The following is a 53,768-nucleotide window of genomic DNA, read 5'->3' as shown; positions in this document are numbered from 1 at the left end:
CGGCGCCTCCGACCCCGGCTCCTACAGTCCGCAATCCCGCAGATTTCGCGGCGCTACCCCATTGCTCCGCGTCGGAGTACTCGGGATGTTCAATCAGGTCATCGTTCCATTCGTCTGTTCCCGCGCTCCACGCTGTCATGCCGACATCAAGGACGCCCAACACATTGCCACCCAACTTGGCCCAGCGGGGTGGTTCACCCACGCCACCACCACCAGGCGAAAGGTCCATCCCAGTGGTCCGGCCGCGGACTTCAACGTCCACACGGGTGGCGGACTCGGTGAGCACCAGTCGTTCATGGGTCAGGCTGGAGCCGTCGGCAAAACGAACCTCCAGTCGCGAGTAATCCAGCGTACGGGTGGTAACCGTGTGGGAGATCGTGAACCGGTAATCGCGCACGCGGAGCCGCTCCAGTGCATCCTTGGTGGCGCCGCCCGCAACCGCCACGGATGTCGGGTAATTGGGTGGTGCCACAACGCTACTGGAGGGATCGGCAGCTTTAATCGAGTCCGCGCAGCGTTGCTCCATTTCCTTAAGCTGCCTCGCCACAGCGTTGATTTCGTCCTGGGCTTCCTGCTCCGGGTCACTGCCATCGTCCGTCGTCGCATCTGGCGCATAGCAGACCCGCGCGTCGGCAACCGCGGCTTCGTATCGGCTTCGCAGGCCGTCCACCTCGTCGCAGTAGGCAGTCAGCGCGGAATCCACGGCCTTGCCGGAGAGGCTTACCCCCTCTCCGTACTCGTCCATCCGGTTCATGGCAGCGTAGACGACATCTTCACCGTAGCTGCAGGAGATGGCTCCCTGAATCGGTTGCCAATCGGTATAGCAGTCATCGCATAACGTCTCCACGTCATCCGCGGCGGTGGTGATCGCCGCTGCCTTGTCCCGCAAGACCGAGGTGTCGGGCAGCTTCGGCAATCCGCTCAGGTCGACACTCAACGTGCCTCTTCAGGGGACGAGGGGACATCATCCATGTTCGAGCGCGCGTGGTCTGCCATGATCTTGTCTGCGTCGACGAAGGCATTGACGAGCTTGTCGCCTTCGTTCGCGACGTTGAGGGCGGTCAGGCCGGCCACGGCTGACACCTTGGCCAGATAGTTCTCGTAAGTACCCTTGAGGGCGCCGGTGATAAGGCTGCTGTCGGAGGCCGTCGCAGCGTCCTCCACAGCGCCCTGCAGCGCGTCTTCCTTCGCCGTAAATGATTCGGCGTGAGTCCGTGTCGTATTGATGATGCCCCGCGCGGCGCCAGGATCCACATCCCATTGATTCAACGTCATGTCATACCCCTCCAGTCGAGTAACTACTGTAGAGGCAGAACTGAGAAGTCGCGATGGGGAGAACTACCCACTCCCACTGAAGCCGGTCCGGCCACCCTGGATTGAAGAGCGGCCGGCGTCCCATTTTCTCAACGGCAGGTGCGTGCAGTCGTCCCGGCTATCCAAGACGCCGAACAAGGTTGCGTGGCCACTTGTTTTCGCGTCTCCGGTGAGATCAGAATGAAGCGTTCCCCTGAGACAGTGACCTTCTCGCCCCAGGATCTCCAGTTAGTGTTGACCGGAGCCTTCACCACACTGGCTTCCACCTCCACGGCGTCAACACCCGGCAGTAGGCTGAGCACCTCTTGGACCCGATGCCACACGTCGCCAGCTTCTGCCGGCACTGTCATCTGGTATTCATAACCTATGCTCATATCTCCACGCTATACGGCTTGGTCGCCAGAGGTGCTCACCAAGGGAGACGACTGCACTACAAACAGACGTTAAACCCAGACTCAACCTCCACGACTCTTAGTCCAGCGACCTCAGCGCTCGGCACACTGCGGTGCTTACGGTTCAAGCAGAGCCAGAGGAACGACGGCGACGCCGTCTGGTCGCCGGTAGGCAGTTTTGCCCGTCTTCACCACCGCCAAGTCAACGACCCGATCGGGAGTTTTCTCCCGAAACCACTTCAAGTGCCTGACATCGGAGTCAGTAACGTCTGGAGCCAACTTGAATTCGATACCCACAACCTGGCCGCCCACTCCCTGGACGATGAGGTCGACCTCGCGGTCTCCCCCGGTGAGGCGAAGTTGACTGACAGAAGCTTCAGCCGCTTGGGCCGGGACACGGATCCCAAGAGTCACGAGCGATTCAAACAAACCGTGTCACGGAAATAGGGCAGCGTGAGAATCCTCAAGTCGTCTGGCCAGGGGCGAAGGCATCCAGCCCAGAGGCAGGAATCCGGCTGACCGGTACGTGACCCGATCGAGAGCCGCGAGCGAAACGCCGTCGAGAATGCCGCTTACCTTCGCCTGCGTCGGAAAGTTGGCCACGCCGCCGCCCGGCCTCGTTTGCCGCAGCCTCGCTGGCAGCTCGTAGCGGAAAGTGATCAGCGGGAGGATCGCCACGGTGACAGGTGCAAAGAAGTCGATCAGCCCCTGCGTGAGGTTATCGACGACCGAGCCGGTTCCGGCATCACGCAACCTCTGCACAGAGCGCCCCGGGTCAGCCTTCCACTGTGCGAATGTCAGTCCCCTGCTCGGCGAACGCCTTGAAGTCCTGCATGTGCTGCCGCGACTGCTTGCGAAAGGCACCACGCATGAACAGACTCAGCAGTCGCATTGGCAGACTGCTGAACCGGTACTCATTCTCGCTCTCCCACAGCGTTGTCTCCGGACCGACTTCAGTAAATTGGTCGCGGGTGACGCTCCACATGCCCTGGGCGACGATCTCGCGATCGAAGTGCACAACGTCGTCATTCGAGATCCGGTCCAGGTCCGACGGCTCCCGACGCGTGATGGTCTCAGTGCATTCCATCTCCTGCTGCCCCATCTGCAACACGACGCGGGACTCTGTGCCGACCTGCCCGTGCACCCCGTTCAGCGGCTCGTGCAGCACGAGGCCACGTAGCCATTTCCGAAGGATCTCGGGGTCGGAGAGCAGCAGGACCACCCTCTTCCGCGGCAGGGAGGAATCGGCCGATCCGGCGACCCCTGGCCAGATGGTCGAACTCGAAGGAACCGCCGCCGAACCGCGCAACGACGCCAGACAGACCCGAATTCAAGAGTATGCCGATTCACGGCGGTGGACCCGCTCGCGACCCCCTACGATCACCGTATGGGACTCTTGACTTTCAGTATCAACCTCACCTTGGACGGCTGCATCGATCACGAGGAGGGAATCGCCGACGATGAGACGCACGCCTCCTTCACCCGGCTCATGGACGGGTGCGGGGCGATGCTGTGGGGCCGTGTCACCTACGAGATGATGGAGAGTTACTGGCCCGCCGTTGCCAGCGGCGGGCAGGCAGCACCGCCGTCGATGCGCGAATGGGCGACCAAGTTGGAGGCGAAGCCGAAGTACGTCGTGTCATCCACGCGTAAGAACTTCCCGTGGACCAACAGTCACCACCTCGCGGGCGACCTACGCACCAGCGTGCAGGGACTGAAGGACGCGACGCCGGAAGGCGTTCTCCTCGGCAGCGGCAACCTCGCGGTTGAGTTGGATCGTTTGGACCTGATCGACGAGTACAAGTTCCTGGTCCACCCGAGGATCGCCGGGCACGGCCCGACGCTGTACCAGCAGGGGCTGCCCAGCACGCGACGGCTCGAATTGGTCTCAGCAGAACCGCTAAGCAACGGCGCAGTCGCCATTCACTACCGGCGCGAACACTGATCCAATGGCAGTGCCGGGCTGGTGAGCCCTGCGATCACACATTGAAGCGGAACTCGACCACCACGTTCCGGTACATACCAACGTTTGCGGCAAGAGGCCCACTCCCGATGCCCCATCTGAAGCACGGCGGGTCAGCCTCGTGGATCCGAATTCGCGTCGGTAACGTGGCTGCGAAGCGACTCAGCAAGAGCTGGCAGGTAGGTTTCGACGACGTCGCGAACGACCTCCACGTCGACCCCGAAGTACTGATGGACGAGGATGTTCCGGCACCCGCGGATCTGCGGCCACGTGATCTCAGGGTGCGCGTCGGTGACCTCCGCGGGTAGATGCTTCGCAGCTTCCCCGATGATCTGGAGATTGCGTTCAATTGCATCCTCGGCCATGTCGACGATGTCTGCCTCGACGCCTTGGTCGAGCGCGCCGATGTACCGCCTGCAGCGCTCGATCGCGTCTATGATGTCGCCAATGCGCCGCTTGCGCTACGGCGTTCGGCGCGTCGTTGCCCGCCCATCTCCGCACTCACAGTGCGATCGCGTCTTCAAGCGCCGATTGTGAGATCGGACGCTTGAGCAACTGCATCGGGAATACATCGACGTCGTCACGGCCGAACATCTCGCGAACCTCTTCCATGAGCCCAGACGCCCGCATGAGCAGGTTCCCATCGGCCGGGTCCATCTCGACGAGGATGTCGAGGTCGCTTCCCTCATGAGCTGTGCCCCGTGCGACGGAGCCGAACAGCCGGGGATTCTTCGCCCGGTACTTCCCGAGCAGCGTATCGAACTCGTCACGGCGCGAGACGACGAGCTCGCGGAGGACGAGCGTCTCAGGAGTCACGGCGACGTCAGCCATGCCTACAGGCTACCCGAGGCGCGGATTATTCAGGCAGACCATGCATCGTGGACGCTGAACGCGGTACTCCTGCGAAGTACCGGTAATCGACCTCGACCAAACAGACGACATGAATCCTGCGTATAAACACCTGGTCGCTATGCAGGTGCTGTGGCCACTACCCAATATGCCTGCTGCCTCAGAGAAGCCATCCGTAGTTCAGCGCACTCACGCTATCAAATGTGGCCGAATCGGAACCGACTACACATTGAACCGGAACTCCACCACGTGCCCACACGTTGGTCCATCTGGGTTCAGCAACTACCAGGCTCTCCCGCGTAGGTCGATGTCACCCTGACGCATAGAAAGGTACCACTTTCTTCTCGACAGCCCAGATAGCCGAACGAGATGCCATCGTGATCGCGCATCGACCGCGCGGCCTGCCCCATGAGATGCACGCCCAGACGCGGACCCCCAGATCGCTGCGATCTGTGCGTCCGCCGTGCTGATCGGCGATCCAGCTGATTCGCGAGCGACGAGGACGTCGGCATACCTATCAGCCGCCAGATCATCGAAGTGCAGCACCGAGCGGCTGCCGCGGTACGGCTCAAGCGCGGCTTCGATTCGCGCCGTCAACGCTTCCTTGCGCCGACCGTACGGGAGCCGCCGCACGCCCGCCAGCAGTTCTGCGAGGGTGACCGACGTGATCGCGACGTCGCCCGTGAGCGACTCGAGCCAATCGACGACTCCGATACGACACCGGCGCAAACGCCTCCTGACGTCGTGACCAGGGCGGCGTGCGGTCCTGGGATCGCAGTGGATCACACATTGAAGCGGAACTCGACCGGGTCCCGGCACAGACCAACCTCAGCGTTCGCTGGCTATCGCTGTATGGGTTGTGCCGTGCAGCAGCCAGCTACGAAGCACGCCGACCCACTCGTCGAACGCGTCAAGATGGGCATCGTGACTGCCGGCTGCGAGGTCCACCCGGTCGGTAGCCGCCCGACGTCGTATCAGCTCACCCTTGTCCGCCTCGGAAAACATCCCGTTCTCTGCGAAGACAGCTAACGTCGGGGCCTCGAGCGCCTCCCACTCGACCCAACGTGGCTCATGGACCGCCGCGATCGCGCGTTCCATGATGTCGGCGTCAAAACGCGGACGTAGTCCCTCCTGCGTGACCTCGAGATCGGCGACCCAGGCATCCACGATGGCTTCGTCGCCGAGGTGGGCGCGGGCCGAAACCTCGTCCACGAACGGGGCCGGCCAGGACGCGAAGAACCGGCCGAGAGCCGCCGCTGCATCCGGGTTGTCACTGCCGGCGGCATGCCCCTCAAGCATCACCACCCGATCCACGAGGTCCGGTCGGGCCACAGCGGTGAGGAATGCTGTGTGAGCGCCCATCGACTGACCAACGAGCGTGCACAGCTCTCCTGGCATGAACTGCTGGATCACGGCGACGACGTCGTCCACGAAGGCCTTGCGCGACAAGTCGACCGGTCGGCGCGTGCTGAGACCGTGACCGCGCTGGTCCGTGAGAAGGACGTGGAAGGAGTCGGTGAGCGCATCTGCGGTGGGTAGGAGCTCCCGTCGTTCGATCCGCAGCTCATAGTGGAACTGAAGGTTCAGTCAGAACTCCTCCGAGGTCCCGAAGTACCGCGCCAGACGGATCGCTGTGTCAGCGGTGATACCCCGCTTGCCGTGAAAGATCTCGTTGATCCGCCGCGGCGGGACGCCGATCGACACGGCGAGTTTGTTCTGCGCGATCCCGAACCCCGCGATGAAGTCTTCCATCAGGATCTCTCCCGGATGGATCGGCTCAATGAGGTCCGCCTCAGTGGTACTCGACGAGTTCGACATCTTCCGCACCTCCATCTCTCCAGACAAAGCAAATGCGCCACTGCGCGTTCACGCGGATGCTGCTGCGCCCGCGACGGTCACCAACCAGCCACTCCAACCGGCTCCCCGGTGGGACCCGAAGGTCCTCGACATCCTTCGCCGCATGGATCAGCTCCAGCTTCCGCAAGGTCGCCCGCTGGACCGCCCTGTCGACGCGCTTGACGTACTGCTCGTGCCAGACCCGCACGGCTCACACCGCCATCGACCGCGTGGTTAGGCTGGGTGGATGGCGACAGTTATTCTCGTGCGGCACGGCCGCACCACAGCCAATGCCACTGGACTGCTGGCCGGTCGCTCCGCCGGCGTCAGCCTGGACCAGATCGGGCGAGACCAAGCGGCATTGACCGGAGACCGGCTCGCGGCCGTGCCAGTGGTCGGAGTGGTGTCGAGCCCTCTTGAGCGCTGCCAGGAGACCGCGCAACTCATCCTCGATCGCCAGACTGGCGCGCCTCACTCCTCGGTCGATCTTGATCTCACCGAATGCGATTACGGTCAGTGGCAGGGCCGCACGCTCAGTGACCTCGCGACCGAGGATCTGTGGTCGGTTGTGCAGTCGCAACCGTCCGCCGTCGTCTTTCCCGGGGGCGAATCCATGGCCGCGATGCAGGCTCGGTCAGTTGCAGCGATTCGACGCCACGATGCAGACTTCGAAGCCGCGTACGGGCCAGAGGCCGTGTGGGCGGCGGTGAGTCACGGTGACATCATCAAGTCAATCCTCGCCGATGCGCTCGGCATGCATCTTGACCTGTTCCAGCGTATTAACGTGGGCCCCGCTTCCGTATCGCTCGTGAGCTACGGCGCTAGTCGGCCCAGCGTCTACGCGACCAACACCGACGCGGGTGATCTGTCGTGGCTATCGAACGACATCCACTCCGGCGATGCGCCGGTGGGCGGCGGTGCGGGGCAAAAAACGCCATGAACCTCAAGCGCCTAGACTAGTTACATGACTGACATGCCTACACGTGTTCACGAGTTTGATTGGCCTGATCGGGTCGTAGTTGGCACCGTGGGGCTCCCGGGGGCGCGAACGTTCTACCTGCAGGTGCGGGCAGGGGCGCAGATCGTGACTATTGCCCTGGAGAAGCAGCAGTCGGCTCTGCTCGCGGAGAAGATCGATGAAATTCTCGACCAGCTCATCACCGTCGAGGCCAACCGCTTCAGCGTTCCCACGAGTACTCCCATTGAACTTGTCGACAATGACCAGCTCGAGGCCGTCCAGGTGCAGTTTCGCGCGGGAGCCATGGGCTTAGGCTGGGACCCAACCACGGCCCAGATCGTCATTGAGGCCTACCCCATCACCGATGACAATGACGACTCGCTTGATGAGGACGTCGCTACGGAACCCGAGATGCTGCTGGTGCGCATGCCGGTCGGCGCCGCCCGCGCATTCACCAAACGCACCCGTGAGATCGTGGGCGCCGGGCGTCCGATGTGCTCGCTCTGCGGTTACCCCATAGACGCCGACGGACACATCTGCACCTTTCCCGAGGCCTGATGCCAGCGACGGACCTGGCGACCGCCGAGCTGACACTCACCGGCCGCATCACGACGGCTTCAAACGCTACATTTCTGGGCAGTATCGACGACGTGTTGGTCATCTATAAGCCGATAGCAGGCGAAAGCCCGTTGTGGGATTTCCCCCGCGGCACGCTGGCTCACCGGGAGGTGGCCGCCTACCTGATCTCGCAGGCCTTCGGCTGGGACGTCGTGCCGCACACCTGGCTGCGCGATGGTCCGATGGGCGAAGGAATGGTGCAGCTCTGGCAGGAGCAAGACCCCGCCCAAAACGCCGTGGGCCTGCTCGCGACGAACCACGTGCCAGAGACGGGCTGGAAAAGCGTTCTCGAGGGACAAGATGAGAACGGACAGATGGTCACCCTCGTACATGAAGACTCGCTGGCGCTCAGACGCATGGCCGTGTTCGACCTGGTCGTCAACAACGCCGACCGCAAAGGCGACCACATTCTTGCCATGACTAACGGACACCGACACGGTGTGGACCATGGGCTCACCTTTCATCGTGACCATAAGCTGCGCACGATCCTGTGGGGATGGCTGGGAGACGCTCTGACCGCCGAAGAACGCGACGGCATAGATCGTGTCAGCGAAGGACTGCACGGTGGACTGGGCCGAACCCTGGCGGACTTGCTCAGCGCGGAAGAAATCGCCTCGCTCTCCGCGCGCTGCGCCCAGTTGCGATTGGCAGGGCGGTTTCCGGCTCCGAGCGGTGAGATGCCGGCGGTGCCGTGGCCGCTGCTCTAAGGGAATGACGGCCATGGGGTACGCCGGACCCTGACGAACTTCTCAGGTCTCCTGGTGAGGTGACCCAGGGGTCGACCAGCTCGACTCCGGTGCCAGTGAAGTCCTTGCTGTTCCGCGTCGCGCACGTTGCCCTGTGTGCCTGACAGACCGCTGCTATCCGGGCGTCAGCGGTTATGGATCGTCAAGCCCGCCTGCTCACGCCCGACGAGAACACCGGCGTACTGCTCGGCGAGCTTGCCTGCCGTGGTCGCAACGTCACCGGCGAATCCTTCCATCTACGCCATGACGCGGCCATCAGGCTCCGGCGGCAGGATCTCGGAGATCATATTCGGTCGAGGACGATCGTCGAAAGCCACCGCTGGGGCGGCGTCCGCGCTCGGGCAGAAGAAGAACCTCGATCCACGGGCCCTGCCCGGTCCTCAGCTTCGGATGGCGGCAACGGCGTCGTCGTACAGCCGCTCGAGTGCGATCGCGCCGTCCTGACGGACCCAGCTCTCCGCCGCCACGTCGAGACATGCGAGGGCACCTGCCACGATGGCAGCGGCCGCGAGTGGGGGGGTCTATTCCAGTGGCCCGACCGGTCGAACGAATGCGCTCGGACAGGATCGGGACCAGAAGGTCCTGCCACGCGAGTTGCTTCTCCAGGTGTCGCGCACGCAGCGTCGGCGTGTCGTACAGCATTCGGCCCAACTGGAGCTCAGACTCATCGCTGGCCCTCGTCACCCGCTGCAGCTCCAGCAACGCAGCCTTGACGGCATCCCACGGCGATTCGCCCGGCGGCCGCCCGGCGAGCGCAGTGGCCACGATTCCGCCCCGGTCGAAGAGTTCGCCGAGGACGACGTCCTCCTTGCTGGCGAAGTAGCGGAAGAACGACCGACGCGAGATTCCGGTATCGGCGGCGATCTGGTCGATCGTGGTCGCCTCGAACCCCTGCTCGACGAACAACCGCATCGCCGAATCGGCGAGCTGCTGGCGAACCGCGCGGCGGGTGCGCTCGCGAAGACTCTCGGGGTTGTCATCAGTCATCCACCGATCATATCTCCGCAACGAACCATGCGCCGCCTATGGCACTGAGTGTCATTTGTGACTTATAGTGTCGCTATTACAATTATCGACTTCTCCTCCCAGACCACCCTCATCACCGGCGCGAGCTCGGGCATCGGCCGTGCCCTTGCCCGGGAAATCGCGGCACGCGGCTCCGACCTGGTCCTGGTGGCCCGCCGAATCGAGCGCTTGGATGCCCTCGCCTCCGAACTCAGATCCACCCACGGCATCGGTGTCGAAACCGTCTCGGCCGACCTCTCGCTGCGCCGGCAGGGCACCGCAATCCGGGAGGAGTTGCACCGGCGCAGCGTACACATCACCAGCCTGATCAACAACGCCGGCTTTGGAACAGACGGCGCCTTCGAGAACGAGGACCCCGACCGGCTGGCTGACGAGATCGGGGTCGACGTGGCGGCCGTCGTCGACCTCAGCCGCACCTTCCTCCCGGATCTGCGAGCAGCGGACAACGGCATGCTGATCAACGTCACCAGTGAGGCGGGGTATCAACCGATTCCCGGGATGGCCGTCTACTCCGCGTCGAAGGCGTTCGTCATCGCATTCACCGAAGCCCTCTGGTGGGAACTGCGCGAGACCGGCATCCGCACGCTCGCCTTTGCCCCGGGGCTCACCGCGACCGAGTTCTTCGACCAGATCGGCGCGGAGCAGTACAGCGGCACTCGACAGACACCCGAACAGGTGGCCGCCGCCGCGATACGCGCCATCCAGCACAGGTCGCCGGGGCCGACCGCCCTGGCCAGGCCATCAACCGCCGCCATGTCCTGGGCTGCGAACCTCCTGCCCCGCCGGGTCAGACTCGGCATTACCGCACGAGTCGTCGACGCCACGCAACTAATGCGAGCCCGGGCGTCGACAAGCTCGACCGCTCGATAAGCAGCTCGACCGACTTGCTCATCTGCTCGTGCCCGGGCGCAGGCCGCCCGATGTGACCTCGAGATCCTCGACCCAGGCGTCGCCGCACTCCCCAGCAGTGACCGGAGACCATCCTTCGTCAGCGCTGGGCAGCAGCCTATCCGCCACAAATCGACACCGCCAGTTTGTTCTGCGTGATCCCGAACCCTTCAATGAAGTCCACCATGAGGACCTCACCCGAGTGGATCGGGGCGAGCTTGTCAGTGGTAGTCAACGATCTCCACCTCCTCTGGTCCGGCATCCGTTTCATACGAAACAGATTCGCCACTGATCGTGGATCCTGATGCTGTGCTGTCCGGCCCGATCGCCCTTCAGCGCTTCGAGCCGATTTCCCGGTGCATCCGCAGGTCATTCAGCACGATCGCGGATCCCACCTGACGAAGCTTGCGCAGCGCCACCCACTGGATCCGAGGATCGATGGATAGCACCCGCGCACGACGCCACAGTCGCTCTGTGTCCTTATTCCCGAACGATCTGATCACGAGACCAGAACATAACGCCCCCGTCAATAACGCTATACGTTATACCGGAACTCCACCGAGTTCCGGCACGTTCACGGCTTCGCCGATGATCTCAGGTTGCGCTCGATCGCGTCCTCTGCCACCTCCGCGACGTCGACATCACCGTCCAGAGCAGTGGCATACCGCTGGCATCGCTCGACGGCCACGAGAACATCAGCCCATCCGCTGAGCGGGGTCGCGGCTCACAGCGCGATCGCGTCGGCGAGCGCAGAAGCAGAGATCGGCCGCTTGAGCAGCTGGACGGGGAACACGTCGATGTCGCCCCGACCGAACAGCGCCTGGGCCGCCTCCATCAGCCCTGACGTCCGCATGAGCAGGTTCCCGTCCGCTGGATCCATCTCGACAAGGATGTCGATGTCCGACCCCGGATGGGCGGTACCGCGGGCGACGGATCCGAACAGCTTGGGGCTCGTCGCGCCTGCCGGTCGAGCAGTATCTGGAACTCATCACGGCGCGCATCGAGAAGCTCACGCATGGCGAGCGTCTCGGGCGTCATGGCGATCTCAGGCATGCCCTCAGGATACCGGTCATGGTGAGGATAAGCACGGATCGGATACCGCCGGGTCGCCGCCCCCTCGACGTTCTGAGCTGATGACTGCGCTGCACGAAGACCCGCCAAGCATAAGGCTGCCAGCCAGCGTCACCACCGCTTGGTCAGACGCCAATGGCGTAAGCGAACTACACGTCGAACCTGAACATCACCGGGTCACCACGGTTAGGACCATGTGGAGTTCACGATGCCGAAACTTCTGTCGACAACTCCAGCATCACGGAAAGAGAGCAGGGTGAGCATCCTCAAGACGTCTGGCCGGGGGTGAAGACATCGAGCCCAGCCTCGCGCGCGGCTTCGGCGAGTCGACGGTCATAGGTGAGGACAGCATCGACATCAAGGCGCATCGCCGCCTCCAGATGCAAAGCGTCAAGGGTGCGTAGGTACGGCATCGGCAGGAATCCGGCAGACCGGTATGTCGCCCGATCGAGAACTGCGAGGGAAACTCCGTCGAGGATTCCGCTTGCTTTCGACTGGTCACGTCCCTCCCGCACGGCCATTCGCCGTAGCTCAGTCTCGAGTAGGTCACTCGATACGAGCCTGACGGGTGATCGATCAAGCCAGTCAACCAACGCATGAGTCTCATCCTGCTCGACCAGAAGCGCTCCGAGCGCAGAAGTGTCGGCGTAAACGACCGGAACGTCTTTCACACCCGATCCTCCCGCAGCTCATCAATAATCTGCGTCATCGGTCGGTCAGCCTCGGAGCGCTCAGGGCTCAGGGCTGCCCAGCCTCCGACGCGTCTGGCCGGCCGGGCAATTGGCAGCGTGGGAGCCGGGGCATCGAGAGGGACGATGCGACCGACCGGGGTCCCCCTGTTGGTAAGCACGAAGGAATGGCCCTCGCTCACCGCGCGGAGCACGCGGCCAGACTCGTTGCGAAGTTCGCGCTGTGACAAGCTCTCGCCCTGAGGATCGCTAATGCTCATGTGCTTATCGTAGCACACGTGCGACACCCAGGATAGGAAGTGCTATCTGGTGGGAACACACAGAGTCCGATCAAAAATCACTTACACGAGCAGTGCCTGGATCTCGTGCATCGGAACCGGCGTCGATCAGCGGAAACACCCGCTCCGCGCAGCCCAACGCCAAGCGCCCAAAGATGACACAGTGCCGAGTGACTGAGTGTCTGAATCGACGTCACGAACAAATCGTGTCACATGAAGACAACAGGTGTGAGACGCCGCAGTTTACCAGACGTTGAACGGGAACTAGACTACACGTTAAATCTGAATTCCACCGCGTTCCAGCACGGAGAACGATCTGAGTGATCGGGCCTGGCTAGGTGAGCCGCACCGATCACGTCCGCCTCCCCCAGACTCGCCTCCGGAGACCGACAAACGGGCGCAGCTAGAGTTTCCACACCTGAGAGGAAGGCAGAGACATGGCAACCATCGCTGACCACGACTCCTACATCGCCGCTGCGCCGGAGGCGTTCCGCCCGGTTCTCGACCACCTCCGGGACCTCCTGCGTAAGGCTCTCCCGGATGCAGAGGAGATGACGGCGTACAACATGCCGGGGTTCAGGATTCGTGGCACGGTCGTTGCGAGCTACGCGGCGTTCAGCAAGCAGGTCGGGCTGTACGTTCTCGCACCTGCGATCTCAGATCATGCCGAAGAGATCGCAGAATCGGGCCTCAGAGCGAGCAAGACCGGCGTCACCTTCCCGCCGCGCAAGCCGGTCCCGGATGATCTCGTGATACGGCTCGCACGAGCATCACCCACGCATGTTGACGGCTGAGGATCTCTGCCGCAGATTCGCGTGGCTCCGGCGCTGCGGGGTCGCTACACGTTGAACCTGAACTCAACCGCATCGCCACGGTTTGAAACGTCTACGTATCGAGACGACCACGAACGCACCCCGGCTATCTTGAAGTGCAAGGCGACGCAAACAACTCTCGCAAATCCAGCGTGAGTCTCGGGAATTCAGCCCGCCCAGTCACGCCGCAGCAACCCGTACACCCATGAGTCAGAAACATCGCCGTTGACGATGCAGTCCTCGCGCAACGTCCCCTCGAGTTCGAAGCCAAGCTTCTCGAGCACACGGGCAGATGCCACATTGCGACTATCAACCTCGGACTGAATCCGATTGACCTCGAGCGTGTCGAAAGCCCACTGAAGCAGGGCGCGCGCCGCCTCCGTCGCATAGCCACGACCCCAGGCCGCCTGATGGAGGCAGTAGCCTAGGGAAGCACTTCTAAAGTCAGGATTCCATTCGTTGAAGGTGCACCAGCCGACGAAAGCCTTGTCAGAGATACGTTCGATCGCAACGCGCGCACCGCTGCCTTCCTCCGCCATCTGCTGGCATCGGGCCATGAAGCGCGCAACCGACGTCCTGTCAGTCCACGGCGGAGAGTCCCAATAGCGCAGCACGTAGGCATCGCTCTGCAACGCGAAAAGGTCCTCGGCGTCGACGTCAGTGAACGGACGCAATCGCAGTCGTTCAGTTTCCAGCGTCGGGGTTGAGAGAGTCATGAAAACATCGTCGCACGATAGCCTAAACGGTAAGAACTCGTCGAAAGGATCCTCGTCCAGGTCCGCCAGCACCACCGTCAGCGTGCTTCCGAACAGCGCGGGTGCAAACGGCTCCTACCAATCCTCTGCGTTCGAACATTGCCGACGGTGCCATCGCCAGTCGTCTCCATCGCTTCTATCGACCGCATGTGCTCACCCCGGCATTCAACCAAAGTCCAGAGGTAGAACGGGAACGCGACTACACGTTAAACCGGAACTCCACCACATCGCCGCACATACCAACCTCTGGCTGCAATCAGCAATCAACGGCGAGATCGTTCAGCCGATGCCCGACCGGAGTCTACGAGCACCGACGACGCCTCCCGTCGTAGAGCCCACTCGCTGCTCTCGCACGATCCCGGGGTCATAGGCTTTGACAGTTCGTGAAAGGTCAAACCACATCGAAGTTGGCCATCATCATCATGTCCTCGTGTTCGAGGTTGTGGCAGTGGAAGACGTACCGTCCCCGGTATCCGTCGAACCGTACGATGATGCGTGCCGTTTCGGCGGGGCGCAGATCGATGGTGTCCTTCCAGCCGCTGTCGAAGGGGCCGGGCCCGCCTGCACCACGCCCCAGCACTTGAAACGGAGCAAGGTGAAGGTGAATCGGATGATGGAAGTCGCCGGTGAGTTCCCAGATCTCGGTGCTGCCGAGTTCGACGGTCGCGTGTGCCATGTGCGGGTCGAATGGTTCACCGTTGACGACCCAGCCATGCATGCCGTCGATGGTCTGCGAGCGGAAGGTCATCTGCCGAGTGCGGACGGCCTCGTTTTCATGCAGTCGCTCGATGCCGGGACTCAGAACTTCCGGAACCTCCAGTTCATCGGTGACACGGCGGGTGACGTCGAAGCGCATCACGTCTGCGGTGGTTCCCGACCCCAGGTCGTTGACGACCCGCACATGCGTGCCCGGCTGCAGCGACCGGAAGTCGACCAGGACGTCGAAACGTTCTGCTGGGGCCAGCGTCAGCGCTTCATGTCGCACAGCACCGGCGAGCAATCCGTGGTCGGAACCGATCTGGGTGATCGGCAAGTCCGCTTCTTCGCCGCCCACCTCGAAACGTAGCCGGTATCTGCGCGCGTTGGACGCGTTCAGGAACCGCAAGCGGTACAGCGCCGTATCGACCTGGTGGTAGGGCCAGGCGCGGCCGTTGACCAGTATGACATCGCCGAGCATGCCGGACTCGTAAGGTTGCCGCACACCCGGAGGATCGATGAGTTCAGGATCGAGGCTCGGGTACAGGAACTGCCCCTGGGCATCGAATGCGCGGTCCATCAGGGCGAGCGGGAGTTCCCGTGCCCCGTCGGGTAGGTCTAGCCGCTCCTCCTCGGCGTCGGTGACCAGGTGAAAGCCGGCCAGTCCGTTCCACACTGCCGGACCGGTGAAGTCCATGCGGTGGTCGTGATACCAGAGGGTGGCTCCTCGTTGCTGCAGCGGGTATTCGTAGGTGCGCGTACGAACGGTGGTGTCGCCGCCGTGCCCGTACCCGACCCAGCTTTCGTCCGGCAGGATGAGGTCGGTGGGGTAACCGTCGTTCTCCGGTGGCGTGACGCCGCCGTGCAGGTGCACCACGGTGGGCACCGGAAGCTTATTGGTGTGCTCGACGACGGTGCGCCTGCCGGACTGGGACCGGATCGTCGGTCCGGGAAAGCTCCCGCCGTAGGTCCAGACGGTAGTTCTATACCCCGGCACCACCTCGAGGGGAACCGGGTACTGCCGCATCTGGTACACATCGGCATCCTCCGTCCGGCTGGACGGGGTCAGCACCGGGGGCACGGCCATTGGACGCCGAAACGGCGGTGGCAGTCTTATCCCGCTGCGCAACTGCGTACCGGTGGAGCTCTGCCCGCGCCAACCTGCCAATGTGGGCACTCCAAGCACACCGGCGGCCACGGCGGCTGCCCCGGAACCGATGAATGTCCGCCGGTTGATGCTCCGGCGCTCGCGAGCGGATTCGCTCATCGTCGGCTCCCCCGATTCGCGGGGAGCGTCCAGGCGTACCAGGCGAGCACCCACACCAGGCCGATCAGGACCACACCGAGAGGCACGTGCAACCACACCACGCGCGCCGCGCCCGTTCCGGACTGCGCCTGGGACACCAGGAGCACGCCCAGAGTTCCGAGGAATGGTAGAAGAGGTCCGCGCGAGAGCCACTTGAGTAGCCCTGCGGCGATCAACGCCAGGAACATCACGACATCCAGCGTCGTCGTCCCGATCTGGTGGATCCGCAGGAAGTCATAGTCGCCCTGCAGGAACTGCCCGGCCGATACCGCCTGGAAGAGGTAGCCCGCTGCTGCCAGCGCAAGCAGCACCCGCCATGCCCACAGGCAGGGGCTCCAACTGCGCCGTCGCCGTTGCGACACCTCATTCATACGAGGAGACTACGCTGTTAACAATTCGCTGTCTACACTGTAGTCTAATCGTCTCGTACATAGTGAGGAGGTGAAATGATGGAGCACATGAACAGCCGGCGCCCGGCACGGCCCCTCAGCCGTGCAGATATCGCTCACGCTGCACTGGAGCTGATCGACTCCGCGGGTCTGGACAACTTCTCCATGCGCAAGCTGGGCACTCGACTCGAGGTGGACGCGATGGCGATCTACCGCCGGTTCGACGATCGCGAGGATCTGTTCGACGAGGTCGTCGCGGAAATGCATCGGGCGGTGGACGTCGCCGGGTTGCCGTGGGGCGACCCGTGGCCGGATCTGGTCTTTGCCTACGGCACCGCTTTGCGGGATGCGCTACTCGCCCACCCGCAGGCAGTGTTGCTGTTCGCCCGGCGGCCGGTCCGCTCTCCGGATGCGACCGAGTGGGCAGTGCGCGCGCTGCTGAAGATGGCTGATGAGGGCGTCCCCAGCCCGGCTGCTCTGCAGGCAGCACGGTGCGTGAACGAGTTCGTGGTAGGCCATGCGATCGCGATGAGCAACAAGGAAGCACAAGCCAAACGCAGCCGCCGGCCCGAACAAGGCTCGGCCGGGTTCAACGTACTCGCTGCAGCCGCGGCGAGTACCGAGCGCGGTGGGCACTTCAAACTCGGCCTGAAGTCGTTGATCGACGGATTGCAGCAGTCACTGCCCCATCACCAGGGCTCATGACAAATCCTGCCATCGAATCCAGCGGGCTGACCAAACGTTTCGGCTCCACCGCCGTCGTCGACGGCCTCGACCTGCGCGTCGACCGTGGCACGGTACTGGCCCTGCTCGGCCCGAACGACTCCGGCATCATGCCGCTTGCGGTCCAGGCCCTCAAACGGGAGCGTTGACGATGACGATCACTACTCTTGCCGCCCTGGGCGGGCTCGGGTTCGTGCTGCTCGCGGTCGCCGTGAACGTCATCTACGGCCGAAACGGCCTGCCGCTGCCCACCGCAGGCGGCGATCTGGAACAGACCTGCGAAGCATTTGCGGGCGCGGGTCCAGCACTGCGGCGCTCAGCGGTACTCGCCCCCACCTCGTGGCTCTGCCTGACCATTTTCGCGGCGGGCCTGCTCGAGCTGCTGTGGGGCGCTATGCCCGGTCCAGGTATGCGTGCCTGGGCGCTGGTGGGCCTGAGCGGAGTGCTGCTGCAAAACGCATCATTTGCTTGCATCGAGGCATTGCGATTCGCCGTCGCCGACGGCGCATTGCGGGCCCGAAGCACCGCAGGGGGACTGTGGACCCTGAGCATCGTGTTGTTCGGGTTCAATCAAGTGTTCCTGGCGACGGCCCTACTGGGCTTCACCATCGCGGGCGACAGCACTGGTCTTATTCCGGTGTGGCATGCCGTAATCGGCTACGTCAGCGCGTTGCTGCTGTTGGTGGGAGCCTCAGCGACGCCTTATCGCCTCTCGGGCCCCCACTGGTCCGGAATGCTTGGCCTCGTCGGCTGGCTGGGCTGGATCATCTGGATAGTCATTTACAGTGTGCTGCTGCTGCGCCTGTGAGGCCATCAAAGTCTCCCTGCATATAACGCGTCGCGTCAATAACGTCAGACGTTGAAGCGGAACTCAACCACGTGCCCACACGTAGGGCCATCTACTTAAGCCCGCGAGGTCAGGCCAACACACGCATCGGTATGCAGATCCCGCCGACGACGAACGCGGTTCGGCGATCGTAGTCAGCGCGCGGCGGCCGGCCACCGTGCTTGAGCGCCAGGGCGTTGTCTCGGGCGAGTGCTTGGAAGTCAGCGGACGTAAAATCGTGAACCAGGACGCCTGCGGCATGCCCCTCTGCGACAAGGCTGTCGTGGAAAGTCGTCCCGGCATGGCACAGGGCGAGCAGAGGCTCGGAGTCGCGGTACTCCTGCAGCAGGACATCATTGACTGCCGGAAGTCGATATTGCAGGTCCCGGAGTGCACCGATATAGGAGCAGATCCGCTCCCGGACCTCGACAACGGTCCGCGCATCCTCGATGACAGCCCGCAGCTCCGCCGCGACGACGTCGTCGATGACGGCATCGATCAGCCCAACCCTTCCTCCGAGCCGATTGAAGATGGTCGCCTTGCTCACCTCGGCGGCCGCCGCGACCTCCTCGAGCGGCGCAGAGAACCCCTGCTCCCGGAACACCTGTACCGCCGCATGTCGGATCCGATCGACGTTTCGGCGGGCATCCGAGCGGAGAGTCGGCGCACCGTGGGAGTCGGACACGTGCAGGCTCCTTCCGAATCGACGATTAACTTGATCTTAGCAGTCAAGTTAATGCAGGATGGGGTCGACGGGAAGTTGACCAGACAGGTCAACTTCATCCCGGGCCGCTCGCCCGACACTCGGCCAAATCACCACGTCAGATCGCCGTCCCCGCGAAAGGACTGTCAGATGATCATCGTCACCGGAGCTACCGGCACTCTCAACGGGGCCACGGTCGACCATCTCCTGAAGCGGGTACCTCCACACCAGATCGGCGTCAGCGTCCGCGATCCCGCGCGTGCGACACACCTGGCCGATCAAGGTGTCCGCGTACGGCAAGGCAGCTACGACGACCCTTCGGCACTGCGTCATTCGTTCGCCGACGCTGACCAGGTGCTCCTGGTCTCCTCCAGCGACGTCACTGCTGACGTGGTCACACAGCACCGCAGGGCGATTGATGCTGCCGTCGATGCGGGGGCTCAGCGGATCTTGTACACGAGTGCCCACGGGACAGCTTTCGACACTCCTTATCCGCCGCTCGCGATCCACGCCGCCACCGAAGCGCACCTCGCAGCTTCCGGGGTCGCCTGGACCTCATTGCGCAACGGCTTCTACGGGGACCCCGCCCAGTTGCTCGGTGCGTGGCAGGAAACGGGCGTCATCGCCATGCCCGCGGACGGCCCCTTCTCCTGGGTCGATCGGCGAGATGCTGCGGAGGCCGCCGCCGCAATCCTCACAACTGATGATCCGTTCGACGGCTCGATCGACCTGACGCTGCCTGATCCCGTCACCCTCGCGGACTTCGCCGCCTCCGCGTCTGAGCTCACCGGTCGCCAGATCGATCGCGTCGTCGTCGACGACGAGACATGGGTAGCCGATGCGACGGCCAGCGGCGCTCCCGAGGCGGTCGCGCGCTTCACCCTGTCGATGTTCCAGGCGACAAGGAGCGGACACTTCGCGCATTCAGACCCCACGCTCTCGCGCCTCCTGGGGCGCAAACCCCGCAGCATCACCGATCAACTAAAGGACCTGAATGTCCGGTGACGCATTGGCCGCCCACTACACATTAAATCTGAACTCCACCACGTGCCCACACGTAGGGCCATCAGGTGCTCGGTGCCCTGCAAGATCATCGCAGCGCAAGCGTCTCCACAGGTTGCCCAGTGACCTCGGCGATCAGGTCGAAGTCCTTGTCCACGGCCAGCACCGTCAGCCCGGTCTTCTCCGCGGTGGCGGCGATGAGAAGGTCCGGGATGGACGGCGCGCGGTGCTTTCCACGGTCGGCGAGCAGCATCTGCACCTCTTCGGCTCGGTCCTCGACGGCAGGAGTGATCCGCTCGACGGGCATCATTGAGAGCGGTGGTCGACGAAATCCTTCCCGTCCTTCAGTACCCGTCCGAGCCGAGTACCCGAGCTCAAGGCGAGTGATCGTCGAGAGCCGAACGAGCCCACGATCGATCCTGAGCTTCCAGTTCTCGGCCTCGGCAACCTGATTGAGTTGGAGCCTGACGAGAGCTGATTTGTCGATGAGCCAGTTCGTCACCGCCATGCGTCGGCCATGATGTCGGGATCGGCGAGGTCGGCGAAAATCTCGCCGGAACGCTTCCATTCCTCTTCAGTCGTCTTCGTCGTCGTCGCCCGAGGAGCATCACCCTCGAGCCGGCGACGCAGGTACTCGTTGCGCGACAGGCCCAGCTCTTGAGCACTTCGGTCGATCCGAGCGATAGTCTCGTCGCTGAGACCACGAATCAGCATGTTCGTCACGACAACCACCTCCACAATTCGGTGACATCATGATATCATCAAGCGTGGCGACGCGGCAGTTGCCGCATCTCGAACCTGACGTGGCCCGATCCGTTCACCTGTCGGCTACTGGGCTCACCAATCAGGTGTGCACAGATGTGCGGTTGTCAGGCTGAGAAGCACAGTCCAGCAGGCGACCGATGGATCCAGCAAGCACCTGACGCCCGACACCCGCAGGCCGCTGCCCGCACACGAGACCGCCTGACCGCGCCGTCACGAGGCGACCCGTCGGCATACGACCCCGGAGTCGGGGGCGTAGATCACACGTTAAAGCGGAACTCCACCACGTCGCCGTCGTGCATCACGTATTCCTTGCCCTCCATCCGGACCTTGCCACGGGACTTGGCTTCCGCCATCGAACCCGCATCGACAAGGTCGGCGAAGGAGACAATTTCGGCCTTGATAAAGCCCCGCTGGAAGTCGGTGTGGATCACGCCGGCAGCCTGCGGCGCCGTATCGCCCTGGTTGATGGTCCAGGCACGGGCTTCCTTGGGACCTGCGGTCAAGTAGGTCTGCAGGCCGAGAGTATGGAAGCCAACGCGGGCGAGCTTATCCAGGCCGGACTCACTCTGGCCGGACATCTCCAGCATCTCCCGTGCCTCGTCCGGTTCCAGCTCCACCATGTCCGCCTCGAGCTTGGCATCCAGGAACACCGCATCGGCCGGCGCCACGAGCTCGCGCAGCTCCGCCTGCTTCTCTTCGCTGCCGAGAATCGTGTCGTCGACGTTGAAGACGTAGATGAAAGGCTTCGCCGTCAGCAGGCTCAGTTCGCGCAGGTGTTCCATATCGAGCTTGCGGGCCTCGACCGCGGAGAAGATGGTGTCGCCGCGTTCGAGCACTTCCTGCGCGTCCTTGGCCGCTGCAAGTTTCGCCGGCTCGGTTTTCTTGCCCTTGACCTCTTTGTCCAGTCGCGGAATCGCCTTCTCCAGCGTCTGCAGATCGGCCAGGATCAGCTCCGTATTGATCGTTTCCATATCGGAGCGCGGATTGACGTTGCCGTCGACATGGACCACATCCGGATCATCGAAGACCCGAATCACCTGCGCGATCGCCTCGGCCTCGCGGATATTGGCCAGGAACTGGTTGCCCAGCCCCTCCCCCTCCGAGGCGCCCTTGACGATACCGGCGATGTCCACGAACGACACCGTGGCCGGCAGCACCTTGACGGAGCTGAACATCTCCGCCAGCGTTCCGAGCCGCTCATCGGGCAGGTTCACCACGCCGACGTTCGGTTCGATGGTCGCGAACGGGTAGTTTTCGGCCACCACCTGGTTACGGGTCAGTGCGTTGAACAGAGTTGATTTGCCGACGTTGGGCAGTCCGACGATGCCAATAGTTAAAGCCACGGTGATCCATCCTAGCGTTCGGGACCCAGCCGGCGCGAAGCGGCCAGTCGCCACAATTCTGTCAGTGGTCGATGCCAAGGTTGAATTATGAACGAATTTCCGGTGGTGCTGATGGTCTTAATTCTCGTGCTGGGCGTCCTGCTGGGGGCGGGTGCGATGGCGGTGCTGGCCCGCGTGCGCGTGCGCGCCATGGAAACAGAGGTGGACGACGCCGGTAGCCGGGTTAGTGAGGCGCGGTCCCGGTTGGCAGCCGCGGAAGCCGAGCGCAACCTGCTCTCGAGCCAGAATGCCCAGTTGGAAAAGCAGACCCAGCAGGACAGTTCCGTGCTGCAGGCGCTGGCCCCGGTGGCGGAGAAGCTTAACCACATGCAGTCCCAGGTCAGCGTGCTGGAACGGGACCGGGTGGAGCAGTACGGGCAACTTGCGCAGCAGCTCAAGGATGCCAAACGTGCGGACGAGCAGCTGCTGTCAACCACGCAAACCCTCTCGTCGGCGTTGCAGTCCAACAGCGTGCGTGGCCGCTGGGGCGAGGTGCAGTTGCGCCGGGTCGTCGAAGCAGCCGGGATGGTTCCCTACGTCGACTTTGCCGAGCAGGTGCACAACGCCTCTGCGCAGTCCGGCACGTCCAGCACGCGGCCGGACATGGTCATCAGGCTGCCCGGGACCAAGGAAATTGTGGTGGATGCGAAGGTGCCGCTTTCGGCCTACCTGCAGGCCCATGAGATTCCGGCCGCGGCGGGCGAGTCGGAGCAGGCGCGGCGAAAGACGCTGCTTGGCCAACATGCGAAGGCGGTCCGGGCCCACGTGGACGCCCTCGCCGCAAAGAAGTACTGGGAGGGCTGTTCCAACAGCCCGGAGCTGGTGGTCTGCTTTATCCCGGTGGAGTCGTTCCTGGCCGCCGCCCTGGATGCGGATCCGGAGCTGTTGGAGTACTCGTTCCGGAAGAACGTGGCGCTGTCCTCGCCCGTGTCATTGTTGGCGATGCTCAAGGCGGTCGCGTTCAGCTGGCGCCAGGACGTGCTGACCGATAACGCCAAGGAGCTGTTTGAGCTGTCCCGGGAGTTGTACGACCGGCTGGGCACTATGGGCGGACACGTGTCGAAGCTGGGCAATTCGTTGAAAGCCTCCGTGGAGCGCTACAACTCCTTCGTCGGAACCCTTGAATCGAGGGTCTTCCCGACGGCGCGGAAGATCAACGCCATCGACCCGGCCAGCTTCTCCGAATCGGATATCGGTGCGTCGCCGGTCGAATCCACGCCGCGGTTGCTGGGCGCGCCCGAACTCCTGGAGCGCGACCGCGAAGCCGGATAAGTCAGGACGTGGGCCGTGAGCCGCGCCCTCCGAGGCCCGGGGACGAATCGCCTGCCTGCTTCAAGGTGGCGCGCAGTTCCTTGGGCAGCGAAAAGATGATGTCCTCTTCAGCCGTGACCACTTCTTCCACGTCGCCGTAGCCGTATTCGGAGAGCAAATCCAGCACCTCCCGCACCAGCACTTCGGGCACGGAGGCGCCGGAGGTCACTCCGATGGTCTGGATACCTTCGAACCAGGACTCGTCGATCTCATTGGCGAAATCAACCCGGTGCGAAGCCTTGGCGCCGTATTCCAACGCCACTTCCACCAGCCGGACGGAGTTGGAGGAGTTGGCCGAACCGACCACCAGGACCAGATCCGACTGCGGCGCGACCTTCTTGATCGCCACCTGGCGGTTTGAGGTCGCATAGCAAATGTCGTCACTGGGCGGATCCTGCAAGGTGGGGAACCGGTCGCGCAGCAGGCGCACCGTCTCCATGGTTTCGTCAACGCTCAGGGTGGTCTGCGACAGCCAGATGATTTTCTCCGGATCGCGGACCTCGACCTTATCGACGTCCTCGGGACCGTTAACGACCTGGATATTCTCGGGAGCCTCGCCGAAGGTTCCCTCGACCTCTTCGTGTCCCTCGTGTCCAATCAATAGGATGTCGAACTCGTTCTTGGCATAGCGAACCGCCTCACGGTGGACCTTCGTCACCAACGGGCAGGTCGCATCGATGGTCTGCAGTCCGCGGTCGCTGGCCGACTGCGTGACAGCCGGTGAGACGCCGTGCGCGGAGAACACAACGGTTGCCCCTTCGGGCACCTCGTCCGTTTCCTCCACGAAAATCACACCCTGTTCCTCAAGGTTGCTGACGACGTGGAGGTTGTGCACGATCTGTTTTCGCACGTAAACGGGCGGGCCGTAGTGCTCCAGGGCCTTCTCCACCGCAATGACGGCACGGTCGACGCCGGCGCAGTAGCCTCTGGGTGCTGCCAGCAGCACATTTCGCGGTCCAGTGACCGGGGCCGCTGCTGCCACGTCTTCCGGGCTGCGGCGTTTGCGCGGGATGGTGGGCATAGGTACGGAGACCGCCGTGGAAGTCATACTTCCATCATAAGAGGTGGAGCAAATCGGGCAGGTCAGGTTCGGCTACCGGCGAATACCCGCGAGATCAGGCCGATGAGGATCATCACAGCGGCGGCGCCGGCCCCGGCCAGGATCCACTCGTTGAAACTGGCTTCGGCCAGGGCCGTGAGATGTGTCTTGAACAGACCGGCCAGTTCGTTGGCGTCTGCCGAGGTCTTTATCTGCCGCATCGCATACTCGGCGCTCAGTTTCCACAATCCGGCCGCGACCGCGACGCCGATCCCCACCAGCACAAAGGTGGTGGATCGGCGTCGGGCAATCAGCATCGCCAGCGCGAAGGCAACCACGGCCGCGATCGCGAACGGCACTGCCAGCTGCGCATAATTCTGTACTATCTCGATGATGATTTGCTGGTTGGAGCCGCCAACATCAATCAAGACCTGCTCCGGCGCCTGGATATCCGCGCCGACGGAATCGGCTGCCTGTTGCGCTGCAAGTGCCACGATCGGGGCGATGTCGAGGATCACGGCCGCCGAAGCGTCGTTGCCTGACATGGTCACCTGGTGACTGCCGCGCAGCGTCTCTTCCCAAGCCTGCCGGTATCCGGGGTTTTCCGTCAGGTTTTGGGCCGCTTGATCCACGAGCGGACGAGCCAGTTCCATCAACGCCGGACCCAATGACGCATTTTCCAGGACGGTCCGGGCTGTTGCCTCGGCCAGTTGTTCCTGGAACTGCCCGTCCGAGGCCAGCGGTTCGGCCAATTCGACGAAGCCGTCTTCGGATACCACGTTCTGGTCCAGCCATAGTCCCGGGACGGCGAGCAGGCACAGCACGACGGCAGCGATTCCGGCGAAAGCCGAGAGGAGTGTGCGCATAAAACAGTTGACCGCCTCTTAGTTATCCACAATGTGCCGGTGTATCAGTCTACTGAGCAAAAACTGACGGTACGAAGTGGTAAGTCTTTAACCATGACTGAGATTTCGACGGCTCAAGGAGGGGCGGCTGCCGCGACAACGCTGCCCGGGACCGCCGCCGAAACCTCGGCGGACCGGCCGTGGCCGCTGAGGATGCTCTCGGAGAAGCTCAAGGTCCATATTGAACGCGCTCCGGCAGTTTGGGTGGAAGGCCAGATCATCCAGCTCAACCGCCGCGGCAGCGTCAGCTACGTCACGCTGCGGGACACCGACGCCGAAATCTCGCTGTCGTTGACCATCTTCAATTCGACGATGAACCGGCTCAAGACCCCTTTGGAGACGGGTTCGCGGGTGGTCGCCTTGGTGAAGCCGGATTTCTGGATGAAGACCGGGCGGCTGTCCATGCAGACCCGCGATGTCCGTCCGGTCGGGTTGGGCGACCTGCTGGCCCGCATCGAAATGCTACGCCGGGCACTGACTGCCGAGGGGCTGTTCGACGCCGACCGCAAGCTCCCCCTGCCGGTGCTGCCCCACCGGATCGGACTGATTACGGGCAGGGATTCCGACGCCATGAAGGACGTGCGGCGCAATGCGGCGCTGAGGTGGCCCGCCGTCGAATTCGAAATCCGCGAAGTCGCTGTTCAAGGGGTCAACGCCGTCGGGCAAATGCGCAAGGCCCTCTCGGAGCTGGACGCGGATGAGCGTGTTGACGTGATCGTGATGGCCCGTGGCGGCGGCTCATTGGAAGACCTGTTGCCGTTCAGCACCGAAGAGCTGATCCGCGCCGTCTCGGAGGCCGCCACTCCGGTTGTCAGCGCCGTCGGCCACGAGGCGGACCGGCCGCTGGTCGACGACGTGGCGGATGTGCGGGCGTCGACTCCCACTGACGCCGCCAAGCAGGTGGTGCCGGACGTGGCGGAGGAGCTGCACCGCATCCACCAGTGCCGGGCCAGCCTGCGCCGTTGCATGGTTCAGTTCGTGGCCCGTGAGGAAGACCAGCTGACGGCAATGAGGTCGCGGCCGGTACTGTCCAATCCTGAGGGCATGATCACGGTCCGGCATGAGGAATTGGAACGGCTGCGGGCCAGGTCGCTGGGGGCGATTACGACGGCGGTGCGCCGTGGCGAGGACCGGCTGCAGCATTTGCGGGCCCAGGTTCGGGCGCTCTCGCCGCAGAAGACGCTTGACCGCGGCTACGCCGTCGTCCAGCTCGATGATCGGTCGGTGCTGCGCCAGGCGACGGACGCCCCGGCCGGCACCCACCTCAACGTCCGGGTGGCCGATGGCAGGCTCGGCGCCCGAGTCACCGACAATGACGAGAACAGCAGAAACGAGACGCCCGATGAGCACTGAACCAACCGGCACGGTCGACGTGGCCGAACTGTCCTATGAGCAGGCGCGCGAGGAATTGATTGCCGTGGTGGGCAAACTGGAGACCGGCGGGACCACCCTGGAGGATTCGCTGGCGCTGTGGGAGCGCGGCGAGGCTTTGGCCCAACGCTGTGAGCAGTGGCTCGAGGGTGCCAGGAAGCGGCTGGATGCGGCCCGGAAGGCCGAGCCCGAAGAGGACCAGGACGAAGCGTAGCCGTCTGCCCGGTTATGGCTTGTATCCGTCGAGGAATTCGGCGATCCGGCCCACCGCCTCCTCGATGTCCGGGACGCTGGGCAGCGTGACCAGCCGGAAGTGGTCCGGGTTCACCCAGTTGAAGGCGGTTCCGTGTGAAATCAGGATCCGCTGCTCGGTCAGCAAGTCGAGGGCGAATTTCTCGTCGCTTTGGATCGGATACACTTCGGGGTCCAGTTTGGGGAACAGATAGAGGGCCCCGGCAGCCAGCTCGCAACTGACACCGGGGATGTCGTTGAGCAGCTTGAACGCTGTATCCCGCTGCTCAAGCAGGCGCCCTCCGGGCAGGATCAGGTCCTCGATACTCTGATGCCCGCCCAGCGCGGTCTGGATGGCGTGCTGGGCCGGAACGTTGGCGCAAAGGCGCATACTGGCCAGCAGATTGATGCCTTCGATATAGTCACCGGCCTTTTTCTTCGGGCCGGTAATGGCAAGCCATCCGCTGCGGAATCCCGCGATCCGGTACGCCTTGGAGAGCCCGCTGAAGGTCAGGCACAAGACGTCGTCGGCCACCGTCGCGGCATTGACGTGCTCGTGGCCGTCGTACAGGATTTTCTCGTAGATCTCGTCGGAGAACAGCACTAAATCGTGCTGCCGGGCCAACTCAGCGATCTGCTCCACAATATGTTTGGGATAGACCGCACCGGTCGGATTATTGGGGTTGATCAGCACCAGGCCCTTGGTCCGGTCCGTGATCTTCGAGGCTATATCGTCGACGTCGGGCCACCAGTGTTCCGCCTCGTCGCACATATAGTGCACAGGAGTGCCTCCGGCCAGACTCACGGAGGCGGTCCACAACGGATAGTCCGGGGTGGGGATCAGCACCTCGTCGCCGTTGTTCAGCAGAGCCTGCAGCGACAAAGTGATGAGTTCGCTGACCCCATTGCCCAGATAGATGTCGTCGACGTCGAGGCCTTCCAGCCCCCTGCTCTGGTAATACTGCACGACGGCGGTGCGCGCCGAGTAGATGCCGCGGGCGTCGCTGTATCCCTGGGCCGTGGACAGGTTGCGGATCATGTCCATCAAAATCGCGTCCGGCGCTTCGAAGCCGAAGGGCGCGGGATTGCCGATGTTCAGCTTCAGGATCTGGTGCCCCTCCGCCTCCATTCGCTGGGCGTGTTGCAACAGCGGTCCGCGAATGTCGTACAGCACGTTGTGGAGCTTGTCGGACTGCTTGAACTCTGCCATATTTCCAGCATGCCACAGGCGACGGCAGGCGACAGGACACGGCCCGGACCACCTTGAAACGGAACTTCGACGCCGACTGGTCCACGTGCACTATCGGAACCGCCGGACGGATCAGGAATCCCGGTCGAACTATTCGACGCTATTCAAGGAACCCGTTCTCCTCCAGCCATCCATGTGCCGCCTTTTCGGCACTGAGCTTCTGGTCCCCGCTGACCTGACGGTTGAGGCTGATCAGGTCGTCGGTGGTCAGTTCCGCGGACACGGAATTCAGCACGTCCCTCACCTGTTCGCCGACGCGCTCTTCGCTGATCAAGGGCAGCACCTGCTGGGCGATGAAGTTGTTCTTCGGGTCCTCAAGCACCACCAGGCCGTGATCCTCGATGGCCGGAGTGGTGGTGAAGATGTCGGCGACCTGGATATCGTTTTCGATCAGCGCCTGCACGGTCACCGCTCCTCCGCCGTCGTTCAGCGGCTCGAACGATTTGAACTCGCAGCCGTATTTCTCTTTCAGGCCTTTCAGCCCGTAGGCCCGTTCGGCGAACTCGGGCGGGGCACCCAACACCAATTCGCCGCACACGTCGCCGATATCGGCCAGGCTGGTCAGGTCGTACTTCTCGGAAGTTGCCTGGGTGATGACCATTGAATCTTTGTTCTGGGCCTCGGCCGGCTCCAGCACCGCGAGGCCTTCCGGCAGCGCCCGGGGCAGTGCATCCATGATCTCCTCGGCGGACGCGGCCGTGGCGTCCGGGTTGAAGAACAGCAGCAGGTTGCCGCTGTACTCGGGCACCAGATCGACGGAGCCATCCCGGACCGCGCCGACGTAGATTTCCCGGGAACCGATGGCCGGCTTCGTCTTCGCCTTGACGCCGGCGGCCTCGAGGGCACCGGCGTAGATTTCAGCGATGATTTCGCTTTCGGGGAATGCGGCCGACCCCACCACCAGTGGTCCATCGGATCCGGTTCCGCCGGAGCCCGTTGTCTCAGGGTTGGACAGCGGATCCCCCGTGGCTCCGCAGGCGCTCAAGGCCAGCGCGAGCGCCACAGCGGCCACCATCGGGGCACCGATGCGCCGATATCGCTTGTGCGTCTTGGTCATGAGTTTCCTCCTCGTGTACCGGCGGCGGCCATTCCGCTGCCTGAGTCAACTGCCGGGGCGGACGTGGGCGTTTTCAACCCCTTGGGCACTGCTGCGCGTTGAACTCCGGCCAGCAATGCGTCGACAATAATGGCCAGTGCGGCAATCAGCAGCGCGCCGGCGAACATCTGCACGTAGTCGCGCACCGCCACTCCGTCAATCAGGTAGCGCCCCAAACCACCCAGGTTCAAGTACGCCACCACCGCCACAGTGGCGATGACCTGCAGCACCGCAGTGCGCACCCCGCCAACTATGACCTCCATCCCGTTTGGTACTTCCACCCGGAAAAGAATCTGCCCTTCGCGCATTCCCATGCTGCGGGCCGCATCCACGGTGACCGGATCGACCGAAGCAATGCCGGCATAGGTCCCCGCCAGCAGCGGAGGGATGGTCAGGATCACCAAGGCCAGCAGTGGCGGGATCAGCCCAATACCCATCAGCACCGCGAAGAGCACCAGCAGCCCCAGGGTGGGCAATGCCCGCAACGCCCCGGCAATGGCGACCACGGCGACCCGGCCGCGGCCGGTGTGCCCGACGAAAAGCCCGATGGGGACGGCGACGACGGCGGCCGCCAACAGCGTCAGCCCGGTGTACTGCAGGTGCTCCACGGTCCGCCACAGGATCCCCTGGCCACCGGTCCAGTTCGCAGGGTCTGCGAAGAAGTAGTACGTGGAGACGAAGATATTGTTGCTCTCTTCGGACCCGGCACCGGCCTGTAACGCGACGATCATCGTCCTCTGCCCTCCAGTTCCGGCGCCCTTCCCGGATCAGCTGCCGCACCGGTATCGTGGTGCGGTCCTGTCGCGAGCGCTTCGGCCCGGGCCGCATCAGTGGGAGGCGCTGCGCCGGCGGCACGCGTCCACGGTGTGAGCAGCTTCTCGATCAACACCAGCAACAGGTCCATCAACACTGCCAGCAGCAGGGTAAGGACAATTCCGGTCACAATCTCGAGGATGAACCGGCGCTGCATACCGTTGATGAAATAGTAGCCAAGGTTGGGGATCCCGATCACCGCACCAACGCTGACCAGCGAAATGTTGCTCACTGACACCACCCGCAGCCCCGCGAACAGCACCGGCACGGAAAGCGGAAGATCCACATGGAAGAATCTGCGGAACGGCTTGTACCCCATTGCCGTGGCAGCCTGCCGGACGCCGTCGTCGACCGAGTTCAACGCGTCAACCATAGAGCGGGTCAACAGCGCCACGGCGTAGAGAGTCAGGGCGACGATCACGTTGATTAAGTCGATGATCCCGGTGCCAAGCACCACAGGAAGCATCACGAACAACGCCAGCGAAGGCACGGTGTACATCACGGAGCTGGCCGAGAGCACAAAACCACCCAGCGCCCGGTGCTGCCTGGCAAGCTGGCCTATGGGAATGGCAATCATCAACCCGAGTGCCAGTGGCACCACTGACTGATACAGGTGCAGCCCGGTGTAACGCAGAATCTCGTCACTGTTGTTGAAGACCCACTCCATCAGCCGGTCCCGTTCCCGCGGTTCCGGTCAATTCTCGATTGCTCGATGGCGCTGAGCACCTCACCGGGCTTGACGACGCCGGCGACCTTGCCGCCGTCGTCAATCACTACGCCCAGTCCCGAAGGCGAGGACAGTGCGGCATCCATCGCGCCGCGCAGCGAATCGCCCCGGCGGTAGAGCGAACCGCCCGGGACCAGTTCCGTACGATCCGTCAAGGGCGGCGAGTCGGGGGCCATCCACCCGACCGGCCTGCCGCCGTCGTCGGCCATCAGCGTCCACTCCCGGCCGGCATTGCCCTTGGGCAGCTCGCTCACGGATCGAGTGCCGATCGGATGGACCCACAGCTGCTCGCCGCTGTTGAACGCCAGATGCCGGAATCCCCGGTCGCGGCCGACGAACCCGGCGACGAAGTCGTCCACCGGGGCGCGCAGAATCTCTTCCGCTGTGGCGTACTGCGCCACCCGCCCGCCGGTGGCGAATACGGCCACCTTGTCGCCCAGCACCGTCGCCTCGTCGATGTCGTGGGTGACGAAGACGATGGTTTTGGACAGATCCTTTTGCAACCGCAGCAGTTCCGTCTGCAACTCCGCCCGCACCACCGGATCGACGGCGCTGAACGGCTCATCCATCAGCAGGATCGGCGGGTCCGCCGCCAGCGCGCGGGCGACACCCACGCGTTGCTGCTGCCCGCCGGAGAGCTGGGACGGATAGCGCTTGGCCATGGCCCCCTGCAGTCCGACCACGTCGAGCAGTTCGAGGGCCCGGCGGCGCGAATCCTTGCGGCTTTGGCCATTCAGCCGCGGCACGGTCGCGATGTTCTCCACCACCGTGCGGTGCGGCATCAGCCCGGCTGACTGCATGACATACCCCATGGAACGGCGCAATTGCGCTGCGGGCTTCGACGAAATGTCCTCGCTATTAACACGGATAGTGCCCGACGTCGGTTCGACCATCCGATTGATCATCCGCAGCGACGTGGTTTTGCCACAGCCGGAGGGGCCGACCAGGACCGTGATCGCGCCGCGGTCGATATCTATGGTGAGGTTATCCACCGCCGCTGAGCCGGAATGGAACTGCTTGGTGACCGCTTCAAACTCGACCATCGGCCCGAGCCCCCTGCGTGGCCGCGGCCCACCGGCAGGGGCAGCGGCAGTGGCGGCAGCAGTGCCGGTAACTGGTCTCGTCATCGAGCTTCGCCTTCCTGTAAGGTCCATGGCCTTCAGACACTATTCGTCCCCAAGCGCCGGATGGCTTGGTCGTCAACCGTCCTGCTGTCACCTTATTGAAACCGAACGGCCTAGTCCATCATGCCCCGCCGGGTGCGTTGGATGATTCCGGGCCCTGGCGCCCCTCCGTGTCCTTCGGATTAGACCTTCCTCCCGGCCTTGTGAGCCTTGGTGATCTTGGCCCATTCCCGTCCATAGCGGCGTCGGGCTGCCTGGTCGTGTTTGCGTTGCAGGTGCTCCAATTCGCGTTGCAGTTTCAGGTAACTGTTCCACCTGCGGTGCTCGAGGCGGCCGTCCGCCAGCGCAGTCTGGACGGCGCAGCCCGGCTCAGGCCCATGGTTGCAATCGTTGAACCTGCAATCGGCAAAGAGCGCCTCGATGTCGCCGAATACTGATTCCATTCCGGTGTCCGAGTCCCAGAGGGCGAATCCCCGCACCCCGGGAGTGTCCATCAAAACAGCCCCGTTGGGCAGCGGAATCAGTTCCCGGGAGGTGGTGGTGTGCCTGCCACGACCGTCGGCAGCACGCACCTTTCCGGTGTCCTGCACCTCCTGACCTGCGAGAGCGTTGATCAGGGTCGACTTGCCGGCGCCGGAAGGGCCGAGCAGCACAACGGTCCGGCCGGGTTCGAAATGCAGCATCAGTTCCTCGAGTCCGTCACCTGATTCGGCGGCGGTGGTGACCACCTCAATACCGGGCGCCTGGCCGATCACTTGACTGACGACGTCGTCGTGGCCATTGGACAGGTCCGCCTTGGTGAGAATCACCAGTGGCTGACCGCCGGAGTCCCAGGCTGCCACGAGCGTGCGTTCGAGCCGATTATGGGAGATCGGCCGGTCCAGTGGAACCACGAGGCCGACAATGTCGACGTTCGCGGCCAGCACCTGGATGCCCGAGAGCCGTTCATCGGCGGTTTTGCGGGCCAGCATGGAATACCGTTCGAGGACTCCGGCAACGGCCGGCTCCCCTGCGGCGTTGGTTCCCAACTGCACCCAGTCGCCGACGGCGCATTGGGACTCGGCGGCCGGATAGGACAGGTGGAGCATCCCGCTGCCGGTCGCGGCCAGGATATGGCTCTTGTCGGCCCGTGCCACACGGGCCGGATGCGGATCTTCGAAGGTGGATTGGTAAAGCCGGTGGATACGGTCTGTATAGCCGTACGGAGCCAATAATGAATTCAACGTGCAACCTTTTGATGGGGGCTTCACGCGGCCACGACAATGGTACGGCGTGGCGGGGCAGTGTCCGGCGTTGAGCGCGCTGTTAGCTGCCGTTGCGGCGTGAAGCGGGGTGGGTAATTGGAATCGGATTCGTCGTTGTGACAATCATCGTGACCCACCTCCTTGCTCGCGCTTGCTGTGAATACTGTACTGCGCTTCAGGGCTCCTGGTAACCCCCGCCCCGGGCCTCCTCGGTCGGGAGGGCTTCACCGCCGGTATGCCGGCATGCGGGAGGCATCCGCCTGCGGCACACCGGCGGAGTCTACGGGAGCAGCTGCGAATGCGAGCGCGCCGTGGCCATGCTGCGGGTCTCGCCATGTTCTGCCTGCAGCCGCAAACGATGCTGCTGAGCCGAACGGGCGGCCGAACGCCGGAGCGCACGATGGCGGCCCCACTGCGCTAATGCGGTGCCAGTGCGTACGACGGCGGCGTCGAACCCATGGAGCCTGATGTGCGGGTCGGTGCGAACATCGGCGGCGTTTGGCCCGCCCGGATACGCCCCGACGGTTTCCGTGGGAAAGGTTGTCATGGCAGAAGTTCCTGTCTAAGTATGGTCGCGGCGCTGACCATCGACCAAAGGGAATGAATTCAAGTGCACCTCGATGGGACGGGCGTCCTCCGGCCGTTCCCGCTTGTCGGCGCGATACGGGGCGAGGATCCGGTTAGTGGCTTCTTCCAAGGCCCTGGAAGCAGCCTCCATTTCCTCTACCGTCATATGCAGGTGGTGGGTATTGATGGATGACGCATCGACCCATTCAGCAGGCAGTTCCTCGAGGCCATGCGTCATGAAGTCCGTCAGCGCCGTGCCGCGGAGTTGCTCGAACTCACGGTTGACCAGCCTGAGAGCTTCGCGCCCCGCCGGATCGCCGGCCAGGTCACGGCCCGGGATGTTCAAGGCACCGGGAGGGCGTTCCCACCACCGCTCGCGGCCGGTACCCTTCCCTGCCACTTCCCGGACGAAATTGTGCTTCGCCAGCTGACGCAAGTGGTAGCTCGTGGCTCCGCTGGATTCGCCCAGCACTTCGGCGAGGGAACTGGATGTTTGGGCGCCGTGGCGGGACAACCGCTCCAGGATCTGCACACGGAGCGGGTGGGCGAGGACCTTCAGGGATGTGAGGTCGACTGTCCGCTCTTTGGGTTCGCCAGCTTCCGGTGATGCGTTCATGCACCCAGCATAGAACCGCAAAGATTTCTTTGCAACATGTTTTTTGCAATATTCTGTTTGCAACGAGTTCTTTGCATGTGTTGGATCCGCCCGACGGAGCAGGCTGCCGCCCCACCAGCCGCCAAATGCGGCAGTGGATCCGTGCACGGGCGGACCAGCGGTTCCGTGCACGGGAAACGGTTGATCTGCCATGCCACCAGTTCAGCAGGCCAACCCCCGCACGGACAGCTGCATGCGGACAGGCAAAGTCCTGAAACGCAGGACCATCCAGCCCTCCGGCGGGTCGACCGCGAATGGGCACTTTCTGCCAGAATCAGCAGGTTCGTTCGGTAGATAGTGACTTCCGGGCGGAGGCGCCCTCCGCCCGGAAAGGAATTCAGCCGCTGCGCGGGATGGTCATTTCGAAGCGGGCCCCCACCTCGGACGACGCCAACCGCACGCTGCCGCCGTGGGCTTCGGCGATCGCCGAGACAATGGACAGCCCCAGTCCCGCCCCTTGCTTGCGCTGCGGGGACGTTCCCTGCTTGAAGCGGTTGAAGATCATCTCGGCGTCCGCGGTTGATACGCCCGGGCCGGTGTCCTGGATCCAGAACACAACGTCATCTCCGGCGACGGACGCACCAAGCTGGATACCGGCGTCGTCCCCAGTGAATTTCACGGCGTTCTCCGCCAACTGCAGCATGGCCTGGGTAATCCTGTGGCGGTCTGCCGTAATGGCCGTCTCTGCCGGCAACTGCAGCTGCCAGTCCCGCGAGGCAAGCGCCGTCGCTTTGCGGTGCACGTCCTGGATCAGAGTCCGCAGATCGACCCGCTCAGTCTCCAGGAAGTCGGGTTGTTCGGCACGGGCCAGCAGGAACAGGTCCGATACGATCTTGTCCATCCGGTCGATCTCATCGGTGACCAGCGCCACCGTCTCCGCCCGGTCTTCAGCAGTCTCATCGAGTTCGATCAGCTCAATGTGGCCGCGGATCACCGTCAGCGGCGAGCGCAGTTCGTGGCTGGTGTCGTCCAGGAATTGCCGTTGAGCCGTGAACGCCTGTTCCAACCTGCCGAGCATGTCGTTGAAGGAGGCCGCAATCTGAGAGGCTTCGTCGTTGCCACGCACTTCGATGCGCCTGGTCAAATCCGTATCAGAGATGTTGCGGGCCGTTGTGGCAAGGGACCGCAAAGGCCGCAGCACGCGTCCGGCCAGCAGCAGCCCCAGCAGCGAAGCCACGGTCAGCGTCACGGCTTGCACAATGATCTGCGACTGCACGGCGTCGTCAATTTCGCTGCGTTCGTAGGCAGGGAAGTTCGCCACGACGAACAACCCGTCGTTCGGTTCGCCGGTCACCGGTATGGCTACATAGCGGACATGCCCGGCCGGTGTGTCCAGTGCGCCGCGTTTGGTTTTCTCCAGCGACGTCCAATAGTCGATCGCGCCCTGGATTTGTCCGGGATGTGCAGCAGTGCGATCCCGGCGCGATTCGTACAATTCTCCGCCGATGAACGCCAGCAGGGTTTCACCCTCGTCCGGGACCTCACGAGAGAAGTAGACATCGAACAGCGCTTCCAGATCGTTGCCGAACGGCTTTCCGGTGCGCGGATTGGTACCCTCGCTCAGCAGCTGGAACTCCTCAGCCTCCGCATCGAGCCCTACCTTGATTTCGGTATCCAGGCGTTCAAACAGCACCACCCGCAGCAGCAGCACCGAGCCAGCAGATGAGAACAGCAGCAAAATCACGACGACGGCGACAATGCGCACCCTCATGCTGGCCAGCGAACGGCCTATCCGTGTGGCGAGATTGGTCATAGGTGACAGCGTAGCTTTCGTATGGTGCCTCGACCGCACCGCGGTGAAGTGGCTGACACCAGAGCCCGGGAATCCTGCCCGATTAATCCGAGGTTTACGCTAATAGTAGTTTTCGCCATGCAGCCGGTTATGTATCGACAGCGCCGCCCGCTCCCCGGCTTTCCTCCACAGGGCGTGGGACAGCGTGGCGATTGGCTGCTCCCAAGTCCCCACATAATCGGTGATGTCATTGTTGAATCCTGTTTTGAAAGCGCCGACCCCATGAAGTGGATGATCGCGGTTTCTCGCTTCCGCAGACGGAGGCGCGCCACACAGGTCATATTCGGCGATCCCCGCTTCACGCAGCGAATTGACCGCCTCCACTTCCAACAGGGCAGCTGCCCCGCGGATCTTGTCATTGCGACTGCTCGCGGCATCTTTCCGGGCAGCCTTGTTCCCGACCAGCATCAGGAAATCAGCGGCAACAATCCGTCCATCGACGGTTGCGAAGAGCATCATCCCGGTACCCGAACGGACGTGGCGTTGCCAATACAGGCGGTAGTACCGCTCGCTCCGGATTCGGAAATTTCCCTCGGCAGTCTCGGCAAGGAGCCGGTAAAAATGCGCGCAGTTCGCGTCCGTGGCGGGAACCACCGTGGTCGTCACGCCGGCCCGCTCTGCAGCCCTGATGTGCGAACGGGTCTTGCCTTTGAACCCTGCAACAACCTCGTCCACCGGCCTGTCAATGTCGACAACGACCGTGGAACTGTTCGGCTGCACATCCGGAACCTTCACCAGCCCCATGCCGGTGAAGCGGCCGCGGGTAGCGCTGCCGGCCTGGATCTCGGGCTCGACCTTCACCGCAAATGCGCCGCTGGCCTGTGCCAGTGAATTCAACGAAGGCACGATTCGAGCCAACTGCTCGGTACGGGCCACGCCCGGACCTTTGGGGATGTACCAGAGCTTGCCCAGGCCAGGCACGGGTTTCTCCAGGATGGAGACTGCGACATCGTCAACGTTGGCGTACTTGGCCCGCCAACCGGTCAGGGTTTTGTGCTCAACGAAATCGCGGCCCTGGAATACGTTGCCGCCATCGGGGTTGCGGGCGATCAACTGATTCCACCGCGATACCTCCGACTCAGTTGCCGGACGTCCCCGCCCGCAGCCCCGAGCAGTCGCTTTACGTGCTAAATACTTCACCGTTCATACCCCCATTGGCAGACAGCTGAACGCCGTTCGGACCGGTCGTGTACCGGAAGGCGGCCAGTGGAGCCACCACCATCAACGCCGCCGGCGGCCATTTCAAGAAATTCCTTGGATAATCGGGGTGCCGCCAGTGTGACGGCTGCCACCACGACGATAGCAATCGGGACGCCGATAATCACCCATGAACGGCGCAGACCGCAGGCGACCGCGCCTTGCGACACGCCTCAGGCGCTGGACGGCGCCTTTGCCTTCCGGAGCCCGACCCATGCCAGAGCCAGGCACATTAAGGCGATGGCTCCGGCAAACCAGCTCACCGACGTCGAAAGTCCCCATGCCCCTGCCGCCGCCCCGAGCCCGATCACCGGCAGGGCACTGCCCAGGTAGGTGATGACGTAGATGGTGCTGATGATCTGGGCGTGCCGTCCAGCCTCGATCCGGTTGGCCACCTCGTTGAATACCACCCGGAAGGCCGCGCCTTGGCACAGGCCGGCGGCCACGCTTGCCGCAATCAGCAGAACAATGCTGCCGGTCCAGCCGGCCGCAGCCACCAACAGCACCGAGATTCCCATCCCTGCCAGCCCGGCAGGGACCAGATACCGGCCGCGCATGGCCAGCAGTTGACTCACTGCCGAACTGCCCAGCACCAGTGCCGCGAGCAGACCGACCACCGGACGCGAATCCGTCCCGGCGATCTGCGCGAAGTAGGTCGGGGCCAGGGACAGGAAAAACCCGAACACAGCGAAGCTGGTAAAACCAACCAGTGAGGCCATCCAGAACGCACCGCGGGCATCGCGGGAGATCGACGGCCGGCGCGGTTTCAACGCTGCCGCAGCCTGCCCTGAAGCGGGCTTGATAGCGGGTCGGGCCTTGAGCACCAGCAGTGGAATCAACAGTGCCACAAGTGCCGCGGTATGGATCATGAAGGGCGTGCGTTCCGGGTCGGGAAGCGTGGAAAGCACTCCCCCGATTGCCGGTCCGGCGGCCACGCCTCCGGCCGAGACCAACAGGGTGAAGCGTGAGGCCCATTCGGGATGCCGGGGCAGCAATTCGCGCAGCGCGGCGGCACTGGCACCGGTGGCAAGCGCGACGGCGGCCCCCTGCAGCGCACGGCCGGCAATCAACATGGCCAGGCTGTTGGCATAACCAAACACCAGTCCGCCGGCCAGCGCGATGACGATCGCGACGCACAGTGCGGCCCGCCGTCCAATGTGGTCCGACCAGTGGCCGACCAGCAGCAGACCGGCCACCAGGCTGAATACGTAGGCCGCGAACGCGACAGTGATATCCAGGGACGTCAGCCCCAGTTGCACCTGCAGCAGCGGATACAGCGGCGTGGCCAGGTTGGCGCCGATCAGCAAAAGGGTCAGTACGACGGCGGAGAGCACCAACCGGGTCCGCACTGATGCGTCCCAGCCGGCATGTTCGGCCATTGCCGGCCGCATCCGCAGTTCACTCAGTACCGTCATCTCACCTGCCTCACAGTCAGCAACCGATCCAGTGTTTGCTCGAAACTCGACCAATTTCCACTCCATAATGAGGCAGCTGCGCCTATTCAGACATACGATATGCTTCGCACTGAGCAAAATACTCAAAATGTGCACCGCCGACGATGCTGGAGTGATCGCTGTGAGCAAGCTCGATTCGATGGACCGCAGACTGCTGCTCGAGCTGATCCGGGACCCGAGGGCGCAGATCGGCGAGCTGAGCCAGTCGCTGTCCATCGCCCGAAATACGGCCCAGGCACGGGTCAAACGGCTGCTGCGCACCGGAATTCTGCGCAATGGCGGCCGGGAAATCGATCTGGAGGTGCTCGGCTACGACGTCGTCGCCTTCGTCACCATCGAGGTCAACCACCGCCAGCTCGACGGCGTCATCGCCGCCCTGCGCACGCACGCCCAGGTGCTGGAGGTCAGCGAAATCGCCGGCCGCGGCGACATCTGGTGCCGCGTGGCGGCCACGGACACCCATCACCTGCAAAGCGCGCTCCGGTTCATCCTGCGCATCAAGGGAGTCCTCCGCACCGAAACTGAACTCGTGCTGCACGAACACATTCCCTACCGCGCGCAGCCACTGCTCGCGGGGATGGAATGAGCCCGCCCACCACCGGAGACCCGCGGTAACCTGAGACAGCCCCCGCAACCCCTGCAACGCCCCGTGACCCTGCAACCCCCGGAAGGATCGGCGTGACACTTCCCCTCGAACCGACCACCGTGACCTACCCCGCCGGCGCTGTCCACGGAACTGCCGTCGTCGTACATCTTGCGCCGCAAGGTGACGGTTCAACGGCGGTGCTGCTGGATTCCACCCCCTGCCACCCAGTCGATGCCGCGTGGCCTGACCAGGGGCCGGACCGCGCCGTCATCCGAAAAGACGGGTCGCCGACCCGGGTCAGTGATTGCGTCACGGCGGCGACAGATGGAACCCAGTTGTATACCGGCGAGCAGATTCCGGCGAAGAAGGGCGCCGAGGGGTGGACTTTCGCGGTCGCGCACCTGGTTGACGACGACGGCGGGCTGGCAGAAGGCGACGAGGTGCAGGTCGAGGTCGATGAAGATTATCGCGCCGCGATATCGGCCGGACACACCGCCTGCCACGTTGCCTCGCTGGCGTTGAACCAGGCGATGGCTCACCGCTGGAAGAAGGACGCCCGGGCCGATGGCAGGGGCGAGCCGGACTTCGACGGGCTGGCCATCGACGTTTCGACGATCGTGCCGAACGGATCAGTGGACACCTATCGGATGGGCAAATCGCTGCGGCGCAAAGGGTTCATCACCGACGGTGTCCCCGACGAACTGGCGGAGCTGGAAGGCGCCATTAACGGGGCCCTCGCCTCCTGGATCGGGTCCGGTGCTGCAGTGCGGATCGAGCGGGAAGGCAGCGCACTCACCGACGTGCGCTACTGGGTGTGCGAACTGCCGGACCATACGGTGCGGATTCCCTGCGGGGGAACGCATCTGGACAGCCTGGAGGAAGTGTCGTCGGTGAGAGTGGCGCTGAGTATCGAAGACGCCTCCGGCACGCCGGTGCTGCGAATGGAAACGACGGCGGCGCCGGCCTAAGCACTATTCAGCTCCAGCGGGAAGCGCGTTGTTTCCTGAAGGGTCAGGAGGTCGCGGAGGAAGCTGCCCTCGCCGGGAAAATCCCACTCCGCTCCGTCCGTCAGATGCCATGTGCCCCATTCGAGGCGCATATATTTCAGCGCCTCCGGCCATAAGGCAACCTCTTGGTCAGTCAGCGCCGGGGCAGCCTCCAGGTATCCGGCCAAATACGCCTTCCACTCCTTTTGGGTAAAGAGGCGCCCGGGGTTGCTCTCAGACTCACTGGCGAAGAGCAATACCGACACCGCCACATCGAGTAATCTCGGCGCCACCTCACCATTTTCGAAATCGATGAACGCAGGGGGTTGTCCATCTGCTGCATAGATGAGGTTGGCGGCACGGTAGTCGAGACTCACCGGATACGTGGGCAGGGAGGCATCCCGGATGGCAGGCAAGGTTTCACCGTGGAAAGCGCGCAACTCCCGGGTCCATCGCGAAGCGGCAGAAGCTGAGTCCACTGGATAGCCACCGGAATCCAGGTGGCCGGCCTGATCCCGGCAGGCCCGCCCAATGGCTTCAACGTCTTCATCCACCGACTCCTGGCTGAACACGGGCCAATCGAAATCCGGCATTCCAACGCCGTTGAAAGTCGAAGACGCCGCGTGTAGCAGGCCGAGGCCGCGGCCCGCAGCATTGATCGATTCGACAGTTCCGGACCACGGCGATCCCTCGATCCACGGGTAGGCCATCCAGGTTGTATCCCCCGCGGTCAGCGGAAGCTCAACGGTCTGAAGTTCCAGCGGCTGCACGCTCCACAGGCCTGCTGCGCATACGTGGCGTTGCCATTGCCCCAAGGCGGCTGCTTCTTCGGGCTCCGACAGTGTGGGTTTCACGACGGCGTCAACCGCATCTCCTCCGGCAACCGCAAGCCGGGCTTTGAACACCTGCCCCCACTCGTAAATGGACGTGGCAGAATATTCGACGACGTCGTCCCCCAACGCAGTTCGTACGGCTTCGGCCTGCTGCCTGTTCGTCGGGCTGGTCATGCTCCCCAGTATGCAGCACAGTGCTCTTCGGTGACCGGCTCAAGCCTCTGCAGGCTGCAGCACCTGATATGGGGTCATGCCGCCCCTTCGCCTCGTCACCTTCATCGCGTCCGGCCGCCGACCAGGCCGCTCAAGGTCACGAAGCAGGGGCCTCGTCTGTGACGTGCAGGTGGGCGCGTTCGCCGTCGTGGTCAAAAATGGTGAGAATCTCCACCGGGCCATCGTGGCCGGTGATCGCATGCGGGACCATAGTGGAGAATTCAGCGGCGTCGCCCGCTTCGACCAGGATGGTCCGCTCCCCCAGTTGCAGCCGGGCCGTTCCTGACAAGACAGTGAACCATTCACGTCCGGGATGCACCCCCGCCTCTTCACCACCTGCCGGCTGATCGTCGGTGATCCGCATCTTGGCCACTGTCACGCCGTGGAGGGTCTCTTCGCTGGAGAGCAGCCAGGTCGTCCTCCCCCGCGCATGAGACGGCTCCGGCCTGATCACCACGTCCTCGTCTTCGGTGGATTCGACGAGCTGATCAAGTGTGGTGTCCAGGGCTCTTGCAATAGGAACCAGCTGGTCCAGGGCGATGCGTCGGTGCCCGGTTTCGATGCGGCTCAGGTTGGAAGGACTGAGATAGCAGCGCGCCGCGAGGGCGTCCAGGGACCAGCCGCGCGCCAGCCGGAGGCCGCGGATGCGTTTACGGATCACTGTGTCCAAGGCGAGTTCTTGCGTCATAAGCAATATTGTATGCCTAGTACGCACACCGAGGCTAATCTGGAGCCATGGCACATCATCACCACCACGGCAAACACCACGGCAAACACCACCACCACGACGCAGACCACGGCACGGGCCATCCCTGTATGGACGGCCCTGAAGGCAATGCCGCTTCCCACGCGGAACTATTGGATCTTGACGCACGAGTCCTCGGGCCCTATCTCGACGAAGTGACCCGCTGGGCGGCGCAATATGCTCCAACGGATCCGCGCATCGTCGTGGATATGGGCGCGGGCACCGGCACCGGGACGGTGGCACTTGCGGAGCGCTTCACGCGGGCCGAAGTGGTCGCGGTCGACGTGTCGGAATCGATGCTTGACCGGGTCCAGGCGGCCGCGGCTGAACACGGTATCGCGGACCGAGTCCGTCTCCTGCAGGCCGATCTGGATGCAGGCTGGCCGCAGGCCGGGGCAGCGGATGTGGTGTGGGCGGCGTCGTCATTGCACGAAGTTGCGTCTCCGGACCGCGTGCTCGCCGATGTTTACGCCGCGCTGAATCCCGGCGGGCTTTTGGTGGTGCTGGAAATGGACAGCCTGCCCCGGTTCCTGCCCGACGACGTCGAAACAGCCCGGCCGGGCCTGGAGACCAGGTGCCACGAGGCTCTGGCGCAGCAAGGCTGGAATGCCCACCCAAACTGGCGCTCCCATCTTGAACAGGCAGGCTTCACGGTCGCCGCCGAACGCAGCTTCGTGGCCGAGTCCGGCGAAAATCCGAAGGCCGACGAAGTGGCGCACCCCGGGGCAATGGCAGCAACTGGCACAGCCGCCAAGGAGGGGCCGCCGTCGTCGGCTACCAGCCGCTACGCAGACGGCTACCTGCGGCGGATGCGCCCAGCTCTCGACGGCCAGCTGGATCCTCAAGACCTGAATGCCCTGGACCGGGTTCTCGCGACGGACAGCGACGAGAGCCTGCTGCGCCGGGACGATCTGAAGGTGCGCGTCGCCCGCACAGCGTGGGCTGCCCGCCGTGCCTAAGGTCACTGAAACCGCCGAGTCGGCGCTGCGCCCGCCCCCGCTCCTCCTAACTACCCGATTGAAGAGGTATTGAAATGAACACGAATCTGACCCATGAAGTGGCAATTATCGGAGGCGGCGCAGCGGGTCTCGCCGCCGCGGTGACGCTGGCACGCTCCCTGCGCTCCGTCGTCGTGCTGGATGCCGGCGATCCCCGCAACGCTCCGGCAGACGGCGCCCACAACGTGGTCGGCCGGGAAGGGTTAGCGCCGCTCGACCTGCTGGCCGCCGGACGGCGGGAAGCGCAACAGTACGGAGCGGAAATCCGCGACGATCCCGCTGTCGCGACCCGCCGTACGGAGGAAGGGTTCGACATCGAGCTGGCCGGCGGATCCACTGTGAGCGCCTGCCGGCTGCTGCTCGCGACGGGACTGACCGATGAACTCCCGGACGTACCCGGTGTATGGGAGTTGTGGGGCAAGAGCGTGCTGCATTGCCCCTACTGCCACGGGTGGGAAGTGCGCGGACAACGAATCGGCATCCTGGGCACCAGCCCACTCAGCATCCACCAAACGCTGCTGTTCCGCCAGCTCAGCGACGACGTCACGCTCTTCCTCCACGAAATGCCCGAGCCGGACAGCGAGGCATGGGAGCAGCTGGCCGCCTTGGATGTGCGGGTGGTGAGTGGCCGGGTGGAGCGGCTGCGCAGCGAGGACAATGTGCTTCGGGCGGCGGTCCTTGAGGACGGTCATGAGTTTCCAGTGGATGCGTTGGCAGTGGCCCCTCGCTTCATGGCCCGTGCCGAATTGTACGAACAGCTGGGTGGGACATTGACAGAGCACCCTTTGGGACGGTTCATCGAGACCGGACAGATGGGACGGACGGAGCTCCCGGGCGTGTGGGCGGCTGGGAATGTCAGCGACCTCGGCGCGATGATCAGCGTGGCCACGGGAGCCGGAGCCTCGGCTGCGGCCGCCATCAATGCGGACCTGGTGGCCGAAGATGCCGGCGCCGCGGTGCGTGCGCTGAGTCCTGGGGCGCCGTAACGAGTCGAAACGCTCCACTGCTGCCGCCAGGCCGGTTCCGGCGTTGACCGACCGTGCAACCAACACTCCGGCGCAAACGCCATCTTCCAAGGATGAGTTCGCTCCTTGCCCCATGGTGGGCACCATTGCGTGGGCGGCGTCGCCGATCAGGACAGCGCGGCCGAAGGCGTAGCCATGCAGTGGCGGGGCCAGCGAGTAAACATCGTGGCGCAGGATTCTTTCCGAGGCAGTAGCGCGGATCAGCGCTGGAACGGGCGCAGACCAGTCCCTGAAATGTTCGATGGCTGCTGCCTGCTCATCGAGCCACCGGTGGTGCTCTGTTGAGTGGATATAGCCGTACCAATACACTTGATCGGCGCTGATACGCACCGCGCCAAATTCAGTGCCGGGCCCCCACCTGATGATGAAATCATCATTTACTATGGACGCGTCATCCACAATGCCGCGCCAAGAGGATTTACCACTGTATTCGGGCACAGTGTCGGGTGCGAGTCGGTTTCGCAGCTGGCTTCGTAACCCGTCGGCGCCGATAATGAGGTCGCCTTGGTAGTCCACCGGTCCGTTGCTGGCGGTGCATTGCACTGTTGCCGGGGCGCCGGCGGGGTGCCCGGCGCTGACGGCCATTACCCGCGTCCCGGTGACAAGGCGGGCTCCATCTGCTGCTTCCAGTAGCACTTTATGGAGCATCCGTCGGTGAATGCCATAGGCCTCCCGGGGGGAGTGTGGTGTGTCGCTACGGAATGCGCATCAGCCAGTCGCCACGCTCATTCATGGTTCCGGCCATGTGCAACCTATGGCCAGTTGCACGCGCGGTGTCGCCGAGACCGAGCCCAGCGAGGGCGGACAGACCGTTAGCTGTCAGTGCCAACCCAGCTCCGACCTCGGTAAACTCCGGGGCTTGCTCGAGTACGGTGACGGACCAGCCTTGTTGCAGCATGGACGCCGCCGCTGCCAGGCCGGCAACCCCTCCTCCAACAACAAGCGCAGTATCTGCGGAACCGGTCATCGCACTCCCTTTACTTGCCGTTCTCAGAGCAACGCCGCCTTGGCTTCCAACACCGACTTTTGCTGCTTGTTTGCGGTCAACGCGGCTGCAGTAAGCAGTTCGGAGCGGGCTTCCTCTATCCGTCCCAACCGGGCAAGGAGCTCGCCCCGGACGCTGGGCAGCAGGTGCGACCCCCGCAAGGCCCGAGTGTCGAGTCCGTCGACGATCCGCAGCGCACTTTCCGGTCCGGTGGCCATGGAAACGGCTACAGCACGATTGAGTTCGACGACGGGACTGGGAGCCAGCCGCCCCAACGCCTCATACAGCAGCACGATGCGGCTCCAGTCCGTCTGTTCGAAAGTCCGGGCGACGGCGTGGCATTCGGCAATGGCAGCCTGGAGTGCGTAGTTGCCGCGGCCGCGTGCTGCCGAATCCGCACGCCGCAGCGCTGCCTGCCCGCGGCCAATCTGGCTGCGGTCCCAGCGGCGACGGTCCTGGTCGGCAAGCAGCACCGGGCTCCCGTCACTGCCAACTCGGGCGGCGAACCGCGATGCCTGGAACTCCATCAATGCTACGAGTCCATGCACTTCAGGTTCGCGCGGCAACATACCGGCGACCACGCGCCCGAGCCGCAATGCCTCGTTGGCGACCTCGGTCCGCACCCAGCGCTCCCCCGACGTCGCTGCGTAGCCCTCGGTGAAAATCAGGTAGACCACGCCAAGGACTGCGGCCAACCGGTCGTTCCATTCGTTTGGCTCCGGCACCTCGAAGGGCACTTTCGCGGCCGACAGGGTCTTCTTCGCGCGGACGATGCGTTGCTGGACCGTGGCAACGGGAACCAGCAGCATCCGGGCGATTACCTCAGTGGTGAGTCCACCGACGACCCGCAATGTCAGCGACACCTGCGCCTGGCGGGAGAGTACCGGATGGCAGGCGGCGAAGATCAGCCGCAGCACGTCGTCGGGAATCGGCTGCCATTCGTCCTCGGCTACCTCCTCGAGATCGTGGGCGATGGCCCGATACCGCTCATCCAGGCGCTCGGCGCGCCGCCACCCGTCAATGGCCTTGCGCTTGGCCACAGCAGTCAGCCAGGCGCCCGCATTTCGCGGAACGCCTGACTCCGGCCACTGGCTGAGGGCATCGACGAGCGCTTCCTGGGCGAGATCTTCAGCCAGGCCGACGTCGCCGGTCATCTTGGCCAGCGCAGCGACAATGCGTGCGCCCTCGATCCGCCAGATGGCGTCGAGCGTACCCTGGATTTCGATCATGATGTTTCCCCGCGGGGCGACCCTCAGGGCTCAGGGCTGCTTATTGGCTGCTCGCAGCTCCGGCTCGTTTTTGACGTACTCGTTGTCCGCGAAATCCTCGAAGTCGCTCGCGTCGGTCACGCGCCGCACCTCGAGCTTACTGCCGGGCCCCAGAGGGCACCGCTTCGCCCACTCCGCGGCTTCCTCCTTAGTGGACGTCTCGATGATCCAGAAACCGTTGAACAGCTCGTGAGTTTCGCCGTACGGTCCGTCGGTGACTATCGGCTGCTCCGCGTCAAAGTCCACGACGAAGCCCTCCTCGGGGCCAGCCAGGCCGTCGCCCGCGAGCAGGACGCCGGCGTTGGTCATCGCCACGTTATATTCGCCCATGGCGTTGATGATCTCTTCGAAGTCCATCTCTTTTGAGGCTTCAATCGCGGCGTCGGTGGAGCGCATGATCAGCATGTACTTCATTGTTCTCTCCTTTGTTGACGAGGGCGCCGAATGCGTCCCTCTACTACTGCGTCGAACGGTACTGCGACGGATCGACATCCGGACGGGAATAATTTGGATTTCTACTTCATCCGCTCGTCGAGGTGGATGGTGACCGTATCCCCCTCGCCCTTTCCAATGGCTTCTGCGAGCGTTTTCGTGACGGGCAGTTTATGGGTGCCATCGCCTAATGCCATGAAAGACGATTGGAACGGGTGCCCGTCAATGCTCGCTCGCACCCTGACCAGGCCGCGGGTGCCGAAGAACTCGGCCGAGCCGGGCATCACCACATGGATCCACCCTCCCTTCCCGGATTCTTTGCGCAGGACTGTGGTGAATTCGTGGTCCAGCGGTTGGCTCGTGCCGGCTGAGTTCCGGTTGTTTGTCGCGGTCATTGTCTTTTCTCCCCACGAGGGTATGGATTCATACTTCATGCCGGCTCCCTCACCGGGCCGCTATGGAGACCTTTGCGAATGCGGCGAGTTCGGCTGCCATGGGCTCCGGTTCCCAGCTGTGCTGCGCGCCAGGCATTTCCTTCATGACGGCATCGGGCAGGGTACGGACGATGCGTTCTGCCGCCGTCGTCATCTCCCCGAATGTTTCGGTTCCATACATGGCCAGCACCGGCACGCGGATATCGCCGAGGTTTGCCCGTTCAAGTCCGCGAATGGCCCACGCCATGGACTGCGCATCGGCGCGGGTACTGACAACCCCGGCTGCAATCTCGGGCCATTCCGGTGACGCTTTCGCCCCGGCCAGCCATTCCGGTGGCATGTCCTTCATATAGTGCTCCTTGGCACCTTCGAGACGGCCGGCGTCGATGAGCTTCTCTATGTGGTCGGACCAGGCCTGGGTGTCGGCGGCGTCGCCGGCCAATGGCGCCTCCCACAGCGCGAGACCTTCAACCGGCAAACCGTCAGCCGCGGCCCTCAGCGAGATGGAACACCCGGAAGAATGCCCACACAACACCGCAGAACCGCCGACGACGTCGAGCAGTGCGGCAATTGCGTCGAGTTCCCGCTCCAGGGTCAGTGCACCCTCGGCGTCGCTTTCACCGCGGCCCAGGCGGTCGAAGACAAGCGCGGTGACGCCGTGCCCGGCGGCCTGTTGGGCCGTTTCGGTGGTCGACGGGTCCACGGCCCGGTACGGCCCGGCCCCCGCGACGAAGATGATCGCCGGGCCGGATCCGTACAGGTCGTACGCCACCCGGTCCCCGCGTGCAGTGGTGGTGAACTCTGTCATTTTCATTCTCCTCAGGCAGTGATTCGAAGTATACGAAGCATCCAGCACAGTAAGGACGGATCAACCGGAGCAAACTCATCGGTCGGTGCGGAAGCGGCGCCGCCCCGGCCCGGACCGGAACTCCCATTGGCAGCCATCGCTCCCCCGTGCTGATTGGAACCTGCCTTCCTAAGGAATATGCTCTTGCCTGAGGAATCCGACCTTGCCTGAGGAATCGCCGCCCACCTAAGAGGAATGTGGCCTTACCTAAAGATTCGCCGGTTGCTAGCGGCGAATCGTTAGGTAAGGCACCATTCTGTACGGCGGACTGCGGGGCTGCTGCACCACGGACCCTACTCGGGCATCCGGGCCCGGCTGGGCTGCACGCGGGGCGGTTCGCCCGGCATCTTGGGATAGTCCGGCGGAAACGGCAGTTCCCCGAGCCCCGAATCCAGGTCCCGCTGCCACCACTGCAGCAACTGGTCGATCGTCCCTGGTGCGGCGTGGAAGTCTGCCCAGGGATCGCCGGTGGTGCGCAGTCGTTCCGGAATGGTCAGCACCGTAAAGTTCTTCGGATCCGCGCTGTCCAACTCCTCCCATTCGAGCGGACAGGACACCGGTGCGTGGGCCAGAGCCCGTGGGCTGTAGGCACCGGCGATAGTCCGGTCCCGGTTGGCCTGGTTGAAGTCGACGAACACCTTCTGGCCGCGTTCCTCCTTCCACCAAGCAGTGGTGACGGCCTCGGGCATCCGCCGCTCCAGCTCCCGGGCAGCGGCGATGACGGCATGGCGGACGTCGAGGAATTCGTGAGTGGGTTCGATCGGTGCGTACACGTGCAGGCCACGGTTGCCCGACGTTTTCAGGAATGCGGTCAGCCCGGCCTCCGCGAGCACGGCCTTCAGCTCGACGGCGGCCGGCACGGCGTCGTCGAAATCAGTACCGGGCTGCGGATCGAGGTCGATGCGCAGCTGATCCGGGTTGTCAGAATCTTCCGCCCGCGACGGCCAGGGGTGGAAGACGACCGTGTTCATTTGCGCAGCCCACACGGCCGCCGCAGGCTCGTCGATGATCAGCTGCGGATGCGAGCGCGCACTCGGATACTTCACCATCACCGAACGGATGTAGTCCGGGGCACCCCGGGGCGGATTCTTGGAAAAGAACTGCTCGCCGTCGACATTTTCAGAGAAGCGCTGCAAAGCCAGCGGCCGGTCGCCGTTGGCCGCGACAAATGCCTCCCCCACTTCGGCCAGGTATTTGGCAAGGTCCAGCTTGGTGATCCCCAGGTCCGGCCACATGACGCGGCTGGGGCTGGAGATCCGCACCTCCCTCGTGCCGTGGGGACCTTCGACGGACAGATGAGTTGCCTCGGAAGCCATGGGAACAACATACTCCGCACCGACGAGGAAAACAGCCCTTGGCGGCAGGGGTAACGCATCAACGACGCCGCACTGCCACCAGGGCACTGCTGTGCAGGTCAGGCGTTCCCGGCCGCCTCGGCAGCTTCGGCCGTGCCAGGCGCGAACTGCGCGAGGGCCATCGCTCGTCCTTGAGCGATCTCCTCCGGTGCCGCTCCGGCTTGATCGGCCACGGCGGACCATCGGTCGATCGCGGCGATATTGAATTCCACGACTTCCGGTGACTCCGCGACCTCGCGGGGATCCCCTTCGGCCTCGCCGGCCACGTAAAGGCACAGACCGAGGAAAGCTCCGTCCCAGCCAGGCCCCACGAACAGCGCGCCTGCGACGTTCTGCGCCATGGCCAAGGGCACTGTGTGATCAAGCCGCAGTTCGGTCTGCCCGTCGTCGCCCGGTGTGAGTGTCAAAGTCAGGACACTCTCGGCGCCACCGAAGGTCGTCCGCAACTGCGATGGAGGATCGCACCGGAGGATCTCGCCGTCGGCGTTTCCCTCGAGCTGGAAGGACCCTCCCTCCCGCAAGTCGCCGGAGACCGGCATGAACCATCGCGCGATCCGCTCGGGTTCCGTCAGCGCGGCCCACAAGTCCGGTGCGTCGGTTGAGTACCGGCGGCGCATCGTGACCCGCACTATCTCGTCGCCGTCCTGCGCTTCGCGTGCCACCTGACGATGCACCGCCGTCAGCTCGTTAATCAGGTCTCTCATTGTTCTTTCCTTCTTCCTGCTGCCGTTGCGCACGCTTGCCGCGCGCGATCTCCGTTTCCAGGGCGCTCAGCCGCGCTCCCCACAGGTGGCGGAAGCGATCGACCCAGGCGTCCACCTCTTGCAGCCCCGTCGGGTCCACCGAGTAGAGCCGTCGGGCACCGTCCGGCCGCATCGTCGCGAAGCCGGACGTCCGCAACATCGCCAGATGCTGCGAGACAGCCGACTGCGAGATACCGAACTCCGCGCCGACGGCCTCCACCACCTCACCGGCACTGCGCTCCCCCTCGGCCAGCAGGTCGAGGATATGGCGGCGGACCGGATCACCAAGGACATCGAACGCGTGCATAGTGGAACTATAACAGTTACGTCTAATATTAGCCATAACTAATTTAGGATTCAGCCACCTCGGGCCCTGGGCTGGCTGCTCGTCGCGGGCGGAGTGAGCTACGTGCTCAGTGGCCTGCTGGCCTTCCTCGCGCCGAGCCCCGGTCCACTCGTCTACATCCTGGCCATCCCGCCGACCATCGCCGAGTTCTGGATGATCGGGTGGCTCCTCTACACCGGATGGCGGCGCCCCACAGATCCCGGACCCACACCAGTTGCCCGGTGATCGGCGGTGCCCGCAGTCCCCTCTGGCTTCCGCACGACGGCGGGTCAGCGGCGAATGCTGCGGGTGACCGTGAACTTCCGGTTGCGTCCCAGCTGCTGGGTGGGGCCGACAGTGCTGCGCAGGCGGGAACGATAGTCAAGATGCGAGTTGTAGACCACCAACAGTTCCCCGCCCGGCCGCAACACCCGCGCGGCGGCCCCGAACAGCTTCAAGGCCGCCCCGGCATGGACCGCAGCGCCGGCGTGGAACGGCGGATTACACACCACCAGGTCCACAGACGCGTCGGGGAAGGAACCCATGGCATCGTCGCGGACGGCGTTGACGTGGCCGGCCAGCCCATTGGCGGCTGCCGTGGCTGCGGCAGATTCGACGGCGGCAGCCGACTGGTCGGTGGCGCTCACCTGCAGTTCCGGATACAGGGCGGCCAGCCGGGCGGCGATAATACCGGTGCCGCAGCCCAGGTCGACGGCGGCACCGCTGCTGGTTTCGAGCCGCGGCAGGAACCCCAGTAGGAAACGGGTGCCGATATCCACCTTGGTTCCGGCAAACGTCCCCGGCGCCGAGCAGACCCACAGCCCGAGGTCCTGGTGGAATTGCCGGGCCGTCGGTTCCGGCTCCGTCCCGGGACGCTGCACTTCGCGGGCGGTGATGACGCGGGCCTTCTGCCGGCCGAGTCCCGCCCGCACAGTTCCGAAGTACTTGCGCAGCACCTCGTTCATCGCCGGAGTCATATGCTTGGTCAGCCCCCCGGCGAAGAGCACGACGTCGTCGGCCGCCCAGCGTGCCACGGCGTCGGCAATCTGGTCCAAGGCTTCCAGGCTCCGTGGCAACTGCAGCAGCACGACACGGGCACCAGTCAATAGTTCACGGCCCAATGCATATTGGGTAAAGCCGGCATCCGGTGCAAGGACTGCGGCGTTGTTGGCCAGTGCCAGTTCGCCGGTAATACTGTCCTGATGCACCCGCAGGCTGTCCTCGTCGTCGAGCAGGTCCGCTGCCCCCAGCGTCAGGGCGCCGTAGCGGTCACCGATGATGACGACGGCATTGTTTCCCGAAGCAACCACCTCATCTGCAGCTTCATCCAGGATCAACCGGTCCGCGGCGTCGACGGCAAACAAGTTGCCGGCCTCGATATCCGGATACCTGCTGAGATCGCCGAAGGAAAACCCCGCCATAGCTGTCCGCGCCCTCCAGTTCTTCGTCGCAGGCCCCAGCTGTGTTCGCCGGCATATGGGCCCCGGGTGACAGACTACCTCCAGCCAGGGCTTCCGATTCATCCGGTCGGAGCGGCAGGCCGACGGCAGGCCCGGGGCAGTCCGCGGTAGCCAACCGGGCCGGCAATATTCGACACGCTGGCGGGTCTCGGCAATTTTGTCAGTGGGCCGCAGTACCTTGGGCACATGGCAACGAATACAGTCAGGAACATGGCATCGAGGCCTTCCATAGCGGAGCTGAAGGAATTGGCCGACGCCGGCGACGCGCGGGCCATCCGCAGGGTTGACGACTGGGAACGGAATTTCGCGGACGTCTACTCAGGTGACTTCTCCGAGGTGTGCCTGGACGAGAACTGCGTGGCCTACGGCGAGCCGGTCAATGTCTGCTGCGATGAAAACGGCAACCTGCTCGAGATCGACCACGGCACCTGGAGCCACCCTGTGGCCGGGAGGATGTCGCTGGCGTCTTAGGGCACGGCCTTATCGTCGCCGGACAGTCCGGGAATCTCTCCCGTGTCGGCGAGTTGTTCAGCAATGCGGAGCAATTTGATGTTGGTGTTCTGGCTGGCCCGCGCCAGCATGAGGAACGCCTGCTGCTCGGTAATCTTATACCGCTCCATCAGGATGCCCTTGGCTTGGCCGATCCGGTCCCGCGAGGAGATCGCCAGCTGAAGGTTGCTGGTTTCCTCCGCTTCAGCGAATGCCACGGCGGCATGACCGGCCACCAGCCGGCCAATCTCCTCGGACTCGTGGCCGAAGGCATCGACGCTGCTCGAATACAGGTTCAGCGCACCCATGTTGTCATTGTCGACATACAGCTGGAAAGCGAGCATGCTGCCCACCCCGAGTTCCGCCGCCCGTTGCGCAAACCGCGGCCACCGCTGCTCGGTGGTCATATTCGACACCCGCACAATACGTTCCTGATACGCCGCTTTCAGGCACGGGCCTTCACCCAGCTCGGTCTGAATATCGTCCACCTGGCTGGGCAGTGCGCCCGAAGGCGCCCGGGAACTGGCGTTCTTCCGCCCCAGCACCACGCTGATTGAGCCCTCCTCCACACCGGGGATCAGTTGAATGGCAGCATCGACCACGGATCGCAGCACCTCGTCCGGGGAGGAATGCCGTTGCAGGTCGCGAGCCAAATCGGTCAGTTGCCAGGCCAGTTCATCCCGTTCCAGCTTTTGGTCGTGCGAAGACAGCGAATCGCTTCCGGGCACATCCTTGGCAACCATAGAGCTTCCCTCCCGAATTCGGTCCCTGGTGGATCGGATGTCCAGCATATCTTCCCATCGGCGGCTGACAGCGAACGCAGCTGCGGGTGGCGCCGAGTGCGACAAGGCCGGAGAGCGCTGGGCCCAGTCCGAAAGGGTCCGGGTGCCGGCATCAGGGCGACTTCCCGGCCCTGAAATGACTGGGTGGTCGTCATGGCTTAGAGTCCCACCATGAGCGAGAACGAAAGCATAGTGCCCGATACCCGCGACTGGGCGGAAGTTCTGGAGCGGGGTTGTGTGACCTGCGGCTTCACCGGGAACGAGGAGGTGCTGGGAGCCCCTGCCGAGATACGCGCCGGCGTTGACCGGTGGGCTGATGTGCTGGCCCGCCCCGATGCAACGCGCCGTCCCCGACCCGGCCGCTGGTCCGACGTCGAATATGCAGCCCATGTGCGCGACATTCTCGCCCTGTTCCGTCGCAGGCAGGAGCTAATGCTGGCCGAGGTCAACCCGCAGTTGCCCAACTTCGACGGCGACGCAGTCGCACTGGCCGAGGACTA

66 protein-coding genes and 4 pseudogenes (2 of these 70 running past the window's edge) are annotated in these 53,768 nt (G+C 63.8%); 20 read left to right on the top strand and 50 right to left on the bottom strand.

Translation table 11 applies throughout. The features are described 5' to 3' along the window. The 4 genes from H535_RS0105920 to H535_RS0105900 all read right to left on the bottom strand — a co-directional run. Positions 1-937 carry the 5' portion of a hypothetical protein gene (locus tag H535_RS0105920; RefSeq protein ID WP_026818822.1) on the bottom strand. 236 nt of this gene lie to the left of the window's left edge, so only the first 937 of its 1,173 coding nucleotides appear in the window; its start codon is at positions 935-937; its stop codon lies beyond the left edge, outside the window. Then, positions 934-1,275 carry a DUF6507 family protein gene (locus H535_RS0105915; protein WP_026818821.1) on the bottom strand — a complete coding sequence of 114 codons (342 nt, stop codon included), beginning with the start codon at positions 1,273-1,275 and terminating at the stop codon, positions 934-936. Before H535_RS0105915 ends, H535_RS0105920 begins: the two co-directional genes overlap by 4 nt. A gap of 866 nt (positions 1,276-2,141) precedes the next feature. After that, complete coding sequence (locus H535_RS29570) at positions 2,142-2,459, bottom strand: hypothetical protein (protein WP_211236531.1); 318 nt, start codon at positions 2,457-2,459, stop codon at positions 2,142-2,144. 22 nt (positions 2,460-2,481) lie between these two features. Continuing rightward, complete coding sequence (locus tag H535_RS0105900) at positions 2,482-2,928, bottom strand: SRPBCC family protein (protein ID WP_245580173.1); 447 nt, start codon at positions 2,926-2,928, stop codon at positions 2,482-2,484. Positions 2,929-3,093: 165 nt separating this feature from the next. Between H535_RS0105900 and H535_RS0105895 the strand changes: the two genes are divergently transcribed. Beyond that, positions 3,094-3,651 carry a dihydrofolate reductase family protein gene (locus H535_RS0105895; protein WP_026818817.1) on the top strand — a complete coding sequence of 186 codons (558 nt, stop codon included), beginning with the start codon at positions 3,094-3,096 and terminating at the stop codon, positions 3,649-3,651. Between the two features lie 131 nt (positions 3,652-3,782). Here the strand turns inward: H535_RS0105895 and H535_RS0105890 are convergent, their stop codons facing one another. From H535_RS0105890 to H535_RS0105865, 6 genes and pseudogenes are all read right to left on the bottom strand, one after another. Next, positions 3,783-4,097, bottom strand: a complete 315-nt coding sequence (locus H535_RS0105890) for a HepT-like ribonuclease domain-containing protein (protein ID WP_281171228.1) — start codon at positions 4,095-4,097, stop codon at positions 3,783-3,785. A gap of 73 nt (positions 4,098-4,170) precedes the next feature. Then, complete coding sequence (locus tag H535_RS0105885) at positions 4,171-4,500, bottom strand: nucleotidyltransferase family protein (RefSeq protein WP_026818815.1); 330 nt, start codon at positions 4,498-4,500, stop codon at positions 4,171-4,173. A gap of 300 nt (positions 4,501-4,800) precedes the next feature. Further along, positions 4,801-5,304, bottom strand: a complete 504-nt coding sequence (locus tag H535_RS23755; protein WP_245580171.1) for a PIN domain-containing protein — start codon at positions 5,302-5,304, stop codon at positions 4,801-4,803. Positions 5,305-5,346: 42 nt separating this feature from the next. Then, on the bottom strand, positions 5,347-6,075 hold the full coding sequence (locus tag H535_RS23750) for an alpha/beta fold hydrolase (RefSeq protein ID WP_245580179.1): 729 nt from the start codon (positions 6,073-6,075) through the stop codon (positions 5,347-5,349). A gap of 33 nt (positions 6,076-6,108) precedes the next feature. Next, positions 6,109-6,336: pseudogene (locus H535_RS23745) on the bottom strand (HigA family addiction module antitoxin); the annotation flags it as partial. Beyond that, entirely contained in the window at positions 6,311-6,562 is a 252-nt protein-coding gene (locus H535_RS0105865) for a type II toxin-antitoxin system RelE/ParE family toxin (RefSeq protein ID WP_026818814.1), read from the bottom strand. The pseudogene H535_RS23745 and the gene H535_RS0105865, both read right to left, overlap by 26 nt. 39 nt (positions 6,563-6,601) lie before the next feature. Between H535_RS0105865 and H535_RS0105860 the strand changes: the two genes are divergently transcribed. The 3 genes from H535_RS0105860 to H535_RS0105850 are packed head-to-tail and all read left to right on the top strand — an operon-like array spanning position 6,602 to position 8,637. Then, complete coding sequence (locus H535_RS0105860) at positions 6,602-7,294, top strand: MSMEG_4193 family putative phosphomutase (protein ID WP_026818813.1); 693 nt, start codon at positions 6,602-6,604, stop codon at positions 7,292-7,294. 33 nt (positions 7,295-7,327) lie between these two features. After that, positions 7,328-7,870 (top strand): DUF3090 domain-containing protein, encoded by a 543-nt coding sequence (locus tag H535_RS0105855; protein WP_026818812.1) that lies wholly within the window; start codon positions 7,328-7,330, stop codon positions 7,868-7,870. After that, positions 7,870-8,637, top strand: a complete 768-nt coding sequence (locus tag H535_RS0105850; protein WP_026818811.1) for an SCO1664 family protein — start codon at positions 7,870-7,872, stop codon at positions 8,635-8,637. Before H535_RS0105855 ends, H535_RS0105850 begins: the two co-directional genes overlap by 1 nt. Positions 8,638-8,931: 294 nt before the next feature. Here H535_RS0105850 and H535_RS23740 read toward each other — a convergent pair whose 3' ends face one another. After that, positions 8,932-9,663 carry a TetR/AcrR family transcriptional regulator gene (locus tag H535_RS23740; RefSeq protein ID WP_169728261.1) on the bottom strand — a complete coding sequence of 244 codons (732 nt, stop codon included), beginning with the start codon at positions 9,661-9,663 and terminating at the stop codon, positions 8,932-8,934. A gap of 57 nt (positions 9,664-9,720) precedes the next feature. Between H535_RS23740 and H535_RS0105835 the strand changes: the two genes are divergently transcribed. Continuing rightward, positions 9,721-10,572: an SDR family NAD(P)-dependent oxidoreductase gene (locus H535_RS0105835; RefSeq protein WP_162144853.1), complete on the top strand. Its 852-nt coding sequence runs from the start codon at positions 9,721-9,723 to the stop codon at positions 10,570-10,572. A gap of 148 nt (positions 10,573-10,720) precedes the next feature. On the opposite strand, the pseudogene H535_RS28270 reads toward H535_RS0105835, so the two are convergent. The 6 genes and pseudogenes from H535_RS28270 to H535_RS0105810 all read right to left on the bottom strand — a co-directional run. Next, positions 10,721-10,825 (bottom strand): annotated as a pseudogene (locus H535_RS28270) (HigA family addiction module antitoxin); the annotation flags it as partial. 97 nt (positions 10,826-10,922) lie between these two features. Continuing rightward, positions 10,923-11,093, bottom strand: a complete 171-nt coding sequence (locus H535_RS30170; RefSeq protein WP_281171226.1) for a hypothetical protein — start codon at positions 11,091-11,093, stop codon at positions 10,923-10,925. A 221-nt stretch (positions 11,094-11,314) separates the two neighbouring features. Continuing rightward, positions 11,315-11,470, bottom strand: coding sequence for a hypothetical protein (locus tag H535_RS23735; RefSeq protein WP_342667717.1), 156 nt, complete (start codon positions 11,468-11,470; stop codon positions 11,315-11,317). An 18-nt stretch (positions 11,471-11,488) separates the two neighbouring features. Then, positions 11,489-11,533 (bottom strand): annotated as a pseudogene (locus H535_RS30340) (nucleotidyltransferase domain-containing protein); the annotation flags it as partial. A gap of 394 nt (positions 11,534-11,927) precedes the next feature. After that, complete coding sequence (locus H535_RS0105815) at positions 11,928-12,332, bottom strand: type II toxin-antitoxin system VapC family toxin (RefSeq protein WP_026818809.1); 405 nt, start codon at positions 12,330-12,332, stop codon at positions 11,928-11,930. Then, positions 12,329-12,610 (bottom strand): type II toxin-antitoxin system Phd/YefM family antitoxin, encoded by a 282-nt coding sequence (locus tag H535_RS0105810; RefSeq protein WP_026818808.1) that lies wholly within the window; start codon positions 12,608-12,610, stop codon positions 12,329-12,331. Before H535_RS0105810 ends, H535_RS0105815 begins: the two co-directional genes overlap by 4 nt. Before the next feature lie 455 nt (positions 12,611-13,065). Between H535_RS0105810 and H535_RS0105805 the strand changes: the two genes are divergently transcribed. Further along, positions 13,066-13,422, top strand: a complete 357-nt coding sequence (locus H535_RS0105805) for an iron chaperone (protein ID WP_026818807.1) — start codon at positions 13,066-13,068, stop codon at positions 13,420-13,422. A gap of 185 nt (positions 13,423-13,607) precedes the next feature. Here H535_RS0105805 and H535_RS0105800 read toward each other — a convergent pair whose 3' ends face one another. From H535_RS0105800 to H535_RS23730, 3 genes are all read right to left on the bottom strand, one after another. Beyond that, complete coding sequence (locus H535_RS0105800; RefSeq protein WP_026818806.1) at positions 13,608-14,156, bottom strand: GNAT family N-acetyltransferase; 549 nt, start codon at positions 14,154-14,156, stop codon at positions 13,608-13,610. 430 nt (positions 14,157-14,586) lie between these two features. Then, a complete protein-coding gene (locus tag H535_RS0105795; protein ID WP_035768439.1) occupies positions 14,587-16,158 on the bottom strand; it encodes a multicopper oxidase family protein in 1,572 nt (523 codons plus the stop codon). Continuing rightward, positions 16,155-16,568, bottom strand: a complete 414-nt coding sequence (locus H535_RS23730; RefSeq protein ID WP_155838554.1) for a hypothetical protein — start codon at positions 16,566-16,568, stop codon at positions 16,155-16,157. The genes H535_RS0105795 and H535_RS23730 overlap by 4 nt, the downstream gene beginning before the upstream one ends. Positions 16,569-16,643: 75 nt before the next feature. Here H535_RS23730 and H535_RS27610 point away from each other — a divergent pair, with 75 nt between their 5' ends. The 3 genes from H535_RS27610 to H535_RS0105775 are packed head-to-tail and all read left to right on the top strand — an operon-like array spanning position 16,644 to position 18,117. Next, complete coding sequence (locus H535_RS27610) at positions 16,644-17,291, top strand: TetR/AcrR family transcriptional regulator (RefSeq protein WP_051298599.1); 648 nt, start codon at positions 16,644-16,646, stop codon at positions 17,289-17,291. Further along, the gene (locus H535_RS28900) at positions 17,288-17,458 is read left to right on the top strand and encodes a hypothetical protein (RefSeq protein WP_155838552.1); all 171 of its coding nucleotides are present in this window, start codon (positions 17,288-17,290) and stop codon (positions 17,456-17,458) included. The genes H535_RS27610 and H535_RS28900 overlap by 4 nt, the downstream gene beginning before the upstream one ends. A gap of 2 nt (positions 17,459-17,460) precedes the next feature. After that, complete coding sequence (locus tag H535_RS0105775) at positions 17,461-18,117, top strand: hypothetical protein (protein ID WP_026818804.1); 657 nt, start codon at positions 17,461-17,463, stop codon at positions 18,115-18,117. 109 nt (positions 18,118-18,226) lie between these two features. Here H535_RS0105775 and H535_RS0105770 read toward each other — a convergent pair whose 3' ends face one another. Next, positions 18,227-18,820: a TetR/AcrR family transcriptional regulator gene (locus H535_RS0105770; RefSeq protein WP_035768435.1), complete on the bottom strand. Its 594-nt coding sequence runs from the start codon at positions 18,818-18,820 to the stop codon at positions 18,227-18,229. 168 nt (positions 18,821-18,988) lie between these two features. On the opposite strand from H535_RS0105770, the gene H535_RS0105765 reads away from it, so the two are divergent. Continuing rightward, complete coding sequence (locus H535_RS0105765) at positions 18,989-19,843, top strand: SDR family oxidoreductase (RefSeq protein ID WP_026818802.1); 855 nt, start codon at positions 18,989-18,991, stop codon at positions 19,841-19,843. Between the two features lie 85 nt (positions 19,844-19,928). On the opposite strand, the gene H535_RS0105760 is transcribed toward H535_RS0105765, so the two are convergent. The 3 genes from H535_RS0105760 to ychF all read right to left on the bottom strand — a co-directional run bounded on the left by H535_RS0105760 (position 19,929) and on the right by ychF (position 21,948). Further along, the gene (locus H535_RS0105760) at positions 19,929-20,348 is read right to left on the bottom strand and encodes a PIN domain nuclease (RefSeq protein ID WP_026818801.1); all 420 of its coding nucleotides are present in this window, start codon (positions 20,346-20,348) and stop codon (positions 19,929-19,931) included. Continuing rightward, positions 20,339-20,554 carry a type II toxin-antitoxin system VapB family antitoxin gene (gene vapB / locus H535_RS0105755; protein ID WP_245580177.1) on the bottom strand — a complete coding sequence of 72 codons (216 nt, stop codon included), beginning with the start codon at positions 20,552-20,554 and terminating at the stop codon, positions 20,339-20,341. Before vapB ends, H535_RS0105760 begins: the two co-directional genes overlap by 10 nt. Before the next feature lie 308 nt (positions 20,555-20,862). Further along, positions 20,863-21,948, bottom strand: a complete 1,086-nt coding sequence (gene ychF / locus H535_RS0105750; RefSeq protein WP_026818799.1) for a redox-regulated ATPase YchF — start codon at positions 21,946-21,948, stop codon at positions 20,863-20,865. A gap of 87 nt (positions 21,949-22,035) precedes the next feature. Between ychF and H535_RS0105745 the strand changes: the two genes are divergently transcribed. Then, entirely contained in the window at positions 22,036-23,259 is a 1,224-nt protein-coding gene (locus H535_RS0105745; RefSeq protein ID WP_026818798.1) for a DNA recombination protein RmuC, read from the top strand. Between the two features lies 1 nt (position 23,260). Here the strand turns inward: H535_RS0105745 and H535_RS0105740 are convergent, their stop codons facing one another. Together H535_RS0105740 and H535_RS0105735 are read right to left on the bottom strand one after the other, a co-directional pair. Further along, positions 23,261-24,346: a 4-hydroxy-3-methylbut-2-enyl diphosphate reductase gene (locus tag H535_RS0105740; RefSeq protein WP_026818797.1), complete on the bottom strand. Its 1,086-nt coding sequence runs from the start codon at positions 24,344-24,346 to the stop codon at positions 23,261-23,263. Positions 24,347-24,381: 35 nt separating this feature from the next. Next, the gene (locus tag H535_RS0105735) at positions 24,382-25,203 is read right to left on the bottom strand and encodes a hypothetical protein (protein WP_026818796.1); all 822 of its coding nucleotides are present in this window, start codon (positions 25,201-25,203) and stop codon (positions 24,382-24,384) included. 93 nt (positions 25,204-25,296) lie between these two features. On the opposite strand from H535_RS0105735, the gene xseA reads away from it, so the two are divergent. Both xseA and H535_RS0105725 read left to right on the top strand, forming a co-directional pair. Beyond that, on the top strand, positions 25,297-26,595 hold the full coding sequence (gene xseA / locus H535_RS23720; protein WP_051298597.1) for an exodeoxyribonuclease VII large subunit: 1,299 nt from the start codon (positions 25,297-25,299) through the stop codon (positions 26,593-26,595). Continuing rightward, complete coding sequence (locus H535_RS0105725) at positions 26,585-26,827, top strand: exodeoxyribonuclease VII small subunit (protein WP_026818795.1); 243 nt, start codon at positions 26,585-26,587, stop codon at positions 26,825-26,827. Before xseA ends, H535_RS0105725 begins: the two co-directional genes overlap by 11 nt. A 12-nt stretch (positions 26,828-26,839) precedes the next feature. On the opposite strand, the gene H535_RS0105720 is transcribed toward H535_RS0105725, so the two are convergent. The 11 genes from H535_RS0105720 to H535_RS0105665 all read right to left on the bottom strand — a co-directional run bounded on the left by H535_RS0105720 (position 26,840) and on the right by H535_RS0105665 (position 38,723). Beyond that, positions 26,840-28,054: a pyridoxal phosphate-dependent aminotransferase gene (locus tag H535_RS0105720; protein ID WP_026818794.1), complete on the bottom strand. Its 1,215-nt coding sequence runs from the start codon at positions 28,052-28,054 to the stop codon at positions 26,840-26,842. A gap of 139 nt (positions 28,055-28,193) precedes the next feature. Beyond that, complete coding sequence (locus H535_RS0105715) at positions 28,194-29,150, bottom strand: ABC transporter substrate-binding protein (protein ID WP_026818793.1); 957 nt, start codon at positions 29,148-29,150, stop codon at positions 28,194-28,196. Further along, a complete protein-coding gene (locus H535_RS0105710) occupies positions 29,147-29,920 on the bottom strand; it encodes an ABC transporter permease (protein WP_051298595.1) in 774 nt (257 codons plus the stop codon). Before H535_RS0105710 ends, H535_RS0105715 begins: the two co-directional genes overlap by 4 nt. Next, positions 29,917-30,669 carry an ABC transporter permease gene (locus H535_RS23715; protein ID WP_081416468.1) on the bottom strand — a complete coding sequence of 251 codons (753 nt, stop codon included), beginning with the start codon at positions 30,667-30,669 and terminating at the stop codon, positions 29,917-29,919. Before H535_RS23715 ends, H535_RS0105710 begins: the two co-directional genes overlap by 4 nt. Beyond that, a complete protein-coding gene (locus H535_RS0105700; protein WP_026818791.1) occupies positions 30,669-31,772 on the bottom strand; it encodes an ABC transporter ATP-binding protein in 1,104 nt (367 codons plus the stop codon). The genes H535_RS23715 and H535_RS0105700 overlap by 1 nt, the downstream gene beginning before the upstream one ends. Before the next feature lie 263 nt (positions 31,773-32,035). Beyond that, the gene (gene rsgA, locus H535_RS23710; RefSeq protein ID WP_051298592.1) at positions 32,036-33,076 is read right to left on the bottom strand and encodes a ribosome small subunit-dependent GTPase A; all 1,041 of its coding nucleotides are present in this window, start codon (positions 33,074-33,076) and stop codon (positions 32,036-32,038) included. A 301-nt stretch (positions 33,077-33,377) separates the two neighbouring features. After that, positions 33,378-33,644 carry a hypothetical protein gene (locus H535_RS0105690; protein ID WP_026818790.1) on the bottom strand — a complete coding sequence of 89 codons (267 nt, stop codon included), beginning with the start codon at positions 33,642-33,644 and terminating at the stop codon, positions 33,378-33,380. A gap of 15 nt (positions 33,645-33,659) precedes the next feature. After that, positions 33,660-34,280 (bottom strand): winged helix-turn-helix domain-containing protein, encoded by a 621-nt coding sequence (locus tag H535_RS23705; RefSeq protein WP_035768432.1) that lies wholly within the window; start codon positions 34,278-34,280, stop codon positions 33,660-33,662. 376 nt (positions 34,281-34,656) lie between these two features. Next, entirely contained in the window at positions 34,657-36,072 is a 1,416-nt protein-coding gene (locus H535_RS0105680) for a sensor histidine kinase (RefSeq protein WP_081416466.1), read from the bottom strand. Positions 36,073-36,171: 99 nt separating this feature from the next. Beyond that, positions 36,172-37,164: a lipid II:glycine glycyltransferase FemX gene (locus H535_RS23700; protein WP_051298591.1), complete on the bottom strand. Its 993-nt coding sequence runs from the start codon at positions 37,162-37,164 to the stop codon at positions 36,172-36,174. A 317-nt stretch (positions 37,165-37,481) separates the two neighbouring features. Continuing rightward, on the bottom strand, positions 37,482-38,723 hold the full coding sequence (locus tag H535_RS0105665) for an MFS transporter (protein WP_026818787.1): 1,242 nt from the start codon (positions 38,721-38,723) through the stop codon (positions 37,482-37,484). A gap of 178 nt (positions 38,724-38,901) precedes the next feature. Between H535_RS0105665 and H535_RS0105660 the strand changes: the two genes are divergently transcribed. Continuing rightward, on the top strand, positions 38,902-39,348 hold the full coding sequence (locus H535_RS0105660) for an Lrp/AsnC family transcriptional regulator (protein WP_425387261.1): 447 nt from the start codon (positions 38,902-38,904) through the stop codon (positions 39,346-39,348). 92 nt (positions 39,349-39,440) lie between these two features. Further along, complete coding sequence (locus H535_RS0105655; protein WP_026818785.1) at positions 39,441-40,316, top strand: alanyl-tRNA editing protein; 876 nt, start codon at positions 39,441-39,443, stop codon at positions 40,314-40,316. On the opposite strand, the gene H535_RS0105650 is transcribed toward H535_RS0105655, so the two are convergent. Together H535_RS0105650 and H535_RS0105645 are read right to left on the bottom strand one after the other, a co-directional pair. Further along, positions 40,313-41,341, bottom strand: a complete 1,029-nt coding sequence (locus H535_RS0105650; protein ID WP_026818784.1) for a phosphotransferase enzyme family protein — start codon at positions 41,339-41,341, stop codon at positions 40,313-40,315. The two genes, H535_RS0105655 and H535_RS0105650, sit on opposite strands and share 4 nt — an antisense overlap. 136 nt (positions 41,342-41,477) lie before the next feature. After that, complete coding sequence (locus H535_RS0105645) at positions 41,478-42,068, bottom strand: helix-turn-helix domain-containing protein (protein ID WP_026818783.1); 591 nt, start codon at positions 42,066-42,068, stop codon at positions 41,478-41,480. A gap of 47 nt (positions 42,069-42,115) precedes the next feature. Between H535_RS0105645 and H535_RS0105640 the strand changes: the two genes are divergently transcribed. Together H535_RS0105640 and H535_RS0105635 are read left to right on the top strand one after the other, a co-directional pair. After that, positions 42,116-43,084 (top strand): class I SAM-dependent methyltransferase, encoded by a 969-nt coding sequence (locus H535_RS0105640; protein ID WP_026818782.1) that lies wholly within the window; start codon positions 42,116-42,118, stop codon positions 43,082-43,084. Positions 43,085-43,158: 74 nt separating this feature from the next. Further along, entirely contained in the window at positions 43,159-44,109 is a 951-nt protein-coding gene (locus tag H535_RS0105635; protein ID WP_026818781.1) for an NAD(P)/FAD-dependent oxidoreductase, read from the top strand. Positions 44,110-44,139: 30 nt separating this feature from the next. Here the strand turns inward: H535_RS0105635 and H535_RS30335 are convergent. The 9 genes and pseudogenes from H535_RS30335 to H535_RS0105595 form a co-directional block, all read right to left on the bottom strand. Next, positions 44,140-44,796, bottom strand: a pseudogene (locus H535_RS30335) (FAD-dependent monooxygenase); the annotation flags it as partial. A gap of 46 nt (positions 44,797-44,842) precedes the next feature. After that, on the bottom strand, positions 44,843-45,115 hold the full coding sequence (locus H535_RS30165) for an FAD-dependent oxidoreductase (protein WP_026818780.1): 273 nt from the start codon (positions 45,113-45,115) through the stop codon (positions 44,843-44,845). 23 nt (positions 45,116-45,138) lie between these two features. After that, positions 45,139-46,362: an RNA polymerase sigma factor gene (locus H535_RS0105625; RefSeq protein WP_026818779.1), complete on the bottom strand. Its 1,224-nt coding sequence runs from the start codon at positions 46,360-46,362 to the stop codon at positions 45,139-45,141. A gap of 30 nt (positions 46,363-46,392) precedes the next feature. Continuing rightward, the gene (locus tag H535_RS0105620; RefSeq protein WP_026818778.1) at positions 46,393-46,815 is read right to left on the bottom strand and encodes a YciI family protein; all 423 of its coding nucleotides are present in this window, start codon (positions 46,813-46,815) and stop codon (positions 46,393-46,395) included. Positions 46,816-46,916: 101 nt separating this feature from the next. Continuing rightward, on the bottom strand, positions 46,917-47,267 hold the full coding sequence (locus tag H535_RS0105615) for a DUF1905 domain-containing protein (protein ID WP_245580170.1): 351 nt from the start codon (positions 47,265-47,267) through the stop codon (positions 46,917-46,919). A 10-nt stretch (positions 47,268-47,277) separates the two neighbouring features. Further along, a complete protein-coding gene (locus H535_RS0105610; RefSeq protein WP_026818776.1) occupies positions 47,278-48,075 on the bottom strand; it encodes an alpha/beta fold hydrolase in 798 nt (265 codons plus the stop codon). 332 nt (positions 48,076-48,407) lie between these two features. Next, the gene (gene ligD / locus H535_RS0105605; RefSeq protein ID WP_026818775.1) at positions 48,408-49,430 is read right to left on the bottom strand and encodes a non-homologous end-joining DNA ligase; all 1,023 of its coding nucleotides are present in this window, start codon (positions 49,428-49,430) and stop codon (positions 48,408-48,410) included. Between the two features lie 98 nt (positions 49,431-49,528). Continuing rightward, a complete protein-coding gene (locus H535_RS23690; RefSeq protein WP_051298589.1) occupies positions 49,529-50,173 on the bottom strand; it encodes an SRPBCC family protein in 645 nt (214 codons plus the stop codon). Further along, positions 50,157-50,519, bottom strand: a complete 363-nt coding sequence (locus H535_RS0105595; RefSeq protein WP_026818774.1) for an ArsR/SmtB family transcription factor — start codon at positions 50,517-50,519, stop codon at positions 50,157-50,159. Before H535_RS0105595 ends, H535_RS23690 begins: the two co-directional genes overlap by 17 nt. A gap of 48 nt (positions 50,520-50,567) precedes the next feature. Here H535_RS0105595 and H535_RS28250 point away from each other — a divergent pair, with 48 nt between their 5' ends. After that, on the top strand, positions 50,568-50,783 hold the full coding sequence (locus H535_RS28250) for a DUF4386 family protein (RefSeq protein ID WP_081416465.1): 216 nt from the start codon (positions 50,568-50,570) through the stop codon (positions 50,781-50,783). 44 nt (positions 50,784-50,827) lie between these two features. Here H535_RS28250 and H535_RS0105585 read toward each other — a convergent pair whose 3' ends face one another. Next, a complete protein-coding gene (locus H535_RS0105585) occupies positions 50,828-51,958 on the bottom strand; it encodes a class I SAM-dependent methyltransferase (protein WP_026818773.1) in 1,131 nt (376 codons plus the stop codon). A 249-nt stretch (positions 51,959-52,207) separates the two neighbouring features. Here H535_RS0105585 and H535_RS0105580 point away from each other — a divergent pair, with 249 nt between their 5' ends. Next, positions 52,208-52,468: a hypothetical protein gene (locus tag H535_RS0105580; protein WP_026818772.1), complete on the top strand. Its 261-nt coding sequence runs from the start codon at positions 52,208-52,210 to the stop codon at positions 52,466-52,468. On the opposite strand, the gene H535_RS23685 is transcribed toward H535_RS0105580, so the two are convergent. Then, on the bottom strand, positions 52,465-53,229 hold the full coding sequence (locus tag H535_RS23685) for a GAF and ANTAR domain-containing protein (RefSeq protein ID WP_245580168.1): 765 nt from the start codon (positions 53,227-53,229) through the stop codon (positions 52,465-52,467). The two genes, H535_RS0105580 and H535_RS23685, sit on opposite strands and share 4 nt — an antisense overlap. Before the next feature lie 210 nt (positions 53,230-53,439). Between H535_RS23685 and H535_RS0105570 the strand changes: the two genes are divergently transcribed. Next, positions 53,440-53,768, top strand: the 5' portion of a protein-coding gene (locus H535_RS0105570) for a DinB family protein (protein WP_026818771.1). Its footprint extends 199 nt past the window's final position; 329 of the gene's 528 nt are visible here — the first part of the coding sequence; the start codon lies at positions 53,440-53,442; its stop codon lies beyond the right edge, outside the window.

This window comes from Arthrobacter castelli DSM 16402 (genome assembly GCF_000430705.1).
In the GTDB taxonomy this organism is placed as follows: domain Bacteria; phylum Actinomycetota; class Actinomycetes; order Actinomycetales; family Micrococcaceae; genus Arthrobacter_C; species Arthrobacter_C castelli.
The sequence above is the reverse complement of the archived record's forward strand: the minus strand, read 5'-3'. Positions and strand labels throughout refer to the sequence as shown.

Coding starts and splice junctions, on each gene's coding strand:
- H535_RS0105915 (WP_026818821.1), bottom strand. CDS start 1,275: ATGACGTTGAATCAATGGGATGTGGATCCTGGCGCCGCGCGGGGCATC.
- H535_RS0105895 (WP_026818817.1), top strand. CDS start 3,094: ATGGGACTCTTGACTTTCAGTATCAACCTCACCTTGGACGGCTGCATC.
- H535_RS0105885 (WP_026818815.1), bottom strand. CDS start 4,500: ATGGCTGACGTCGCCGTGACTCCTGAGACGCTCGTCCTCCGCGAGCTC.
- H535_RS0105860 (WP_026818813.1), top strand. CDS start 6,602: ATGGCGACAGTTATTCTCGTGCGGCACGGCCGCACCACAGCCAATGCC.
- H535_RS0105855 (WP_026818812.1), top strand. CDS start 7,328: ATGCCTACACGTGTTCACGAGTTTGATTGGCCTGATCGGGTCGTAGTT.
- H535_RS0105850 (WP_026818811.1), top strand. CDS start 7,870: ATGCCAGCGACGGACCTGGCGACCGCCGAGCTGACACTCACCGGCCGC.
- H535_RS23740 (WP_169728261.1), bottom strand. CDS start 9,663: ATGACTGATGACAACCCCGAGAGTCTTCGCGAGCGCACCCGCCGCGCG.
- H535_RS23735 (WP_342667717.1), bottom strand. CDS start 11,470: ATGGATCCAGCGGACGGGAACCTGCTCATGCGGACGTCAGGGCTGATG.
- H535_RS0105810 (WP_026818808.1), bottom strand. CDS start 12,610: ATGAGCATTAGCGATCCTCAGGGCGAGAGCTTGTCACAGCGCGAACTT.
- H535_RS0105805 (WP_026818807.1), top strand. CDS start 13,066: ATGGCAACCATCGCTGACCACGACTCCTACATCGCCGCTGCGCCGGAG.
- H535_RS0105800 (WP_026818806.1), bottom strand. CDS start 14,156: ATGACTCTCTCAACCCCGACGCTGGAAACTGAACGACTGCGATTGCGT.
- H535_RS0105795 (WP_035768439.1), bottom strand. CDS start 16,158: ATGAGCGAATCCGCTCGCGAGCGCCGGAGCATCAACCGGCGGACATTC.
- H535_RS23730 (WP_155838554.1), bottom strand. CDS start 16,568: ATGAATGAGGTGTCGCAACGGCGACGGCGCAGTTGGAGCCCCTGCCTG.
- H535_RS27610 (WP_051298599.1), top strand. CDS start 16,644: ATGATGGAGCACATGAACAGCCGGCGCCCGGCACGGCCCCTCAGCCGT.
- H535_RS28900 (WP_155838552.1), top strand. CDS start 17,288: ATGACAAATCCTGCCATCGAATCCAGCGGGCTGACCAAACGTTTCGGC.
- H535_RS0105775 (WP_026818804.1), top strand. CDS start 17,461: ATGACGATCACTACTCTTGCCGCCCTGGGCGGGCTCGGGTTCGTGCTG.
- H535_RS0105765 (WP_026818802.1), top strand. CDS start 18,989: ATGATCATCGTCACCGGAGCTACCGGCACTCTCAACGGGGCCACGGTC.
- H535_RS0105760 (WP_026818801.1), bottom strand. CDS start 20,348: ATGGCGGTGACGAACTGGCTCATCGACAAATCAGCTCTCGTCAGGCTC.
- vapB (WP_245580177.1), bottom strand. CDS start 20,554: ATGCTGATTCGTGGTCTCAGCGACGAGACTATCGCTCGGATCGACCGA.
- H535_RS0105745 (WP_026818798.1), top strand. CDS start 22,036: ATGAACGAATTTCCGGTGGTGCTGATGGTCTTAATTCTCGTGCTGGGC.
- H535_RS0105740 (WP_026818797.1), bottom strand. CDS start 24,346: ATGACTTCCACGGCGGTCTCCGTACCTATGCCCACCATCCCGCGCAAA.
- H535_RS0105735 (WP_026818796.1), bottom strand. CDS start 25,203: ATGCGCACACTCCTCTCGGCTTTCGCCGGAATCGCTGCCGTCGTGCTG.
- xseA (WP_051298597.1), top strand. CDS start 25,297: ATGACTGAGATTTCGACGGCTCAAGGAGGGGCGGCTGCCGCGACAACG.
- H535_RS0105725 (WP_026818795.1), top strand. CDS start 26,585: ATGAGCACTGAACCAACCGGCACGGTCGACGTGGCCGAACTGTCCTAT.
- H535_RS0105720 (WP_026818794.1), bottom strand. CDS start 28,054: ATGGCAGAGTTCAAGCAGTCCGACAAGCTCCACAACGTGCTGTACGAC.
- H535_RS0105715 (WP_026818793.1), bottom strand. CDS start 29,150: ATGACCAAGACGCACAAGCGATATCGGCGCATCGGTGCCCCGATGGTG.
- H535_RS0105710 (WP_051298595.1), bottom strand. CDS start 29,920: ATGATCGTCGCGTTACAGGCCGGTGCCGGGTCCGAAGAGAGCAACAAT.
- H535_RS23715 (WP_081416468.1), bottom strand. CDS start 30,669: ATGGAGTGGGTCTTCAACAACAGTGACGAGATTCTGCGTTACACCGGG.
- H535_RS0105700 (WP_026818791.1), bottom strand. CDS start 31,772: ATGGTCGAGTTTGAAGCGGTCACCAAGCAGTTCCATTCCGGCTCAGCG.
- H535_RS0105690 (WP_026818790.1), bottom strand. CDS start 33,644: ATGACAACCTTTCCCACGGAAACCGTCGGGGCGTATCCGGGCGGGCCA.
- H535_RS23705 (WP_035768432.1), bottom strand. CDS start 34,280: ATGAACGCATCACCGGAAGCTGGCGAACCCAAAGAGCGGACAGTCGAC.
- H535_RS0105680 (WP_081416466.1), bottom strand. CDS start 36,072: ATGACCAATCTCGCCACACGGATAGGCCGTTCGCTGGCCAGCATGAGG.
- H535_RS0105665 (WP_026818787.1), bottom strand. CDS start 38,723: ATGACGGTACTGAGTGAACTGCGGATGCGGCCGGCAATGGCCGAACAT.
- H535_RS0105660 (WP_425387261.1), top strand. CDS start 38,902: ATGGACCGCAGACTGCTGCTCGAGCTGATCCGGGACCCGAGGGCGCAG.
- H535_RS0105650 (WP_026818784.1), bottom strand. CDS start 41,341: ATGACCAGCCCGACGAACAGGCAGCAGGCCGAAGCCGTACGAACTGCG.
- H535_RS0105645 (WP_026818783.1), bottom strand. CDS start 42,068: ATGACGCAAGAACTCGCCTTGGACACAGTGATCCGTAAACGCATCCGC.
- H535_RS0105640 (WP_026818782.1), top strand. CDS start 42,116: ATGGCACATCATCACCACCACGGCAAACACCACGGCAAACACCACCAC.
- H535_RS0105635 (WP_026818781.1), top strand. CDS start 43,159: ATGAACACGAATCTGACCCATGAAGTGGCAATTATCGGAGGCGGCGCA.
- H535_RS30165 (WP_026818780.1), bottom strand. CDS start 45,115: ATGACCGGTTCCGCAGATACTGCGCTTGTTGTTGGAGGAGGGGTTGCC.
- H535_RS0105625 (WP_026818779.1), bottom strand. CDS start 46,362: ATGATCGAAATCCAGGGTACGCTCGACGCCATCTGGCGGATCGAGGGC.
- H535_RS0105620 (WP_026818778.1), bottom strand. CDS start 46,815: ATGAAGTACATGCTGATCATGCGCTCCACCGACGCCGCGATTGAAGCC.
- H535_RS0105615 (WP_245580170.1), bottom strand. CDS start 47,267: ATGAAGTATGAATCCATACCCTCGTGGGGAGAAAAGACAATGACCGCG.
- H535_RS0105610 (WP_026818776.1), bottom strand. CDS start 48,075: ATGACAGAGTTCACCACCACTGCACGCGGGGACCGGGTGGCGTACGAC.
- ligD (WP_026818775.1), bottom strand. CDS start 49,430: ATGGCTTCCGAGGCAACTCATCTGTCCGTCGAAGGTCCCCACGGCACG.
- H535_RS23690 (WP_051298589.1), bottom strand. CDS start 50,173: ATGAGAGACCTGATTAACGAGCTGACGGCGGTGCATCGTCAGGTGGCA.
- H535_RS0105595 (WP_026818774.1), bottom strand. CDS start 50,519: ATGCACGCGTTCGATGTCCTTGGTGATCCGGTCCGCCGCCATATCCTC.
- H535_RS0105585 (WP_026818773.1), bottom strand. CDS start 51,958: ATGGCGGGGTTTTCCTTCGGCGATCTCAGCAGGTATCCGGATATCGAG.
- H535_RS0105580 (WP_026818772.1), top strand. CDS start 52,208: ATGGCATCGAGGCCTTCCATAGCGGAGCTGAAGGAATTGGCCGACGCC.
- H535_RS23685 (WP_245580168.1), bottom strand. CDS start 53,229: ATGGTTGCCAAGGATGTGCCCGGAAGCGATTCGCTGTCTTCGCACGAC.